The organism is Westiellopsis prolifica IICB1 (assembly GCF_004323185.1).
Classification (GTDB): domain Bacteria; phylum Cyanobacteriota; class Cyanobacteriia; order Cyanobacteriales; family Nostocaceae; genus Pelatocladus; species Pelatocladus prolificus_A.
In genome coordinates, this window is the sequence record NZ_NAPS01000002.1 from 2,376,083 (window position 1) to 2,433,753 (window position 57,671).

At 39.9% G+C, this 57,671-nt stretch carries 41 protein-coding genes and 2 pseudogenes (1 of these 43 cut by a window edge); 17 read left to right on the plus strand and 26 right to left on the minus strand.

The window, feature by feature from the left end; all coding sequences use genetic code 11:
* From B4U84_RS24585 to psbA, 3 genes are all read left to right on the plus strand, one after another.
* Positions 1–2,924: DUF1574 domain-containing protein (locus B4U84_RS24585; RefSeq protein WP_131121053.1), on the plus strand; the 2,924-nt coding region annotated here is incomplete at its 5' end.
* A gap of 186 nt (positions 2,925–3,110) precedes the next feature.
* Entirely contained in the window at positions 3,111–4,607 is a 1,497-nt protein-coding gene (locus tag B4U84_RS24590) for an MBOAT family O-acyltransferase (RefSeq protein ID WP_131120850.1), read from the plus strand.
* 280 nt (positions 4,608–4,887) lie between these two features.
* Complete coding sequence (gene psbA, locus B4U84_RS24595; RefSeq protein WP_131120851.1) at positions 4,888–5,970, plus strand: photosystem II reaction center subunit D1; 1,083 nt, start codon at positions 4,888–4,890, stop codon at positions 5,968–5,970.
* A gap of 659 nt (positions 5,971–6,629) precedes the next feature.
* Here the strand turns inward: psbA and B4U84_RS24600 are convergent.
* The 5 genes and pseudogenes from B4U84_RS24600 to B4U84_RS24620 form a co-directional block, all read right to left on the minus strand.
* A complete protein-coding gene (locus B4U84_RS24600; protein ID WP_131120852.1) occupies positions 6,630–11,654 on the minus strand; it encodes a response regulator in 5,025 nt (1,674 codons plus the stop codon).
* Between the two features lie 180 nt (positions 11,655–11,834).
* On the minus strand, positions 11,835–14,726 hold the full coding sequence (locus tag B4U84_RS24605; RefSeq protein WP_131120853.1) for a methyl-accepting chemotaxis protein: 2,892 nt from the start codon (positions 14,724–14,726) through the stop codon (positions 11,835–11,837).
* Between the two features lie 17 nt (positions 14,727–14,743).
* Positions 14,744–15,274, minus strand: coding sequence for a chemotaxis protein CheW (locus tag B4U84_RS24610; RefSeq protein WP_017312154.1), 531 nt, complete (start codon positions 15,272–15,274; stop codon positions 14,744–14,746).
* A gap of 13 nt (positions 15,275–15,287) precedes the next feature.
* Positions 15,288–15,653 carry a response regulator transcription factor gene (locus B4U84_RS24615; RefSeq protein WP_017312153.1) on the minus strand — a complete coding sequence of 122 codons (366 nt, stop codon included), beginning with the start codon at positions 15,651–15,653 and terminating at the stop codon, positions 15,288–15,290.
* Between the two features lie 181 nt (positions 15,654–15,834).
* A pseudogene (locus B4U84_RS24620) lies at positions 15,835–16,152 on the minus strand (response regulator); the annotation flags it as partial.
* 266 nt (positions 16,153–16,418) lie between these two features.
* Here B4U84_RS24620 and hmpF point away from each other — a divergent pair.
* Entirely contained in the window at positions 16,419–18,179 is a 1,761-nt protein-coding gene (gene hmpF, locus B4U84_RS24625) for a pilus motility taxis protein HmpF (protein WP_131120854.1), read from the plus strand.
* A gap of 25 nt (positions 18,180–18,204) precedes the next feature.
* Here the strand turns inward: hmpF and tilS are convergent, their stop codons facing one another.
* Both tilS and glyA read right to left on the minus strand, forming a co-directional pair.
* The gene (tilS, locus tag B4U84_RS24630; protein ID WP_131120855.1) at positions 18,205–19,269 is read right to left on the minus strand and encodes a tRNA lysidine(34) synthetase TilS; all 1,065 of its coding nucleotides are present in this window, start codon (positions 19,267–19,269) and stop codon (positions 18,205–18,207) included.
* A 114-nt stretch (positions 19,270–19,383) separates the two neighbouring features.
* Positions 19,384–20,667 (minus strand): serine hydroxymethyltransferase, encoded by a 1,284-nt coding sequence (gene glyA, locus B4U84_RS24635; RefSeq protein ID WP_017312149.1) that lies wholly within the window; start codon positions 20,665–20,667, stop codon positions 19,384–19,386.
* Between the two features lie 485 nt (positions 20,668–21,152).
* Here glyA and B4U84_RS24640 point away from each other — a divergent pair, with 485 nt between their 5' ends.
* A complete protein-coding gene (locus B4U84_RS24640; protein ID WP_131120856.1) occupies positions 21,153–21,350 on the plus strand; it encodes a hypothetical protein in 198 nt (65 codons plus the stop codon).
* An 88-nt stretch (positions 21,351–21,438) separates the two neighbouring features.
* Positions 21,439–21,918 carry a Tic20 family protein gene (locus B4U84_RS24645; protein ID WP_017312147.1) on the plus strand — a complete coding sequence of 160 codons (480 nt, stop codon included), beginning with the start codon at positions 21,439–21,441 and terminating at the stop codon, positions 21,916–21,918.
* 3 nt (positions 21,919–21,921) lie between these two features.
* On the opposite strand, the gene B4U84_RS24650 is transcribed toward B4U84_RS24645, so the two are convergent.
* The gene (locus B4U84_RS24650; protein ID WP_131120857.1) at positions 21,922–22,695 is read right to left on the minus strand and encodes a fumarylacetoacetate hydrolase family protein; all 774 of its coding nucleotides are present in this window, start codon (positions 22,693–22,695) and stop codon (positions 21,922–21,924) included.
* Between the two features lie 394 nt (positions 22,696–23,089).
* On the opposite strand from B4U84_RS24650, the gene rpsF reads away from it, so the two are divergent.
* Together rpsF and B4U84_RS24660 are read left to right on the plus strand one after the other, a co-directional pair.
* Positions 23,090–23,410: a 30S ribosomal protein S6 gene (gene rpsF / locus B4U84_RS24655; RefSeq protein ID WP_017312145.1), complete on the plus strand. Its 321-nt coding sequence runs from the start codon at positions 23,090–23,092 to the stop codon at positions 23,408–23,410.
* Between the two features lie 258 nt (positions 23,411–23,668).
* Positions 23,669–24,229 (plus strand): Npun_F5560 family protein, encoded by a 561-nt coding sequence (locus B4U84_RS24660; protein ID WP_026082049.1) that lies wholly within the window; start codon positions 23,669–23,671, stop codon positions 24,227–24,229.
* Between the two features lie 252 nt (positions 24,230–24,481).
* Here B4U84_RS24660 and B4U84_RS24665 read toward each other — a convergent pair whose 3' ends face one another.
* Entirely contained in the window at positions 24,482–24,835 is a 354-nt protein-coding gene (locus B4U84_RS24665) for an STAS domain-containing protein (protein ID WP_017312143.1), read from the minus strand.
* Positions 24,836–25,432: 597 nt separating this feature from the next.
* Here B4U84_RS24665 and B4U84_RS24670 point away from each other — a divergent pair.
* The gene (locus B4U84_RS24670) at positions 25,433–26,062 is read left to right on the plus strand and encodes a DedA family protein (protein WP_017312142.1); all 630 of its coding nucleotides are present in this window, start codon (positions 25,433–25,435) and stop codon (positions 26,060–26,062) included.
* Positions 26,063–26,219: 157 nt separating this feature from the next.
* On the opposite strand, the gene B4U84_RS24675 is transcribed toward B4U84_RS24670, so the two are convergent.
* The 3 genes from B4U84_RS24675 to B4U84_RS24690 all read right to left on the minus strand — a co-directional run bounded on the left by B4U84_RS24675 (position 26,220) and on the right by B4U84_RS24690 (position 29,799).
* A complete protein-coding gene (locus tag B4U84_RS24675; RefSeq protein WP_131120858.1) occupies positions 26,220–27,422 on the minus strand; it encodes an argininosuccinate synthase in 1,203 nt (400 codons plus the stop codon).
* Positions 27,423–27,635: 213 nt separating this feature from the next.
* Positions 27,636–28,430, minus strand: a complete 795-nt coding sequence (locus tag B4U84_RS24685; protein WP_017312139.1) for an LmeA family phospholipid-binding protein — start codon at positions 28,428–28,430, stop codon at positions 27,636–27,638.
* A 127-nt stretch (positions 28,431–28,557) separates the two neighbouring features.
* A complete protein-coding gene (locus tag B4U84_RS24690) occupies positions 28,558–29,799 on the minus strand; it encodes an ABC transporter substrate-binding protein (protein ID WP_131120859.1) in 1,242 nt (413 codons plus the stop codon).
* A gap of 381 nt (positions 29,800–30,180) precedes the next feature.
* Here B4U84_RS24690 and B4U84_RS24695 point away from each other — a divergent pair, with 381 nt between their 5' ends.
* On the plus strand, positions 30,181–31,653 hold the full coding sequence (locus tag B4U84_RS24695; RefSeq protein ID WP_131120860.1) for an MFS transporter: 1,473 nt from the start codon (positions 30,181–30,183) through the stop codon (positions 31,651–31,653).
* A gap of 266 nt (positions 31,654–31,919) precedes the next feature.
* Here the strand turns inward: B4U84_RS24695 and accD are convergent, their stop codons facing one another.
* The 5 genes from accD to B4U84_RS24720 form a co-directional block, all read right to left on the minus strand.
* Positions 31,920–32,879, minus strand: coding sequence for an acetyl-CoA carboxylase, carboxyltransferase subunit beta (gene accD / locus B4U84_RS24700; RefSeq protein ID WP_017312136.1), 960 nt, complete (start codon positions 32,877–32,879; stop codon positions 31,920–31,922).
* A gap of 684 nt (positions 32,880–33,563) precedes the next feature.
* Positions 33,564–34,379 (minus strand): prepilin peptidase, encoded by an 816-nt coding sequence (locus B4U84_RS24705; RefSeq protein ID WP_131120861.1) that lies wholly within the window; start codon positions 34,377–34,379, stop codon positions 33,564–33,566.
* Positions 34,380–34,505: 126 nt separating this feature from the next.
* Positions 34,506–34,766, minus strand: coding sequence for a hypothetical protein (locus B4U84_RS24710; RefSeq protein WP_131120862.1), 261 nt, complete (start codon positions 34,764–34,766; stop codon positions 34,506–34,508).
* A gap of 94 nt (positions 34,767–34,860) precedes the next feature.
* On the minus strand, positions 34,861–35,946 hold the full coding sequence (gene leuB / locus B4U84_RS24715) for a 3-isopropylmalate dehydrogenase (RefSeq protein WP_017312133.1): 1,086 nt from the start codon (positions 35,944–35,946) through the stop codon (positions 34,861–34,863).
* A gap of 447 nt (positions 35,947–36,393) precedes the next feature.
* Complete coding sequence (locus tag B4U84_RS24720; RefSeq protein ID WP_131120863.1) at positions 36,394–37,983, minus strand: glycoside hydrolase family 57 protein; 1,590 nt, start codon at positions 37,981–37,983, stop codon at positions 36,394–36,396.
* 238 nt (positions 37,984–38,221) lie between these two features.
* Between B4U84_RS24720 and B4U84_RS24725 the strand changes: the two genes are divergently transcribed.
* Positions 38,222–38,920 (plus strand): hypothetical protein, encoded by a 699-nt coding sequence (locus B4U84_RS24725; RefSeq protein WP_242677693.1) that lies wholly within the window; start codon positions 38,222–38,224, stop codon positions 38,918–38,920.
* Between the two features lie 200 nt (positions 38,921–39,120).
* Here the strand turns inward: B4U84_RS24725 and B4U84_RS24730 are convergent, their stop codons facing one another.
* Positions 39,121–40,164 carry a tetratricopeptide repeat protein gene (locus tag B4U84_RS24730; RefSeq protein WP_131120865.1) on the minus strand — a complete coding sequence of 348 codons (1,044 nt, stop codon included), beginning with the start codon at positions 40,162–40,164 and terminating at the stop codon, positions 39,121–39,123.
* A gap of 90 nt (positions 40,165–40,254) precedes the next feature.
* A complete protein-coding gene (locus B4U84_RS24735; RefSeq protein ID WP_131120866.1) occupies positions 40,255–40,893 on the minus strand; it encodes a sigma-70 family RNA polymerase sigma factor in 639 nt (212 codons plus the stop codon).
* A 203-nt stretch (positions 40,894–41,096) separates the two neighbouring features.
* Between B4U84_RS24735 and B4U84_RS24740 the strand changes: the two genes are divergently transcribed.
* Entirely contained in the window at positions 41,097–41,687 is a 591-nt protein-coding gene (locus tag B4U84_RS24740; protein ID WP_026082045.1) for a hypothetical protein, read from the plus strand.
* Positions 41,688–41,974: 287 nt separating this feature from the next.
* Here the strand turns inward: B4U84_RS24740 and B4U84_RS24745 are convergent, their stop codons facing one another.
* Positions 41,975–42,811, minus strand: a complete 837-nt coding sequence (locus tag B4U84_RS24745) for an SWIM zinc finger family protein (protein ID WP_017312127.1) — start codon at positions 42,809–42,811, stop codon at positions 41,975–41,977.
* Between the two features lie 127 nt (positions 42,812–42,938).
* Positions 42,939–47,594 carry a sll1366 family intein-prone helicase gene (locus B4U84_RS24750; RefSeq protein WP_131120867.1) on the minus strand — a complete coding sequence of 1,552 codons (4,656 nt, stop codon included), beginning with the start codon at positions 47,592–47,594 and terminating at the stop codon, positions 42,939–42,941.
* Positions 47,595–47,808: 214 nt separating this feature from the next.
* On the opposite strand from B4U84_RS24750, the pseudogene B4U84_RS31710 reads away from it, so the two are divergent.
* A pseudogene (locus B4U84_RS31710) lies at positions 47,809–48,087 on the plus strand (GNAT family N-acetyltransferase); the annotation flags it as partial.
* Positions 48,088–48,420: 333 nt separating this feature from the next.
* Positions 48,421–50,577: a polyribonucleotide nucleotidyltransferase gene (locus tag B4U84_RS24765; protein WP_017312124.1), complete on the plus strand. Its 2,157-nt coding sequence runs from the start codon at positions 48,421–48,423 to the stop codon at positions 50,575–50,577.
* A 167-nt stretch (positions 50,578–50,744) separates the two neighbouring features.
* Here the strand turns inward: B4U84_RS24765 and B4U84_RS24770 are convergent, their stop codons facing one another.
* Both B4U84_RS24770 and queA read right to left on the minus strand, forming a co-directional pair.
* Positions 50,745–51,788 (minus strand): HlyD family secretion protein, encoded by a 1,044-nt coding sequence (locus tag B4U84_RS24770; protein WP_131120868.1) that lies wholly within the window; start codon positions 51,786–51,788, stop codon positions 50,745–50,747.
* A gap of 343 nt (positions 51,789–52,131) precedes the next feature.
* The gene (queA, locus tag B4U84_RS24775) at positions 52,132–53,304 is read right to left on the minus strand and encodes a tRNA preQ1(34) S-adenosylmethionine ribosyltransferase-isomerase QueA (protein WP_131120869.1); all 1,173 of its coding nucleotides are present in this window, start codon (positions 53,302–53,304) and stop codon (positions 52,132–52,134) included.
* A gap of 242 nt (positions 53,305–53,546) precedes the next feature.
* Here queA and B4U84_RS24780 point away from each other — a divergent pair, with 242 nt between their 5' ends.
* Entirely contained in the window at positions 53,547–53,936 is a 390-nt protein-coding gene (locus tag B4U84_RS24780) for a hypothetical protein (RefSeq protein ID WP_017312121.1), read from the plus strand.
* 156 nt (positions 53,937–54,092) lie between these two features.
* On the opposite strand, the gene B4U84_RS24785 is transcribed toward B4U84_RS24780, so the two are convergent.
* Entirely contained in the window at positions 54,093–54,722 is a 630-nt protein-coding gene (locus B4U84_RS24785) for a YraN family protein (protein WP_131120870.1), read from the minus strand.
* A 15-nt stretch (positions 54,723–54,737) separates the two neighbouring features.
* Between B4U84_RS24785 and B4U84_RS24790 the strand changes: the two genes are divergently transcribed.
* Together B4U84_RS24790 and B4U84_RS24795 are read left to right on the plus strand one after the other, a co-directional pair.
* Positions 54,738–55,247 (plus strand): pentapeptide repeat-containing protein, encoded by a 510-nt coding sequence (locus B4U84_RS24790; protein WP_026082044.1) that lies wholly within the window; start codon positions 54,738–54,740, stop codon positions 55,245–55,247.
* A 687-nt stretch (positions 55,248–55,934) separates the two neighbouring features.
* On the plus strand, positions 55,935–56,258 hold the full coding sequence (locus tag B4U84_RS24795) for a slr1957 family protein (RefSeq protein ID WP_016859488.1): 324 nt from the start codon (positions 55,935–55,937) through the stop codon (positions 56,256–56,258).
* A gap of 96 nt (positions 56,259–56,354) precedes the next feature.
* Here B4U84_RS24795 and B4U84_RS24800 read toward each other — a convergent pair whose 3' ends face one another.
* Complete coding sequence (locus B4U84_RS24800; protein ID WP_131120871.1) at positions 56,355–57,068, minus strand: SDR family oxidoreductase; 714 nt, start codon at positions 57,066–57,068, stop codon at positions 56,355–56,357.
* A 117-nt stretch (positions 57,069–57,185) separates the two neighbouring features.
* A protein-coding gene (locus B4U84_RS24805; RefSeq protein ID WP_131120872.1) for a serine/threonine-protein kinase crosses the window boundary here: on the minus strand, positions 57,186–57,671 show its final stretch. The gene runs 1,689 nt beyond the window's last position; only the last 486 of its 2,175 coding nucleotides appear in the window; its start codon lies beyond the right edge, outside the window; it ends in the stop codon at positions 57,186–57,188.

Consider the following 57,671-nt stretch of genomic DNA (forward strand, 5'->3'; position numbering starts at 1 on the left):
CCTTAATACAGTGGGTAAGCCAAGCAACAGGAATCAGTTCTTTGGGCGTGAAAGTCCGGTTGCGGGGAAATGACCTACACATTCTTTGTGAAAGTCTAGAGTGTCCTCAACGTTGGCGTACTCTTTTGGATTTGTTGCACGCGCTCCAGCATACAGACTTGGATGCTTTAACCAAAAACGACCAGCCCTCAATATACCAAGTTTTCGTCTACGGTCGAAAGAAGGGAGAAAACCAACCGCAGTGGTGTCATCAGGTTTTCTTAAACCAGTTGGATCGACATTTAAAAGAGGTAGAACAAGCCTTAATTGCAGATGCGGAAAAATCCAGTCGCACGGGTGGAGCGCTAATTCTTTCTAATGAAAGTTTAGCACGTCAAGGCAACCCAGAGGCGATCGCTCGCTATTTGAGCGAAACTCTCAGTAGTTTTGGGATTGGGGTAGAAGTTAAAGCTAAAAAGCAACAAGTCACTCTTGAAAATCCCATCAATCAAAATCGGTTATTGATTTATTGTCAGTCTAGTTATACTCCCGATCCTTCATTAATTGCGGAACCAGTAGCCCAGAAATTACGTAGTCTTAAACTATCTGGTTATCAAGATGCAATTATCGCCACACAAGTTGAAGGTGAAACAGACTTTGACTGGATGTTGCGAGTAGATTTGACGCCTCCAGAGATTATGTTGAAAGAATGGGGGCGTTGGGGAGATGTCCAGGCGATCGCTAGGATATTAAATGAAAAGCTGTCTGATCTCACCATCAAAGTCACAGCAACTCTCAAAGAATCAACGCTACATCTATTTTGCAGTCCTGCTAACCCCAAGGCAACTAATCAAATCCCAGATAAAACCCAGTGCTTAGGTACTATTATTCCTCAACTTCAAGCCCTTGCGCCCCAAGGAATTCTCGCCGCTACAATTTACGGACACAAAACAACTGATCACGAACCCACTTGGATTGATTGGCAATCTTTACCTGCAACAGAACACCCAGATTTAGCAGTATCGGCGTTAGAATTAGCTTCAGCTGGCGATGAACCTGCTATGATTTTTTTACTTGAGCGTTTGCTCAACCCTGACTTAGATATTCGCCTCAAAACAGGTGGGACTCGTGTCCTCTTGTTACGAAAAGGCGATTTACTACACATCATGTGCGAAGCACTTGTGTGTCCATCACGTAAACGAGTAGCAAATAAGGTTACTGATTTTGTTAAGCAGTTAAAGATAGTAGGAATTGCAGGAGTACGAATTTATGGCCGTCGTGCTGGTAACAAGGAACCTTTCTGGAACTACGGCGTCGATTTTACAAATCGGCAACGCTTAGTACCAGAAGCTACTCCAGAATTTGCTGCTACTGCTGCTTATGTTGGTGAGCTTTTAACAACTGAGGCTAACCAGCCTGTGCTACGTCCCGATTTAACCAGCCAAGATATACAGAGTCTTTTTGCAGAAGTGTCTCAGGACTGGGGTGCAAGAATCAAAAGATGGCTTTTAGCAACACAGCTATTTGCTGAAACAGAATCGCAAGAGCAACAAGCAGAAGACAATGGCTGGCGAGTAGCTTTAGTTTGGGGTTTGCTTGGTTTTTTGCTGATTCTCCAATCAGACTGGATTTTAGGTTACATTACTTCTCGTCTCATTCTCGAAGCACCAAAAATTGCTAGTACTCCACCAGAGTTGTCTTCTGGTGAAGATAAAACTCAGAAGTTGGAAAGAACAGTCTTTTTTGCAAATACATCGTCTGCTTCTAGAAATGAAGTATTTAACGCTTCTGGATTCACCCAGCAAGAAAATGAATCTATTACTAGGGGAAAAGCAACTGCAACTGCTATTTTATTGGCAGCGCGATCGCAAATGCCAAGTTTCAATGTTCGCCAATTAGATGAACAACTAGCACTCTACAAACAGCGTCTTGCTAAAAATGGTAAACCACCAGATGTATTGATTATTGGTTCCTCTCGTGCTTTAAGGGGAGTAGACCCCACTACTCTTTCTAAAACTTTGGGAAATCAGGGTTACTCAAATATCGATGTGTTTAATTTTGGGATTAATGGAGCGACAGCGCAAGTTGTAGATTTTGTCCTGCGTCGGGTGTTAAATCCTTCAGAACTTCCAAAATTAATCATTTGGGCTGATGGTGCGCGTGCTTTTAACAATGGTAGAGAGGATATTACCTTTAATGCGATCGTAGCATCCCCCGGTTATCAACAAGTATTGCAAAAATCTTCAGCAAACAAAGATTCAAATAATTCACCAACTACTCCCGGATCTATAAAACCGGAGCTAAGCTTGAAAACCGCAACTCATACAGATAATACTTATCAAGCATTAGATGAATGGTTAAACCAAGCTCTAGCAAGTATTTCTACTACCTATCACCAACGCGGTCAACTTAAGAATTTATTGAATAAAACCCTGAAATCTTTACCATTATTCAAAGAACATTCAGCAATTAATCCAAAAGTATCATCACATCCAAAACAAGATACTTTTGAACAAGCGGTTGATTTTGATGGATTTCTATCAGTACCTATCCGTTTTGACCCAGCTACATACTATCAAAAACACCCCAAAGTTAGCGGTATCTATGACAATGACTATCAATCTTTTCAATTAGTAGGTGAGCAAGACACCGCACTCCAAGAAGTATTGAAATTTTGTGCCGCTAAAAAAATTACAATAGTTTTTGTTAATATGCCCTTGAGTACAGAATATCTTGATTCAGTACGCAAAAATTATGAACAAGAATTCCAACAATATATGTTAGATTTAGCGGGAAATTCCAATTTAATTTATCGCGATTTAAGTTTAATTTGGCCAGAAGTCAATGAAAATTTTTCTGACCCCAGCCATCTGAATCTTTATGGTGCAGAAAAAGTATCCAGAAAACTTGCGATTGATCCCATGATTCCTTGGTCAACAAAATAGGTTAGTTGTTAGTTGTTGCTTGTTGGTTATTAGCTCTTGGTTAGTATTAGTAATTGAGTAAGTTGGCGGAAACAACCATAACGGGACTTACGAAAATAGACTTTAAACCCTCACCAAGGACAAATGACAAATGACAAAGAACAAATGACAAATAACAAATAACAAATTACACTATTGATTGTATCAATGAACTTTATATCAATTCTATACGGAATCTTTTTACTAAGTGTGCTTTTGATTTATTGGTCATTGGCACAATATAAATTAAGAATATGGGTGCTATTGATTGCTAGTATTGCCTTTTATGTATCTTTGCAAATTCAATATATCCCGCTTTTACTAGCACTAACTTATTGTAATTTTCGTATAGGAATAGCTCTAGACCTATATAATTTATCTAATCCCAATTCTTCCAATAGCCAAGATTTTAATGAAGAATTGCAATTGTCTCAAGCTGATTGGAATAGTCAGCGTTTAAAACTATTAGTGCTGGGTATCAGTATAAATGTTTTATTACTTTTGGGTTTTAAATACATACCACCTTTATATAAAATTATTAATCATGACACAAATTCAGAATTTAATTCTTTTAAATTAATTGCACCTTTAGGAATTTCATTTTTCACCTTTGAGTGTATTTCCTATTTAGTTGATGTTTACCGTGGAGCGCCTGCTAGTAAAGAATTTATTCAATTCGCATCATACAAATTATTCTTTGCTAAATTGATTTCTGGTCCTATTACTCGCTTTCATCACCTCGCACATCAATTTCATCAATTACACTTTCCTAGCAGCAATATTTTGGCAGAAGGCGTTTGGTTAATTGCTCAAGGAACATTCAAAAAAGCTATTCTGGCTGATCACTTGGGAATTTATGTAGATTTATGTTTCGGTAATTTGCAACGAGCTGGTAGCAACGATTTATGGTTAGCAATATTGGCTTATGGTTTTCAGTTGTATTTAGATTTTAGTGGTTATGTAGATATTGCCCGTGGCACTGCTTTATTATTTGGTTTGGTTCTACCAGAAAACTTTGATTTTCCCTATTTCAGTACTAGTATTGCTGATTTTTGGCGGCGCTGGCACATCACACTAGGAGATTGGTTACGTAATTATATTTATTTTCCTTTAGGTGGTTCTCGTCGGAGTTTAAATCGCACCTGCTTAAATTTAATGATTGTAATGTTAATTGCAGGTATTTGGCATGGTGCAGCATTAGGTTTTGTAATTTGGGGTGCGTTTCACGGTTTAGCTTTAGTTATACACAGACTCACTGATACCCTTAGCGATCGCTTTGAGACTTTGGAAAATTTTTGGCACAATCCTTTGGGTACACTGATAGCTTGGCTATTCACACAATTTATGGTTTTTACTTCTTGGATTTGGTTTCGCTTACCAAATCTCCAAGATTCTTCTTTTGTTTTTAGACACCTTTGGGGTTATCCTGCGGACACCCAATTTGCTCAAAAAGTCTATGTAGAAGCTCTTAATATTAGTCAGTATCAATTAGCAATAATTTTGGGCGTGATTGCTTTCTGTATGACAGTAGCTTATTTCTTCAATCGTCAATTAAAGTTACAGTTCAATTGGCCTGTCAAACTCTTGTTCGTGCTTCCTTGTTTCTACGCTGTCTGGATACTCGCTCCAGAAGGAAGTTTGCCATATATTTATTTTGATTTTTAGTATCAAATTTATATTTAATTTCTAAAAAAAACAATAAACTTTACTATTGCCTGTTCCCTGTTACTGTTTAAAGTTATTTATTGAACTTTAACTTTACATAAATACATAAATTTAAGAAACATAAAATTAAGCAATGTAAAGACATAAAAATTAATAAAAATGACTGCATCAACGCTTGTCATAAATAAATTTTTGTGTAAAGTTTATTAATACAGACAAAATTAAATGTTTGTCTGAATACATTCTTCCAAAAATTCATTCATCGCACTTATAAGAGCAAATGACTACAACATTACAAAGACGCACAAGCGGCAACGCGTGGGAGCGTTTCTGTGAGTGGGTAACAAGCACTGACAACCGCCTTTATGTGGGTTGGTTTGGTGTGTTGATGATCCCAACTCTGTTGGCTGCAACCACCTGCTTTATCATCGCTTTCATCGCTGCACCTCCTGTAGACATCGATGGTATCCGTGAACCTGTTGCAGGTTCCTTGATTTATGGCAACAACATCATCTCTGGTGCAGTTGTTCCTTCTTCTAATGCGATCGGTTTGCACTTCTACCCCATTTGGGAAGCAGCTTCCTTAGATGAGTGGTTGTACAACGGTGGTCCTTACCAATTGGTAGTTTTCCACTTCCTAATCGGCATCTTCTGCTGGATGGGTCGTCAGTGGGAACTCAGCTACCGTTTAGGAATGCGCCCTTGGATCTGCGTTGCTTACAGTGCGCCTGTAGCTTCTGCAACCGCAGTATTCTTAATCTATCCCTTGGGTCAAGGTTCCTTCTCTGATGGTATGCCCTTGGGTATTGCTGGAACATTTAACTTCATGATCGTGTTCCAAGCAGAACACAACATTCTGATGCACCCCTTCCATATGCTTGGTGTAGCAGGTGTGTTTGGTGGTAGCTTGTTCAGCGCAATGCACGGTTCTTTGGTAACTTCTTCCTTGGTTCGTGAAACAACCGAAACCGAATCTCAGAACTACGGTTACAAATTTGGTCAAGAAGAAGAAACCTACAACATCGTTGCAGCCCACGGTTACTTCGGTCGTTTGATCTTCCAATACGCTTCCTTCAACAACTCTCGCAGCTTGCACTTCTTCTTAGGTGCTTGGCCTGTAATCGGAATCTGGTTCACCGCGCTAGGAATCAGCACCATGGCGTTCAACCTGAATGGTTTCAACTTCAACCAATCAGTAATTGACTCACAAGGTCGCGTCATCAACACCTGGGCAGATATCATCAACCGCGCTAACTTGGGTATGGAAGTAATGCACGAGCGCAACGCTCACAACTTCCCTCTCGACTTGGCTGCTGCTGAAGCTGCACCAGTTGCAGTCTCTGCTCCCGCTATCAACGGTTAATCTTTAAATAACTGAGGTGCGGTAAATCGCGCCTCTACTAAAATACAAAAGCGCTTACCTAAGTTAGGTAGGTGCTTTTTTATGATTGCTAGGACTGACCTGAAATACCAATTTGAAAAAAGAATGCGACAGATGGACTTACAGAACTCTTATGCAGCAAAGAGTTTCCCTGCCCAAAATCCAAAATAAAGCAACAAATCCAAACCTGGAAAAGCAGGCTGAATCTAAGTTTCTTAATTGCAAATTGCGAATTGGTATAAGTACTGATTGCGATCGCTTCAAAAGCTTCACAATTAATAAAGTGATTATTGATATTTCACTCAAAATATCTGTCTATGAAAATCTATTTTTAATTAACAGAATTAACAGAATGAACTATAGACTTTTGCAAAATCTATTTTCTTATACTTACCTACCGCTACCGCGATCGTCACTTGCAAACTTCATAAGATGCCCTCGAATTAGCTGTTAATTCCTTCTACAAAAAGCAGTCAGATTAACAGGAGTAGTTGAACATCATTTGGCATTTTGGCAGAAGTCAGCAGTAAGCATTGGGGATCGGGGATTGGAATAAATTCTTCCTAGTCCTCCTTGTCCTCCTTGTCTGCCCACATCCCCTTCTGTCTGCCTGCTATTTAAATTTTGGATTTGAAAGTCTCTTAGCTAGCCAGTAGTTTCTCACCTTTAAGCATCCGCGATGCTGCTTCTAGTAAGGCTTCTTCCAGATAAGGTTTGGTGAAATAACCACTTGCTCCCAAGCTGATAGCCATTTGTCGATGCTTGTCTGCACCTCGCGAGGTGAGCATAGCTATGGGTAAATGATTGAGGTTGGAGTCTTTTTGAATGCGAGAAAGTAATTCTAGACCATCGCAACGAGGCATTTCAATGTCACAGAACACGAGATCACAAGGTAAACCGGAACGCAGTTTATCCCAAGCTTCCTGTCCATCACGTGCTTGTTCTACCCGATAACCTGCTTTATTAAAGGTTAAAGAAAGCAACTCTCTAACTGTAATTGAGTCATCGACAATCAGCACTGTTGGGTCAATTGTACTTACAGACGTATCTAGCTGATTTGGAGTTGATTTTTGACTCAAAATACCGATTGTGCTTTGTTTAGAAGTCCGTCCCTGGAAGATATCGATAATTTCTATAACATCAGCGATCGGCATAATTCGACCATCACCTAAGATAGTAGCACCAGCTACACCAACTGGTTTGGGGGCGGGGCCTTCAAATTGTTTAATTACAATTTCTTGTTCACTCAGCACTTGGTCAACCTGTAAGGCGACTAGTGTATTTGCCGATCGCACTACAACCACGGAAATCATATTATCGTCTCGGTTCCCACCGTAGACGTTACCTCGACTAAGTAGCCGATTGAAAGTTAAAAGTTCTTTTAAAGGTTTGAATGGCAGCATTCTATCACGCCAAGGAATAAGCTTTTCACCTGCGTCGCCCTCTTGGATATTTTTTACAGGTACGTCTAGGGTATCTTCTACGCCATCCATCGGAAAAGCTATTCTGGCTTTATCAGAAACACAGAAAAGCGCTTTGCAGATACTGAGTGTCAGCGGTAAACGAATCGTAAAGCTGGTACCCTTACCAATCGCAGAATCAACAGAAATCCCCCCCCTGATTTCACTGATTTTGGTATGAACTACATCTAAACCGACACCACGACCTGCTAGGTCATCTGCTTGGTCTTTGGTACTAAAACCTGGTCGGAACAGTAAATCATAAACCTCTATCGGGGGCATATTTTTGGCTTGGCTGGGAGTAATCAAACCAACTTTGATTGCTTTTGCTATTACCGTGTCCGAATTAATTCCAGCACCGTCATCACTGACACAAATGATGGTTTGATTACCTTGGTGAAAAGCAGAAACACTAATGGTTCCCACAGGAGGTTTTCCTTGAGAGCGGCGTTCTTCTGGCGTTTCGATACCGTGAGCGATCGCATTATTGAGCAAATGCGTTAGTGGTGTTTTGAGATGTTCCAAAATCATTTTGTCAATCAAGGTATCTCGACCTTGAACCACTAACTCTACTTGCTTCCCATACTTAATAGAGTTGTCGCGCACACCTCGCGGTAATAAATCGGTAGCCTGGGAAAAAGGCTCCATTCGCGCTCTTGTCAGTCCTTCTTGCAGTTGGCTAGTAACTTGTCGGAATTGTCGTGCTACACGTTCGCTTTCTTCGGTGACAAAATCAATATCGCTTGCAGACTCACGCACCCGTACGATCAGTTCAATCATTTCTTGGGACAAAGTATGGAAAGGTGTGAAGCGATCCATTTCCAATTCACTAAAACCCCGATCTGTATCTGATGTGCCGAAATTGCTGTTTTTGCGACTAGCTAACAAAGATGCTTCTAGTAGCGATCGCTCATACAATTCTTGCATTCTCGTTCCCACATCCGAGAGATGCTGTACCTGATGCAGTAGATTATCTAATGACTGGCGTAAACGTTCCTGATCCTGTTCTAGGGTATTGCGGTTTACTACCAACTCTCCAACTAAATTACTCAAATCATCAAGATGTTTAACAGGTACTTTCATTAATTGCTCAAATCTGGAAGTCGTATTCCAACCAGAGTTACGTCCACCTGTTAAATTGACTGTATTAGGTGTTACTGCTCCCCCTACCATCCCTTCTAATTCTTTAAATTCATTCTCAATTTCTGGGGATAAAATCGGGTTGTTTACATCTTTTTTAGAAAATCGTGGCGTAGATTGCTCTGCTACTACTGCATCTCTATCTTCTTCCAAAGTTAGCATTTCTTCTAATGCAGCAAATTCAAGATCTGGGATTGTGGAAGTATGAGCCTTCAGTGTTGCTTCTTCGTTCCATAAACCATCTAACTCGGTAAATGCATCTTCTGCAAAAGTATCACTTTCTAATCCACTTTCCGGTTCTGCTTCGGTAATTACTGATATTTCTTCAATTAAATTCGCATTTTTGATCTCATGATCATAGCTGGAATCTAGTACATCTAATTCAGAATCTCTAATCTCGAACTGGAAATTAAGTTGTTCATATTCATGCTGCAATTCTTCTGTTTGCAAATTTGACAGTAATAAATTTTCACTCAAATCTAGGTCAAAAGATTCTGCTATTATCTCTTGATTTGCAGCAATTAATTTATCCAGAAAATCCATTTCGGAATCTGCCTGTATTTGAGATGCAATCATATCTGCAAAATTTATATTTGCGACATCTGTTGTAAATAATGCATCATCATCTGAACTAGACTGAAAAGCAAGAGGATTATTTCTATTATCAACTTGTAAATTATGATGATCTGGTACTGTTAAATCATTAAATAAAACTTCTATATTTTCGTTGCTATTTTCTTCTATTCTGAGCGCCTCTAACCAGTCAATTTCTTCTTCAGTGATTGATTGCTGTAAATCTAAAGCTTGTATTTCTGTAGAAAAATGAGTAAATTCAGGAGTGAATTCTAAAGCTTCTGGTTGTTGTGAAATATTATGAATATTCTGAGGAGACAATTCTTCATCGACAGAAGATGGAGATACAATTGTAGAGTCATGTACTACTAATTCAGCAAGTAAATCATTCCTACTATCCCCAGAGAGGATTAAGTCTTGGGGAAAACCTAAATCTATATTTTCTAATTCTAAATCTTCAACTGACTCTGGTATTTGATCTTGGCGATCGCTAAAAATATCATCAGCAGCAGCTGCTGCAAACAAAATTTCTTCTAATGCTTTAGCAGCATCTTCTTCAACAGTAAATTCTAATTCTCCTAGCTCTGATATTTCTGTCTGTATCGATGAAACTAAATTATCTTTAGTTGATATATCAGTGTTTTTAACACTAAGCTGATCAAATAAATCCTCATATTCTGATCCATCAATTCCAATAGTCGGACTATCGTCTTGTTGTTCTTCATTCAACAGAATATCTAAAGTGGAATTTTCTTCTATTGATTGAGCAATTGTTTGCTCAAATTCTTGTACTGAGCTTTGATGATCAAAGTCTGACAATAAATCATCATAGATACTTTCTAATTGCTGAGATGTTTCTATTTCGTCTGTTTCGTAATTAGATTGTGTTTTTTGATATTCTATACTTTCATTGAGTGCAACTTTTTCTGATGAGTTCAGATTTTTTTCTAAATTTTCTTCTTCTAAAAAATCATCTCCAAAAAGTTGTACAATAGTTAATTCTTCTTTAGCATTTATTTTTGGTCTATCTTGAATACTCGTATTTACTTCTACAGACAGTAAATCTGCTAGATCGTTGATAGTATCCTTTGGATCGATAATCTCAACTTCAACTTGATTCTTTGTGTTATCTTGTTCAATAATTTCTTCTTCAATATCCCATATTTCGTTAATATCAGGAGTTTCACGTTCAAATAATTGGGCAAGAGTATTTAACTCTGCTAATCCGACTTCGGGTCCGTGAACTTCTAAACTTTGAATATCTAAATCTTCGCTTGCTTCATCATCTATATGAAATTGATAAGATACTTCAGATAAACTGATAATAGTATTTTCTAATACTAATTCCTGGAATTCAGATTTATTTCTCAAGTCAGCAAAATGATCTGTATGTTCATGAATTTGTTCAGTTAATTCTGAAAGGCTGTTTATCTGATCTTCTTGTGCAAACTCTATTAATTCTGTTTGTGTTGTCAATTCCACGAAATTATTTATACTACTACCCGATTGTTCAGATAATTCTAAAAGGTTGCTGATTCTATCTGCTTGTGCAAATTCGATTGACTCTGATGGAGTGATTAACTCAGTAATATTATCTGTATTGGATGTAGTATTGTCGTCAACAGTATCTTTCTCAACAGATGTAGTGAAATTTTCCTCTAATGCTTTTGATGGCACTGCTTCTATATCAGTTGTGATGTCTAATAATTCTATTTGAGGTGGAAGTAATGCTTCTAGCTGCTGACTAATAGTGATTTCAGCTTCTCTACCAGCAAGAACTAATTCTAGAGCTTGCTTGATATCTGTAATCACGATTTTTGCTAATGTTAAATAGCTATTTTCTTGATTAGCGATCGCTTGACTCGCAGCTTGACACAAATTACACCAAGATGCACAATTTAATTGTTGACCAAGTTCGACTAGTTGTCTACAGCATTCTTGCAAATTTTGGCGCGTTTCAGGTGTTGCTGGTTGCTTAAATAACTGCAACATTTCCCGGAGGTTTTGCAATACCAGATTTTGCTGCTGTTGCCAGCGTTCAGTATCAGCTAGTGGTAGTCCTGTAGAACCTTGTTTGACCAACAAATCCAGATGTTCATTTAGCCACCCAAATACAGGTTCTGCTTCTGACATGATATGATTGGCAGTCTCTTCTGTCAGACCAAACGGCCCGCTTAAATTCTCTAACAGTGCTTTGAGGGTATCAGATACACCCAAAAACAAAGACTCAAGCTTTTGATCAACCCGCACCGGACATTCTTTTAAGACTTTAAAACAGTCTTCTAAGCGGTGAGCAGTATGCTGAATACTACCTAGACCAAGCATCGCCGCTCCCCCTTTGATCGAGTGAGCCGCCCGAAAAACTTCATTCAGCATTTCTGGATCTTTAATAGTACTTTGCAGATTCAGCAACCCCTGCTCTATTGTAGTCAGGTGTTCTTTGGCTTCTTCAATAAAGTAACCGAGAATGCGCTGTTGTTGTTCTGGAAGCATAATCAAGGGTCATCCTCTAACAGGATTTTGGATTTTGGATTTTGGATTGATTCCAATACGTGGGATCTGCTTGCTCTGTACCATCAAAGAAGTATCGGTCAAAGGTCAACACTCAAGGGTCAATGGCTAAAAAGTTTTAGACTAATGACTAATGACTAATGACTAATGACTAATGACTAATCATCTAGTTTCTGAGGTTTCGACTCGGAACCTTTCTACAGAGGCGATTAAGTCACGGGAGACGCCTACTAAATTTTGTAGGGCGCCGGAAACTCGTTGAGCTTCTTGGGATGTTTCTTGAGCGGTGAGTTCTACAGATTGCATCACCTGAGCTACCGCGCGGGAAGTTTCTGTCTGTTCGACAGTGTCGGAAGTAATTGAGCAGACGAGAATATCAATACGATTTGCTACTCTAATAATATTTTCTAGCGATCGCTTGGCTTCTTCTGCTAATTTTGTACCTTGAATTACCTGTTGAGTACCTTCTTCCATCGCAGTCATCACTGAGCCTGTTTCGCTCTGGATTTGCATGACTATTTGTTCAATTTCTTTGAGAGATTTGGCTGATTTATCAGCTAACTGGCGTACCTCATCCGCGACAATCGCAAAACCCCGTCCCGATTCTCCTGCTCGTGCTGCTTCAATACTGGCGTTAAGAGCTAATAAATTCGTTCTGGAGGCAATTTGAGAAATCAACGCGACAATTTTGGAAATTTCTTGTGATGATTCTGCAAGTCGCTTAACTTTGCGGGTGGTTTCTGCGACAGTTTCGCGAATTTCTAAAATCCCCGCTACAGTATTTTCTACTGCTTCCCCTCCTTTGAGAGCGATCGCACTGGCTTCACGAGCAACTGTTTCTGCTTCCCGTGCTGCTTCTGCTACTCGTTGGATAGAATCAGTCATCACCTGTACCGAATTGAGGGTGACTGCTAACTCTTCGGCTTGGCGCAAAGCATCGCTAGATAAAGCTCTGGCAAAGGTTTCAGAGTTAGTTGCACCTTTTGTGACTTCTCGCGCTGCTATCTTCACCTGTTGGACAATATCTCGCAGGTTTTGAATCGTTAAGTTAAATGCATCAGCAACTGCTCCTAAGACGTCGGCTGTCACCTCGGCTTGGACAGTCAAATCCCCCCTTGCGGCTCCTTCTACATCATCTAATAAACGAATTACTTGCCGTTGTAAGTTTTCTTTGGCTTCTTCCTGTTCTTGGGCTTTATGTGTGGCTTCATTGGTGGTCGTAAAAATCACCCGTGCCATTTCATTGAAGCCAGCAGCTAACTTACCTAATTCATCTTCTGAGTAGACTGTGGCTTGGACATTGAGGTTACCTTTTTGCACCGCATCAAATTGGTTTTGCAAATCTTTGGTTGTCCGTCGGATTTGCTTGAGAGTGAGATTGCCCATAATCCCAGTGGTAGCAAAACTTACAAGCCCTGCTGCTAGTGCCATTGCCCAGCCAGTATTACGTACAGACTCCCGTTGTTGGGGTGGAGAAACTGTCGTAGCGGTGAAACTAACTAAAGCTACAACTACTGCTGAAGCTACACCAACACAGCCAGCAACTATCCATTGTTTTTTGTTTAATGGCGCATTTTCTAGGGGTGCGAAAATTCCTTGTTCAACGCTGACTTGAGGTTTGATGTTGTTAACGTCTGTTTGAGCAAAGACTGGGACTGCTTGTTGGGAACCGGTGATACTAAACAATTCATCATCGCGATCGCCTTCTGTGGAATTATTTACATTTTCATTTCCTTTTTCAGCAATCTCAGAATTTTCTACAGGTTGAGTGAAACTCTTGCTGTTTGATATGAGTGAAGCAGAATTTAGTTGCGAGTCAGCGAAACCAGAATTACTAACAAAATCAAACTCTGCCTGAATATTTCCCAAATCATCAAATTCACCAAAGTCATCTAGAAAATCAATATTGTTACCTTGAGAAACGTTGCTATTTAGTTGGCTTTTGATATCTTCTTGTTCATTTTCAGAAAATGATTGGGAACCAAAAGCTGATTCAAAGGCTTCTAGATCAAAACTGTCATCATCAAAGTTGTGATTTTGCTTTGTCTGGGAATTAGCTTTGAGTGGATTATCTTTAATAGTAAAATTACTTTTTAAAGATTTACTCTTGTATTCCACAGGATTAATTTCTGTGATTTCAAGATCATTTTCTAGTTTTTGAACCAGTAAAGTTTCATCGTCGGCATAAATTTTATTCAGGTCATGCAAATTATGCTCACTAATTATTGGTGAGATTTGCTCCGCAGCATGATCTTCTTGACTATTTAAATTAGGACTGGGTGTAAAATTAATTTTGGCAAAATCTAAATCACTAATATTTGACTGATTTTCCCCCAAATGATCATTTGCGGTACTTGTATTAGTTTTTTCTGTAGATGATGAAATATCATCCTGTAAAAAATCAGGTAATTCTAATTCTGCTTTTTCCCAGATATTAGCTTGTGAAGTTAGCTCTAATTCTTTTTGAGATGAGGTAAAAGGATTACCATTATGAGTTTCTGAGTAATCTGTGTTTGGAGCAGATTCACTACTATCGGTAGGTGTATTAAATGGATTTTCCACCAAGGAAAGCTCTTCTATCTGCTCTGCTGTTTCCTCATGATTAGCGATCGCATTCAACTCAAAGCTATTATGATTTAAATCCTCTAGATTTTCTAAATTTTCTAAGTCTTCTAATATTTCTAGCTTTTGTTCTGCTGGATTTTCTTCGGCAAACACAGAAACATTTTGTGCAGATTGCTGGAATTTTTGATCATTAGTAGTATTATCTAATGCTTGTTGATATTGATTGATATGTTCCAGCCCTGTTTCCGCAAAAACAGTGACTTCTGGATCTTTAGTGAGTTCCAAGACTTTTTTGTATTCGACTTTTGCCACATCATACTGCTGTAAAACATAGTAGATGTGACCCCGGAGTAAATGGGTGTTGGGGTCATTTGGTAGATTTTGCACCACCTCATCGATGAGGATGGCTGCTTCTTGGTAGTCTTGTTGCGCGTAGGCTGTTAAAGCCTGTTGGTATGTCTGCGCGTTATCTTCTATACTCGCTGCCATTTCTTAACCTCCATGTTTCATCCTGCCCAACGCGCACTGCGTAAAATTGCAGTTTGATCTAGTAGTCGCAAACACTGTTTGTTTTGAGCATCTAATAACCACTCTCCTCGCAAAAAAGGAGCCATTGTATCCGGTACATTTGTTGGTGTCAACAGATGCTGTGCATCTAGCCAATCCATACCGCCAATTTCTTCTACAGCCAAACCGACAATTGTGTCTTGTTCTTCTATGGCGATCACCGGAATTTCGGCGCGATCTGTATTTAATACTGTTGCTTCCCCTAGAAATTGACCCAAATCAGCCACCCAAATAACTCGACCTCGTAAATTTAGAGTACCCAAAAGTAAAACAGAAGCATTAGGGATTGGGGTGATTCGATCAGGACTCAATTCAATGACTTCCCGAATACCAGTGGCTGGTAGTGCAAATTCGTGATGCGAAGGAATAGTAAATCGCAAATGTAACTCACCTTCAGGACTTTCTACTCGTAATTCAGGACGAAAGTGATCTTGTCCATTACCTCCTAAAAAGTCCGGTTTATTGACCATTTTCTGCTTATCCTTATCCTCGCAATAGTTGTTTGACTGTTCCCACCAATTCAGTCGGTTGAAATGGTTTGGCTATGTAGGCGTCTGCACCTTGTTTCATCCCCCAATAACGATCAAATTCTTCCCCTTTGGAAGAACACATCACCACAGGGACATTTTGGGTTTTGGGATCAGACTTTAAGCGGCGGCAAACTTCGTAGCCATTCATTCGGGGCATGACAATATCTAATACCACTAAATCAGGAGCAGTTGTTTGAATTGCTTCCAAAGCTTCTATTCCGTCATTAGCATGGGTTACTGTTAAGCCACTCGCTTTCAGGAGGTCTGTGATCATCTCCCTTTGTGCGATACTGTCTTCCACGATCAGAACTGTACTCATAAACCCCCCTATCTACCTCCTGATGTAGACGTCCCTACTTGGAACACGCCCTGCTTTCCCCGTAAGCATTTACTGTATAAAATAATTTTATTTTTCACTTTTACTAGACAATGAGGTTTCTTAGGCTGGCTGGTTCTGTAGATATTATTTTTTACTCTATCTTCTACCAGATCAACAAGTGCTATGTTTGTTTTATTACTTTATATTCCCTGTAGTTTAAATATTTCTTCACAAGAATTACTAATTCAGTATGCCCAAATGATTTGGTTAAATAATCGGTAGCTCCTACCATTGTGGCTCGGATTCGAGTAAAAAATCCTTCTTTGGCAGTGAGCATAATAATAGGTATATTCCGAAACGATTGGGAGTATCGCAGCATTGCACAAATCTCGTATCCATTTAACTGTGGCATAGCAATATCACAAAAAATTAAATCGGGTTGGAATTGAAAAACAAGGGTGAGTGTTTCTAGGGGATTTGTGATGGCGATCGCTTCATAAGTATTAAAAACAAATGACCAATGACAAATGACTAACCACTAATTAGTGGGTGATCACACGGTAGTCATCATAACTCACAACAGTAGAAAATATTGGATAAACAACGAGTTATTTCTATGAATATCCAAACGTGATATTTCCTTTCTATACATATATTTTGCCTGCCTTGTTTACCTATGATTTGAGTTAGACAAGGTAGGTTAACGCAATTATTTAATGTATAACCAAAAACATAACTATTAAGTGCATCAAAAGGATTAAAGGAGTGCTGTATTTAGCAGAAGTACAAAAACAAAAAGGTGGTTTACTTGGTGGTGGTGGTAAAACGGAGCTAAAACTTCTCGCTTGTCAACGGACAGATCAAACTTGGAGTGCTGGAGCAGAAGAAATTATTACAGCGGAAGAAGCCAGTAAATTAAATGATGGCGCGCTCATACTCGTAGAATTGAATCCTCAGCGTCAAGTGCAGCGAATTCAAGAAGCGGGACGGCCGTTGGTAAATATTTTGCAGAATTTTTCCCGTCAGCTAGAAAAATTTAAACTGAAAGAAGAAGAAATTGACCAATGGAAAGAGTCGCTAACATTTCAAGCGCAGGAGCTGAACCGCCGCGAAATAGAAATGGAAACGCGCTTAGAACAACTCCAGCAGATGGAGGAGGATTTTCAACGCTTGGATGCAGAAAAACAGGAAGTGGAAACTTCTCGTACTGATATCAAAAAGCTGCAACAAGAAATCGAGGGTAACCGCCAAGAACTTGAAGGAGCTTGGGAGCATTTACGGGGTGAGCAGCGTCGCTTAGAAGAATATCAAGCACAGTTGCACCAAGAAAATGTGGTAAATGAAGAACAAAGTCGCACCTTCAAAGATTTGCTCGACCGCCTTTCTAGTAGTGTTGTTCCGACAGAAATAGTCCGAGAAAATCTACATCTAGCATTTGAAATGGTGGAAAAACAACAAGCTTTGCTTAATCCCTATTGGGAACAATTAGAACAACAAAGAAGATTAGCTGATGAACAACAGGCTGAAATTGAGTATTTGTCGCAAATTTTTTTTGAACGTCAAAATGAATTGCATCAAGCTCAAAATTCTCTACAACAACAAACAGTTGATTTACAAAAAAACACAGTTACTCTGAATAGTAAACAAGAGTATTTTCTGATATTGGAAGTACAACTGCAATACCAAGAACACTTATACCAAAAAATTTCCGCTTTATCTGCAACTTCTGGTGATGGAATTTCATCTGCGGAGATTGATATTGATACTTTAGAAAAAATGCCTATAGAAGAACTGCAAAAAATAGTGCAGGACTTACAAGATAAGTTAAATATAGACTCTAGTTTTGTTAATGATCAAGAACAAGAACTGAAACATAAACAACAAACTATAGAAGAAATCCAACAAAAAATCAATCAATCATCAGCAACTGAACGAAGTCAATTGGAAACAGAATTAGCAGATGAAAAAGACCACTACCAAATGCTCAATGAAACTTTGGTGGGACAACGCCGTCATTTAATTGAGCGTCAAGCACTTCTTAAGCAGCATAAAATAGTATTAATGCGGCGACAAGGACAAAGCCTCGCAAATGTTCAGGAAGATGAAAAATTAGATTTAAATCCGATACTCGAACAAATCCAAAAACAGCGACAACAACAGTCAGAAATACTACAAAATTTAGCAACAGAGATTGAACAGATAAAAAATAGCATTTATCAAATGCAAGAAAACATTGAGCAGCAAACTCAACAACAGTCGATGAAACGTGAGGAACTGCAAACAATAGAGCAGAACTTGCTATCTTTACGAATAACAACAGCTAAATCTCAAGGTCAGCTAAATTTATATCAACAAGCATTACAACCAATTCAAGATACCTTGGATGGATTGCGACATAAACTACAAAGTGTTTCTGAATCTTTTGCTGAAGTTCAACAAATTGGAGATTCCCAACTCGACGCTATTACCCAAATTCGTCAAGTAATCTTAAATTTGATTTCTCAACCAGAATTAGTAGGGACATAGAGATTAGGGACTAGGGGTTAGAGATTCATAAATAATTTCTAATCCAGATCCAATCACCTTCTACTCTCGCTGTCGCACCACCGGGAAATGGATCGGTTTGCGATTTATTTGGTGCTGTTATTAAGGTTGTAAGTTTCTCTATTTGCTCAAAACTAGGACTTATAGGAAGTATTTGTTGTAATACTTGCCGTATTACCCGTCTTTGCAGAGCAAGAGGGGCTTTTTGTAATACATGACGATTGAGTTTGAGAGGAACAGAACAAGAGGAAATGGGGACATTCTCATACGGTGACACGGAGAGTATTGTTGATAAATCCACTGTGTCTTCTCCTTCTTTGCTCATTGCTTCTTCTCGCAACTCTTGAGCAGCTTTTTCTAAGTATTCTACTTCTGCTTGCAGTAGTTCTGCTGTTTGGGCTAAAGCTGATTCTACTTTCGGGTTAAAATTTTGGCACAAATATGGTAATAATTCTTGGCGAATACGGTTACGGGCGTATTTTAAATCTTGATTTGTAGAATCTTCCCAGATCGGTAGTTGAAAATCCTCACAAAATAGCCCGGTTTCGGCGCGGGTGATTTCTAAAAGTGGTCGCACTAGCATGATGCCATTAACAAGTGGACGTTGCCAAGTTAAAGCTTGCAAACCATCAGCCCCAGTACCACGAATTAAGTTGTAAATTAGGGTTTCTGCGCGATCGCTTGCTGTGTGACCGGTAACTACATATTTATAGTTATACTGCTGGGCGATCGCACTCAAAACTTTATACCGCCATTCACGTGCAGCAGCTTCAGTTTGTATAGCTTCTCGCTCTTGCGTTTCTACAGTCTCTAAGTAAAATGATATACCCCAATTTTTCGCTAAATTTTCTATGTGTTGGGCATTAGCTTCTGAATCAGAACGCCAGCGATGATCACAGTGGGCAATACCTAAGTGCCATTCCCATTTTTGTTGCAAATCTAACAGCAATTTTATTAAACACAGAGAATCTTGTCCACCGGAAACTGCTACTAGTAGGTGCTGGTTACGTTCAAATAGGTGACGCGATCGGATCGTGCGATGTGTTTTTACATGTAAAGGAGTCCATGCCATTTTGGATTTTGAAATGCAGATGGACGCATAGGTGTAGGTTTTTTAAGAGTGTGAGGGTGTAAGGGTGAAATTTAATTGTTTTTCTTCCTCTTACACCTCTACACCCCTACATCTTTATGCTAAAGCTGGTACAGGAATTACCAAATGAGGGTACAAGGGGAAGCGATCGCACAGTGCTGCTACCCGTCGCCGACAATCAGCCGCAACACTTTCGGAATCTGGATTTAACAGGCGATCGGCAATAATATTGCCAATCTCTGTAAACTCTGCTAATTCCATACCCCGTGTTGTCATCGCCGGTGAACCCAATCTCAGACCACTAGTTACAAAGGGTGATGCTGGATCAAAAGGAACGGTATTTTTATTCGTGGTAACATTTACAACACTGAGTTCCTGTTCCGCTTGCTTTCCAGTCATACCTATACTCCGTAAGTCTACGAGCATGACATGATTTTCAGTCCCATTAGATACTAGCTTAAAACCACGATTTTGAAGTTGTGTAGCTAAAGCACGAGCATTTTCAATTACTTGGGCAGAATAAGTTTTAAATTCGGGCTTCAAAGCTTCTCCCAAAGCCACTGCTTTACCAGCAATGACGTGTTCTAATGGTCCACCCTGAGTTCCAGGAAAAACAGCTTTATCAAGTTTTTTACCCAATTCTGGGTCACGAGTCATAATTAAACCACCTCTAGGCCCTCGTAGGGTTTTGTGGGTAGTTGTTGTCACCACATCACAATAAGGGATGGGGCTGGGATGTAAACCGCTAACCACCAAACCAGCAATATGGGCAATATCTGCGAGTAAATATGCACCAATTTCATCAGCAATGCTACGGAACTTTTCAAAATCGATGATCCGGGGATAAGCAGAATAACCACAAATTAAGAGCTTAGGACGCTCCCTTAGCGCCTGCTCTCGAATTTGGTCATAGTCTAGTTGTTCTGTTTCCTGATTGACACCATAATGAACAACCTTAAACCATTTTCCCGACACATTTACAGGTGAACCGTGAGTCAGGTGTCCCCCATGGGATAAATCCATTCCCATGATCGTGTCTCCTGGTTCTAGGAGCGTTAGAAAGACAGCAAAATTCGCTTGAGCGCCAGAGTGGGGTTGTACGTTTGCATGAGCAGCATTAAACAATTGTTTAGCACGGTCAATGGCGATTTGCTCTATTTCATCTATAAATTCACAACCGCCATAATAACGTTTACCAGGCAAACCCTCAGCGTATTTATTTGTGAGTACTGAACCCTGTGCAGCCAGTACAGCTGCTGAGGTAAAGTTTTCACTAGCAATCAACTCTAAGTGATCACGTTGACGCTGTAGTTCTTTGTTGATTAAATTGGCAACTGCGGGATCGGAGGAAGTCAAAAAATCTGAATTTGTCAGAGTCACTTTTAGCTATCCTTGAATGGAAATTTGTGTGCAAGTGGGTTGTTGGTAGTTAGTTGTTAGTTGTTGTAAGGGCGCAAGGACTTGCACCCCTACAGTGGTTGTTCTAAACAACAATCAACAACCAACCACCACAAGTAATATATTTATTTAGGCTAACCCACATATCAAGTATGGATCATTGCTGGAATTTGTTGGTTCTCATGAATTTATGTATTCGTTTTTACTACAAAATATTTGATCCAACATACAATAGAATTAAAGCCCAATTAGATCCATTTTTTTGGTTTGTTATCAACTGCATATTTCCAAACTGAGTTTGGAAAGCGAGAATTCATAGATGTTGAATTGATGAACAGGTTATTGATCTGTTAAGTAGACTAAATACATTATTAAATACATCTGCGATTAAATTACAATCTACAATCCAAAATACCAGCTTAAGGGGAAATATAAGAAACTATTGAGGAGTTAAAGGAGGGATTTGGATGCTAGTAATTTTAATGGAGGATCAGATCCTTGCCCCTCAGCAAGTTTGTCAATCTTGTCTACTCGCTGATAGTAGTGGTCAACCCCGTTGGCGTCAAGGTCAACTATATTGCGGTCACATAATCAGCAAAATCACTGAGCGTCAACCAGATCAGTACGAGTGTATGATGGGTTTTCGCATTGCTAACATAGAATGAACCATAATGTGTGAGAAATAAGAAATAACTTAACTGCGTTATTCTAGGGTCAGGTGACTATTGGATTTTAATCTTAGGAGAGCGCAGTATGACTTGGCGTGGATCTACAACAGTTAAAGACAGGATTTTTGCTTGTTTACCTTATTTACTTCCGATTATTGAAGTTTTTGCTTATGGGCAATTTTTTCTGAAACAGTTTCCACCTGTACAAGTGTTGTTTCTGCCCTTGGTGCCATTATTGCAAATTTACTATGGCGTCCGTTATGCCGGATTGATTATTTTCTTTGGTTTATTTATCTTCGTAGTCCGAAACGAAAAAATCAGTCATTTTATTCGTTTTAATACTATGCAGGCGATTCTTTTAGACATTGTAGTTTTCTTGTTTGGAATCCTAACTGATATTGTAGGACTGCTTCCATCTGGAGGTTTTGCGATCCAAACCTTGTATACTACAATTTTTCTAGGAATAGTGGCAGCATCTGTATATTCTATAATCCAGTCGCTGTTAGGGCGTTATGCAGAAATTCCTGCTATTTCTGATGCAGTATACATGCAACTGCCACGTTAGCGATCAACTACCTACTACTGTGTTTTCCAGGCGACCAATACCTTCAATTTCTATACGGACGCGATCGCCGATTTTCAGAGACCCAACTCCCACAGGCGTACCTGTCAGCACAATATCCCCCGGTAACAGTGTCATTACCTGACTGATGTAAGATACAAGATAATCTGGGGGAAAAACCATTTGGTCGATAGTTGCAGATTGTACAGGAGCAGGCTCTTCATTTAAGAAAGTCTGTAGTCTGGCTCCTGGGCTGATTTCGCGCACAATCCACGGTCCTAGGGGACAAAACGTATCAAAGCCTTTTGCTCGCGTCCATTGACTATCTTTTCTTTGTAAGTCTCGCGCTGTCACATCATTGGCGATTGTATAGCCCCAAATTTTCATTTGGGCTTCTTGGGGTGTGCAATTAAAAATGCGATCGCCAATAACTAATGCTAATTCTCCTTCATAGTCTACTCGTTGTGACTGGGGTGGATACTGAATTTTTCCTAGCGAAGCAATGACAGATGTGGGCGGTTTGAAAAAAAGCAGTGGTTCAGGAGGAACATCAGTTCCCATTTCCGCCGCATGTTCTGCATAATTTTTGCCAACAGCCACGATTTTTGAAGGCGCACAGGGAGCCAAAATTTCGTAGTCATCTGGTTCTAATATTAAATCCGTGGGTTGACCTTGTAACCAGGGGGGAGCATCCAGCACCTGCACTTTCATCGAAAGTTGTAGCAAACCATAATAAATCTGCCCTTCTGGATTCTGAACTCGCACAAAGCGCTGCGCCATAACTTTGATAAGTACCTCTGTTTGTAATCAAATCGCTTCTAAAGTCAATTGTCTACAGTCCGAAGTCTATAAACTAATGACTAATTGCCGGAAACTGGCGCACCCTTGCGGTAAGCCGAAGAAGGTAGTTCTACAAACATTTCACAAAATCTAAAATTCTTATCATTCACCTCCTTGTTGGATCATATTTTAATTTCACTCTTAAAAAACGCTACGCTCAGAAATTGTGTCAAACTCCTAAACATCACAAATAAAAGATTTCACACTTTGGCAAATTTCTTGTAAGATCGTAATTCCTTGTTGCTGTATGTATAGTTAGTTGAATTGTATAAATAAATACTTTTACTAATTATTGACACCAGCAGCCACACAGTCCAAAAGGAGATTTAAAGCCATGCAAACAGTTTACGAAACAATGTACATCTTGCGTCCTGACTTGGGTGATGAGCAAGTAGAGCAAATTATTGCTAAGTATGAGAACTTGCTACGGGAACAAGGTGCTGACAAAATTCAAAGTCAGAATCGAGGTAAGCGTCGTTTAGCTTATGAAATTCAAAGGCAAAGAGATGGCATATATATCCAATTGAACTACACTGGTCCAGGCAAAATGATTGCTGTGTTGGAACGCGCTATGCGTCTGAGCGAGGAAGTTATTCGCTACCTAACACTCAACCAACAGGTAGAAGAGCCAAAGGCTTCTACAGAAGCAGCATAAGTAGTTAGTGGACAGCAGGGGCGCAAAGCTTTGCGCCCGTTGGTTAGTGGTTAATAGATTATTTATTTACTCAAACCCACTAACAACTAAGAACTAGTTATTTATATTTTAAGAAAGTAAAAAAAAATTCGTTTTTCTACTTGCCGAATTCTCCGGGAATGCTAAATTAACTAGTAATTGGAAGTATTAGCCAAAAGTAGTACAACCGCGTTTATACCTAATAAGGGGAAAGATTATTCACCGGAGCTAGTTGCCACTGTGAGCCAAACTGATAACTCCAATATTCAAGCTCTCTCTACAGAACTATCAAAGTTGCGTCAAGAATTGCAACTTCGTGATCAATTAGTGCAACAGCTGTCTCAAGAACTGTTCCGACTGGTGAAGGGTAATGCTAATTTTATGCCCCAGCCAGAAATGTCTGAGCGTTATCAAAGTCAGCTTCAAGCTTTGCGAGAACAACTAGAAGCAGTTGAAAAACAAGTAGCTTTTTATCAAGAACAAATTTCTAATCGAGATACTGAAATCTATCAGTTGCGTCAGTCGGTGCAAGAACTAAGCGATCGCAGTCGGATGCTGGAGCAAGTAGTACAGGAACTACCACAAATTTATCGCCGTAAATTTGATGAGCGTATGACTCCAGTTAGAGAAAAAGTCGCAATGCTACAACGAGAAAACCGTCAGTTACAAGCAGAACTGCAAAGTGTGAGTTATCGTTTAGCCCAGAAAACTCGTACGACTTCTCACAGCGCTATTGATTTACCAAATTTTCCACCCATGGCATCTGAGGCAGGTAATATTTCTACTGTGCAGAATGCTTAAACTTATTTTGGCTATGTCAGCATGTGGCATGGCAGTTGCAACTGGTAATGGATTATGGTTGCTTTTAGTGATTCAGTAGTCCTTACTAGCAAAAACACCAATTATTGAGAGAATCAACAGCTTTAGCCAAAAAGTTTATCAAAAAATTGTTTCCCACCCTAGCTGCTTTGAGTAGCCTAGAAAATGCAAAACCTAGTACTGCAAAGCCACTGCTTGACCTAACCATTAGTTTTCAAGTACGGAGTGGCAATTTTAACGTACCAGCAACAAATTACTTTTGTTTACAAAACCCAATATTTCTTCTTGATTGTGAACAATTTCAAATACTGAATCGAGTTGAGTCAGTTCTAAAACTAACCTCACAGGTGTTTGTACGTTGCACAGTACTAAACGACAACCATTTTGTCGTGCAGCTTTCAATCCATTAACCAAAGCAACTAAACCGGAGCTATCCATAAAATCCACCTCAGCTAAATCAATCACCCAGAGTTGATCACGCTGGGGTAATAATTCAGTCACCTTTTCACTGAAAGCCACACTACCCTCTAAATCCATGCGTCCTTGAGGCTGAAACAAGATGATTTGGCGTTCTGATGTGAGAGTCATAAATTTTTACTGGGTTATTGAATCAATCAAAAAACAAAAAAACAGGCATAAAAACCGCTTTGTTTACAACCGTAATAATACTGCTTTCCTTAGAAAATTGGTAGCCTTACAATAGTACGGTTGAGACGAATAATTTCAGTATTCATGCCGTATAATTTATCTTAATCTTTCCTCAATATAGGCATAACCCTCTAAGAATTTTAGTACTACATGTACTTTTTACAAAATTTTTATAATTAGCTAGGAAGTTTATAAATTTTTCATAAAAAAATTTTGCTTTACTTCTGTACATGTACTGATGTGGTAGAACTTAATGTACAGAAACAGTGGTTATGACGTCAAAATAAATACTAAGTAAAGTGTTGATAAAAATGTATTTTCCCTGCAATCCCACTAAAATAGTGAGTAAGAGCATTCTTGAAATCGAATTTAGCGATTTCCCCAGTTCAGAGAAATTGATGAGTTTGATAAAGTTTATTTAAAGTTAACAGGTACTTAAATGTAGTTCATGTGTCTTTCAAACACTCGATTGACACCCTATTAAAACACGAGACAAGATATAGTAAAAGTAAACATTTGTAAAGGCTGCGGTGCTGAATGTCTTTGGAATTTATCTCGTTAGAAAATATCCAGAGAATTGCCCATGATTATGGATACTGGGCAATTTTTTTCGGAATATTGTTAGAGAACTTGGGCATTCCCATTCCTGGTGAAACCGTAACCCTCGTCGGTGGGTTCCTAGCTGGTAGTCATGAATTAAATTACTGGCTAGTTCTGGGTGATGCTGTTGCGGGAGCCGTAATTGGTGGTATTTGCGGTTATTGGGTTGGTAGGACAGGGGGCTGGCCAATTCTAGTACGAATTGGCAGCCTGTTTAGATTTTCAGAAGCTCGACTGTTGACTATAAAAGAGCAATTTAGTGAAAATGCAGCAAAAGCAATCTTCTTTGGGCGTTTCTTAGCCTTATTGAGAATCTTTGCTGCACCTATGGCTGGTATAGCTGGAATACCTTTTGGAAAATTCTTTTTTTATAACTTCATCGGGGCGACTGCGTGGGGTGGGGTGATGGTGACACTGGCATTTTTTGCTGGTACTGTTGTTTCCCTAGAACAGTTGGTTGCGTGGGTTAGTAAATTTGCGATCGCTGCCCTATTAATTCTTGCAGCCTTTATCATTATTCCCCTGTGGCTAGAAGCTAGGCAACAGAGAATAGGGACTGGGGATTAAGAGGACAAGGGGGACAAGGGGGGCAAAGGGGGACAAGGGAGCAGGGAGCTCTTAGCAGGGAGCAGAATAACCAATCCCCGATCCCCAATCCCCGATCCCCGATCCCCGTTACCCCTTATCCCCAGAGGGGGCCCCACCTTCCCCGATCCCCAATCCCCTATTCCCTACCGTGCTGCGCCCAAATCCGAGTTGGCAAACCCCAAACGTAAATAAAACCTTCGGCTGCCTTATGATCAAATTTGTCATCAGCTCCGTAGGTTGCTAACTCAGGAGTATACAAAGAGTTTTCGGAATGACGCCCAACTATGGTAGCGTTACCCTTAAATAGCTTGACTCGAATTGTTCCAGATACTTGCTCTTGTGTTTTTTGAATAAAAGCATCTAGGGCTGCTTTCAGGGGACTGTACCACAAGCCGTTATAAATCATTTGGCTGTAAGTTTCTTCTATACCCCGTTTGTAATGGGTAACATCTGCTGTGAGAGTTAAACTTTCTAAATCGCGATGGGCTTGAATTAACACTACCATTGCGGGAGATTCGTAGATTTCCCGCGATTTAATCCCTACCAAGCGATTTTCAATCATATCGATGCGCCCAACACCGTGATTTCCTGCAACTTGGTTGAGATGTTCGATTAATTCAATCGGTCTTTTTGTTTCACCGTTGAGACTGGTAGGAATACCTCTTATAAAACCAATATCAATATATTCTGGCTCGTTGGGGGTATCAGCGATCGCCTTTGTTAATAAATAAATTTCTTCTGGTGGTTCCACTGTAGGGTCTTCCAGGATTCCGGCTTCGATACTCCGACCAAGGAAATTGCGGTCAATACTGTAAGGAGAAGACTTTTTCACGGGTGCAGGAATGCCGAATTTTTCTCCGTAAGCAATGGTTTCCTCACGACTCATACCCCATTCCCGTGCAGGTGCGAGAATTTTGAGGTTGGGGTTGAGGGCTGCAACAGATACATCAAAACGCACCTGATCGTTACCTTTACCAGTGCAGCCGTGAGCGATCGCATCTGCACCGTATATTTCTGCTGTTTCTACTAAAACTTTAGCAATCAGCGGACGAGCTAAGGCTGTTGCAAGAGGATAGCGATTTTCATAAAGCGCATTGGCTTGAATGGCAGGAAATGCATAATCTTTGACAAACGTCTCTTTAACATCTGCCACTAATGACTCACTTGCACCTGATTTCAGGGCTTTTTCTCGGACTGGTTCTAATTCATCTCCCTGTCCCAAGTCTGCTGCTAAAGCAATTACTTCTTCTACACCCCACTCATGCTTGAGGTAGGGAATGCACACCGATGTATCTACTCCCCCAGAATATGCCAGGACAACCTTTTTGGCGCGACCCATTAGCTTCTCCAGTCAAAAAACAAATAACCGAGTCAATATTATATCCAATTGACACTCACCAGGCTAAAGCTAGGGTGATTCTTAAGTTTATTAGTACAGTGAACAGAGCCAAGCCAGGGCGGGTAGTGGTTAGTACTGATGAACAACTAGAGGTAGAGCTTAGAAAAAGACTAGCTCTATAAAAAGTTTTCCAATCCAAAATCCAAAATCAGTTTATCCACTCCGGGGTATACGCTCTATCTCCGCATATCCACTGAAAATTAATCGTTTTCCCTCCGTTTCTAATCGATTCAGTCGCATTTTGACTCCATCTAAGTCAAAGCGATCTAAATCAACCATGTTATCCAGAATTTCTACCAACGCCAGACTCAAGTTTTGCGAAAGTTCTCGCTGTGCTTCCGGTACTTGTTCAAGATCAATTCCTTGATTGGTAAAAGAAATACGCCGCCGCCGTTCAATACTCACAGCTACAGTCATACTGATTGGCACAAGTTCACCGTTGTCCAAATCCGCTTTTGCCAAAATTCGCAGTCGATTTTCTGTCAATAGTTCTACTTGCACGTCAATAAATGAGACTGGCTTTCCACCAGATAATGCAGTTAAAGCAGGTAAAGATTGATTCAATAGTCGCTTTGTCACTAGTTCTGCTTTAAAGGCCCGGTTAATACCTGCTTCTGTCAATACAACTTGAGCGATCGCCTGGGTGGGTTGCTTGAGACTGAGTTTGCCACTTAAAACAGAGCTAAAGTCAATAGCAACCGCATCGGTTTCGATAAAAATTTCTTCAGCAGCAAAATCTTTACGGATAACCAAGCCACGACCTTTCATTGTGAAGCTATCGATGCTGCCTTGCAATAGCTTGCTGGAAGGGTGACAACGGACAAAGACTTCTACTGACTCGCTTTTGGTGAACAGATGGCGAATTGTTTGGGTAGCAACAGTGTTGAGCATCTGCTCTCCCCAGTCTGTGCCTTTTGGATTTGTTAAACCAGTAAGTCCGCCGAACATTTTGGTTGATGTCTCTAGAAGTTCTTTGTATTTTTGTAACAAATTGTGAAGAGAACAGCAACCATCTAGGGATTAGTTGTGTTAATGGTTAAGTGTGGGTGTTGCATATTTGTGGAATGATCTTATTTTATTCCATGGCTCGAATTAATTTATTTGCTTGTGTTTGCGCCCGTTGCATCGCCTGTTGTAGCGGTTGTTGTCCCAGTAAAGCACTGATAAATTGATTATCAAAGTTGTTCATAATGGCGGCGGGGTATTTACCTGCTTGCCAAGGCATAGCATAACTGACTCCTGCAACAAAGGGCGATCGCAATGGGTCTTTGTCGTAACCCAATTTTTCAGCTACTGATTTACGTGTCGGTAAAGTAAAGCCTGTTGCTGTCCACTTTTCCATACCTTCTTTACCTGTGAGATAGGAAATCAACTCCCAAGCTTCGGTTTTATGTTGTGTTTGTTTGTTCATGACGTAGGCAACAGTAAATAACATTGTGCCTTTTTTGTTATTTATAATTGGTATTTCTACGGTAGTAAAATCTAATTGAGGAAAAGTTTCTTTCAGGTAGTTAATAGCCCAGTTACCTTCAATCACCATTGCGACTTTACCTTGACCAAACATTTCACTACCTGAGTTTGTTCCAACGTCCGATTTTTGAGCGGCGGTATGGTCTTTTTGATACTGATCTACTACCAACTCTAATCCTTTGATCCCAGGTTCCGAAGCAAATACAGCATAACCATTTGCATCTACAAGTTGTCCACCAAAGGCTTTGATTTTGTAAGCTTGACGCCCTAACTCTGGGATAATGCCATAACCGTATTGGTCAATTTTTCCGTCTTGGTTTTGATCTACTGTCAACTTTTTGGAGTAGGTACGCAATTCATCCCATGTTGTGGGAGGACTTGTTAAGCCTGCGGTAACAAAAGCTCGCTTGTTGTAAAAAAGAGTTAGGGTAGAGTAGTCTTTAGGTAAACCATATATATGATTGTCATACTTAAAGCTGTTAAGTATTGTCTCCTCAAAATCAGCTAGGTCAAATTCCGGGTTAACATAAGCGTCTAATGGCTCTAGAACGTTCTGGCTCATTAAAAAAGGAGCCTCAAAAGCATCCAAATAGAAGACATCAGGTGCTGCTTCGCCAATCAAGCGCGTTTTAATCACATCCATGTATTGGTCGGCGATGACCTCATACTTTATTCTGATACCTGGATGCTGTGCCTCAAAGTCTTTGAGTACTCGTTTCAATAGTTGTTGCTCAGTCGGATCTGCACCCCAACCGCTAAGTTTTAGGATGACTGGAGTGGTTGTCGTGGTAGTGTGGGGCAAAGGCGAATTCTGGCAACCAATCATACAAAGAGCGACCGCTACCATGAACGCCAAAAATTTCCCAAAAATTCTTTTGCTCACCAGAATCTCCGCGACGAAGAAGCCTTAATTCATGTGCCGGGGTAAGCCATGGGCGAATTTATTCGCCGCCGCATAATTAACATTCTTCTTATAGTTTCTCTTACTCTGGAATGAATTTTAAAAAAATTAAATTTTTATTAATACATGCACGGTAGAATAACTAACAATTGACATTGATTCTGAGTGAAGAAGATATGTCTCGAAACATTGATATATTTTAGTTTTTCTCAATAAGACAAGAACAAAGAAAAACAAAAAGTAATTTTCTCGCCTTAAAAGCAGATGTAGCTAATAGCTAATAGGTCATAGCAATCAACAATTAATGATTAATTATCAACTCCGTTTATGAATCATGATCAGATGGAAACCGATTCATCTATAATATCAAAAATTTCTGAAATTGAAATTTCAAAAACAACTATTCCTTCTGATATTCTACCAATAGATAGAGACAAATTTTCCAAAGATGCTATTCGTACTAGCCTCAAGGCTTCAACCCTGGATGGTATATTTGCAGGCATTTTTGGTATTACGACTGGCGGCATTTTATTGAGTAATTTTTTAGTAGAATTGGGCGCTAGTCCAGTAGCTTTTGGACTGCTTGCTTCTATTCCTATGCTGGTGAATTTAATTCAACCTCTGGGTGCTTATATATCAGAACGTTTTCACAGTCGCTGTCAGTATTCTCTATTAATTTATGCACCTTCTCGACTAATATGGTTGATTTTAGTAATTGGTATAGCAGCCTTTAGCCGCAAACTAATTGATTCTCAGCAGTTAATTACATTAACACTCTTGATTGTCTCAGTAAGCCATCTTTGGGGTGGTTTAGGTAGTGCATCTTGGCTTTCATGGATAGCCACGTTAGTCCATCGACGCTTGCGGGGGCGATATTTTGGCATACGCAACAGTGTTGCTAGCTTGACCAATTTGATTTGCGTACCTTTAGCTGGATTGGCTATATCTCATTGGTATGGCGGTACTCTCCAAGGTTACGGAGTAGTACTGTTTACAGGTATTTTGTTTGGGATAATGAGTTTGCTCTGTCAGTACTTTAAACTAGATATCAATCCTCAAGTACAAAATGCTGTAGTTACAGATGCAAAAAATTTAGATATAACTACCAAGGGGCAAATAACAGATGTTAACTTGGTCTCTCAACCCAAATTTTGGCAGAATATCCGCAACGACACTAATTTTTTAATGATTTTGCTCTACTTCAGTATATGGATGTTTGCTGTTAACCTTTGTAACCCCTTTTTCAATCTTTACATGTTAGATACCTTGAACTTAGATGTTAGTTGGGTAACTGTTTACAGCAGCCTGCAAGCAGGGGCAAATATGTTAATGTTGATTCTCTGGGGGAGATTAGCAGATAAAATCGGCAATCGTTCTGTTCTATTCTTTATTGGAATTTTAGTAGCGATCGCACCTTTATTGTGGTTAGGTATTGGCTACACTCCCCTTGATCTATGGCTATGGTTGCCAATATTACACCTTTTCTTGGGAGGAACTGGGGCGGCTATTGATTTGTGCGGTAACAATATGCAGCTAGAAGTTGCACCAGTCAGAAATCAGTCGGTATATTTTGCAACTATAGCAGCGGTTGCTGGCTTGTGTGGTGCTTTCGGTACAATTCTGGGTGGTTTTCTCGTACAAATTAATTTTTGTGGAGGTTTACTAGGATTGTTCGTTTTCTCCACAATATTTAGGCTTGTTGCACTTTTACCACTTATTTTTGTGCAAGAGTCACGGGGACAGTCTTTTATCCAAGCCTTCCAAATTTTTCGGCCGTTTAGACTAAGGGTTAGAGGTTAGGCATTTGGGCTGCTAAGAACCTGCTTTCATCAGATCATTGTTTACAATTCGACTTGGTGTCTTAGTGTCTTGGTGAGTCCACTTGCCGTCTTGGACGCCACGTGCTACAAGCCGGGGAACCCGTCCAACGCAGTGGCTCCGCTTCCCGTCACGTTCAAAGTAGCGTCCCGGAGGGAACTTGGCAAGGTGGCGAACCTGAAGGGTGGTTAAATTAAGGTTTATTTTTTCACCACTTAGACACTAAGACAAAATGCTTTTACCCTTGACTATTCTGCAAGCGTCGAACTTAAACTCATAGTTTTTTCCCACAACACTACATTGTGAGTGTTAGTTGTAGCGGGGGGCTGATGTAGAGAGATTAACTGAGTTAAAGTACTTTTTAATTGGGTACGCGGCACAATTTCATCAACAAAGCCGTGTTTTAATAAATCTTCCGCAGTTTGGAAATCATCAGGTAGTTTTTCTCGTAGGGTTTGCTCGATCACTCGCCGACCTGCAAAACCAATAGTTGCTTTGGGTTCTGCTATGATGATATCACCTAACATAGCAAAACTGGCGGTAACTCCACCTGTGGTAGGGTTAGTTAATATCGGTACATACAACAACCGTGCTTCTTTATGCCGTTCTAAAGCTGCGGAAATTTTTGCCATCTGCATAAGTGAGAGCATTCCTTCTTGCATTCTTGCTCCACCAGATGTGCAAACGATGACTACAGGATACCGTCTTTGAGTAGCTTGTTCTATTAAGCGGGTGAGTTTTTCGCCTACGACTGAACCCATACTTCCACCCATGAAGCGAAAATCCATGACTCCCAGGGCGATTGGTAAACCGTTGATTTCACCTAATCCTGTTTTGACAGCATCTACCAAGCCGAGTTTTTCTTGTGTTTCCCGGAGGCGATCGCTATAGGCTTTGCGATCACGGAATCCCAAAGGATCGCCAGGACGCAATTGTTCATCAAGCGGTCTCCAGGTATTAGAATCTATCAACTGACGGATGCGCTCATCACTATCTACCCGATTATGATGTCCACATTCGGTGCATACCATGAAATTTGCTTTTAAATCTTTGGCGTAACTTAATACACCACATTTAGGACACTTGTTCCATAGTCCATCTGCGATTTCACGTTCTTGGCGTTCTAAACTGATAGGTCCTGATTTCCGTCGGTTTGCAAACCAATCAAACAGAGATTTTAAACCACGTGATTCTTCGTTGTTTGCCATTTGTTTCTTATGCCAGTAGAGTATGTCAAAAACAGGTTTATCCCTTTGGAGGAGTCATTGTCATTTGTCATTCGTCACTTGTGTTTAGTTTGTAGTAATGACTCAATCACTAATGACTACACAACAAACTTTGTCTTATAAGCAATATTTCAGATCTAGTTTTGCATCTGTGCTTGTCAGCTTAACGAAAATAAGTAAACCAGTTCAAGTGTGTTGTTCTAGATGCCAAGATGTTTATAATTTTTCAGGTACGAAGAATATACAGTTGCTTATTGGACACGGTAAATTTCAAAGTGAGATCAGAGAAAATATTGCTTTGTTTTAATCCTTCATATCCAAAAGTTACCTGCAAAGTTACGGATATACCATCCCTGAAATAAAATTTCATCCCCAGACCAATAATAATTTGTTGATATGTGGTTAACAGCTAGATTTTGCTGCATTAGTTTAGTTTTTACACTGTTAATTTTGTAAAGAAGCTTATCCATCGTTACAGGATTAATCTTAACAGAAGTTAAATACTATTAAGGGTAATGAAGTTTACAGTTGAAGGTTGATAAGTAGCGGTGTCCTGAAATGGCGAGCTTTTTTCCGATCTCCTTGTAAGTTCATGTTTCGGCTTTCTGCAAAGAATATATGTGCAAATGTTCCATGCAAGTCTCTATTCGTTGTTCCCTTTTACCTTCAATTTACAAACAACCGTAAGTAGCTAGACAAAATTGTCTCTCCACCAAATAAAGTTACTACAGATCCAAGAGCCAGAAACGGGCCGAAAGGCATTTTATATCCGTATCTTCGCCGCGATAAGATGATCATACTGCCACCTACGGATACTCCCAACAAACAAGCAACAAAAGCAGCCAAGAGTAAATACTTCCAACCTAACCAGGCTCCCATCATGGCTGCTAGCTTGGCATCACCTCCACCCATTACAGTTTTACCAAAAATAATTGAACCAACTGTAGCGATCGCATCAAACAGCCACAATCCTAACACTATTCCCCAGCTCGCTATCATCAAGTTACTAGCTACTGCTGTCCAGCTAGAATTAGGCAAAAAACCAACTACTGCTTGAAATACTATCCCAATCACTAATCCTGACTGAGTCAGTTGGTTTGGTAAAGTCATTGTATCTAAATCAATCAGTGATAGTGCTAGTAACCAACTACAAAATACCCAGTAGCCAATAGTCAACAAAGATGCATCAAAATTCCAGAAAATTAGTAAAAATAACAATCCTGTCACCACTTCTACCACTGGATAGCGCAGAGCAATCTTACCTTGGCAATAACGACAACAGCCTTTTAACCATAGCCAACCTAGCACTGGTATATTATCGTATGGCTTAAGTTTAGTTAAGCAATGGGGACAGCGAGAAGGAGGAAAAAGCAAAGATAAGCCAGCAGGAAGCCGATAAACTACAACATTAATAAAACTGCCAATAGAAATACCCAAGGCAAATACAATTAAATTTGCCAGGATGAGCATCAAAGTATCCATAATTCAGTGCTTTGTCATTTGTCTTGTATCCTACCCTGCGGGTAAACGCTTAGGCGTCTATGTCATTTGTATAACACCAATAACTAATGACCAATGACTATTGTACAGACGCAATTCATCGCGTCTCTAATACATATGCGATTCAATTTGATTCAAAGGTACAAAACATTCTGCGGGCAAGAGGGCTGCTTGAGCATTAAAAATCACCTTGCCACGATGAGTATCACGGTTAATTGCTACACCAGATGCTTGTCCAGCCACTTCAGGATGTACTTCGCAGTAAGTGTAGTAGATTTTACCAGCTGCTCTGATGATGGCAGGATCAATCAAAGGTGGCTGGTTCTTAGACCTGGTATAGTTTGCTTGTTCTTGTCGTAAAGCGTACACAACTTATGGGGTATAGTTATGAGGTTTTGTGTTAATAGTGTATACGAAAGTTTCAGCAATGGTTGCTAAAATTTTCGGTTGCTACTAGGGCAGATTATTCTTCCAATACTTGAATTAACGCCTCACCCATTGCACGACAACCCAACAGTTGCATACCCGAAGACATGATATCTCCAGTACGAGCGCCATTTGCTAAAACTTGCAACACACCTTTTTCCACATAGTCTGCGGCGGCGGCTTGGTTTAAACCATAGCGCAGCATCATGGCTGTACTCAAAATCTGGGCTAAGGGATTAGCTTTATCAAGTCCAGCAATATCAGGAGCAGAACCATGAACAGGTTCAAACACTCCTAGACCAGAAGCACCTAAACTAGCAGAAGGCAACATGCCAATGCTACCAGTGAGCATAGCAGCAGCATCTGAAAGGATATCGCCAAACAGGTTCCCTGTGACAATAGTATCGAACTGTTTAGGAGCGCGTACTAACTGCATAGCAGCATTATCTACATACAGATGAGTAAGTTCCACATCCGGATATTGCGCTGCTAACTTCGTCATGCGATCGCGCCACAGTTGTGATACTTCTAAAACATTGGCTTTATCTACTGAACAGAGTTTGCTTTGGCGTTTGCGTGCGATTTCAAATGCGACTCTACCAATGCGATCAATTTCAGACTCGGTGTAGGCCATTGTATTGACACCACGCTTTTCACCAGTTTCCGTGTCAAAAATTCCCTTGGGTTTACCAAAGTAAATTCCACCAGTGAGTTCGCGCACTACCATAATATCAACGCCTTCCACGATTTCACGTTTCAAAGTAGAAGCATCAATTAATTGGGGTATGATTTTTGCCGGACGCAAATTAGCAAATAATTCCAAACCTGCACGTAGTCTAAGTAAACCTGCTTCTGGACGTAAATGAGATGGCAAAGAATCCCACTTATAACCACCAATCGCCGCTAATAATACTGCATCACTGTTGCGGCATACATCTAAAGTAGCTGCTGGTAGGGGTTCTCCTGTGGCGTCAATTGCTCCACCGCCGATCAGTGCTTCTTGAAATTCAAACTGAAGATCAAATTTTTTTTCCACGACTTTAAGCACGTTTACCGCCACAGCCATAATTTCAGGGCCGATGCCATCGCCAGGAAGTAAGGTAATGCGGTATTGCTGTGCCATAGTTAGTTTTAATGGGATGAATGTTTAAGCTTGCAGAAAAATATCATATCGAGCAATGGCACCAATGGCATGGAAAATATATCTTAAAGTCGGCCACAAATAAAGCTAACTAGTAGTCTGACAACCTAACTTTGATGGGTAAGGGAAGGAACCGCGTTCGACAAAGTCGTTCCCGGAGGGTAGACGCGAAGTACGCAAAGGAAGAGGAAAAGAAGGTGAATCTAAAATTGGTTTACCTAGCAAAGTTGGGTTGCCAGACTACTAGTGGTCTGACAAGTCAACTTTGATGGGTTCGTAGTGAGCGCTTAAGCGCTCATAGAGGACTTAAGTCCTCACTACAAACCCCTCATAGCGAGTGTGGTGAAGTACTAGTTAGGATCACAAAAAATGCACACAAATAATATGATTGAGTGTTTATCTGTGTGCATTAGTGGTCGTATTTTGGAATTATAACGGACGGTAGACGCGATAGTTGATATTGGGGAAGATATTATCCATAAACTCGACTTTTTCTAACCAACCGCTATCGATTTTGCCAATATTGATATCTTCGTAGAGTTTGTTAAACCGCATGAGATGCGATCGCGTCCTTCTCACAGCATAGGGAACCATTGTTCCTGTCCGCATAATAAATGCCCAGTCGGAAGATTGTGCTAAAAGCAACTCTCTTGCTGCTTGGTTAAGTGCTTTCCATTCCAGTTCATCAGCTGCTTCTTTGTTAGATAACTCAATCATACGTTCAGCAGCTTTATGTAAATGTGGGTAAATCCACGCATTCGTTTCATTCAACCAATACTCGTGGAAACCCTTGAAACCCCAGCTTGATTGAGATGGACGACAAACTTGTTGATTAGGATGAGCGCGCAAATAATCTGCTAAGTGAGTCATTTGATACGTTTGTTGGTCATACCATGACTTGCGGAACAAATAATCTATAAACCAGGGTCCTTCGTACCACCAATGTCCAAATAATTCTGCGTCATAGGGCGAAACCACAATTGGTGGACGGTGCATAATACCGTAGAGATGACCGACTTGCTGCTCCCGGTTATACATGAAGTTAGCTGCGTGTTCGGCAGCTTTTTCTCTTGCCCAGTAAGGATCATAGAGGGCTTTGTCTGCTAGTCCGAGACCTCTACCAGTAATCTTATGATACTTGATGCCCGTATTTTTTCGCTGACCATTGGGCATAATGTAGGGCTTGATGTATTCGTATTCAGCTTCCCAACCCAAATCTTTGTAAAACTCTCGATATTCCGGCGCACCAGGATAACCTACCTCAGAAGACCATACCTGTTGAGAGGATTCATGATCACGTCCAAAAGCAGCCACACCAGTTTCTGTAAAAATAGGGGCGTAAGTGCCAAACCGGGGACGGGGGCGGGCGTAGAGGATACCATGTCCATCAATCAGAAAATAGCGCAACCCAACATCTGCCAACATCCGCTCTAAACCTTCATAGTAGGCACATTCAGGTAGCCAAATTCCTCTAGGCGGACATCCAAAAATTTCCTCATAGTGTTCACAGGCTACCTTTAATTGCGCCCACACAGATTGTGGATACATTTTCATCAGTGGTAGATAACCGTGGGTAGCACCGCATGTGATGATTTCGAGATTATTTGTATCTTGGAACTGCTTAAAAGCTGTTACTAAATCACCTTTATATTGCTCCCAGATTTGTCGTGTAGAGTTAAATTCACTAGCGTAATGTTCGGCTAAGTATTTAATATGACCGTTGTGAGTATTATGGTCAATTTCTAGTTCTACAAGTTCTTCCAACTTTGCTAAGTGTTCATCATAGCGTTCTTGTAGCAACGGATCACGCAACATAGACACCAAAGGTGGTGTCATACTCATAGTAATTTTAAAGTCTACACCGTCTCGCTTTAAACCTTCAAAAACTCGTAGTAAAGGGATATAAGTTTCTGTAATAGCTTCATAAAGCCATTCTTCTTCCAGTACATAGTCACTTTCTGGATGCCGGACAAAGGGCAGATGTGCATGAAGTACTAGCGCAACGTAGCCGATAGCCATAATTATTCCGGGGTGGTATTGATATATCGAAGGTTGGGGATTTGGCAGAAGTTAACAATATTTTAAGACTTTCTGGGGATCGTAACAGGCTTTAGCCAATTCTTTTATGATGAGTGACACTCTAGGCTCAAAAAAAGCAGCTATCCTGGAGGGATTGCCCACAAATTTATAGTGGGGTAAGGGTGTTTGTTGTTTACCTTCGATTGTTGAGCTTGTGAGCAAAATGAAATTATTACAAATGAAAAAGCAAATTGCTTTAAGTTTATCTATCTTCACCACTGCTGTTTTTGTAGCTATCCCAGTTCAAGCAGTTCCTTCTGTTGATACACCCCAAGAACCAACTTCTCCAGTCTTAGAAAAAAAAGCACCTATACAAACCACTACACTTACACTTCAAGATTTGCCGTCTGGCTATAAAGAAGTTCCACCAGAACTAAAAGAGGCCATAGCTACTCAGTTGGAACCTTTTAAACAGCTAATTGCTAAAGAAAATCTGCCATTAAATAACTTTTTTGCCTTTATAGATCCCAAAAAAATGGAAGTAGTTTTAGGCTTTACGGGAATGCTAGCAAATCCAAACCAACAAGCTCAATTCGATGCTGCTTTAGAGCAAGTACAAAAACCAGAATTTGAGAAAGAAATCAAAAAACTACAACAAACATTGCCATCAGATCAGCAAGTTCAATTGTTAGGTTACAAAACTCTCCCAGAAACGAATAAACTAGCTAATAATTCTACTGGATTTAGTTTAGGTGCAAAAGTGCAAGATCTACCAGTAAATTTCGATGTAGTCGGCTTCCGTCGTAGTAATTTTGGATCATTTACCGCAGTAATGTATTTAACTGAAAAACAACCTTCTATATCTGTCAAAGATATTGTCACCAAGCTAGATAGACGTTTTTTACAATCATCATCTACAACAAATTTACCAAAGTAAATCAGTACAAATAAAGTTAATTCATAGGGATCGTCATTTGTTATTTGTTATTTGTTATTTGTTATTTGTCATTCAATTTTAGATTTTAGATTAATGTGAGTCCGATGGATTTCATAAGCAACGACATCCCGTCCTCAAATAAATAGCTGGCTCAGAGAAAAAACATAATCCAAATGGGTTAAAAGGCTTATTTATTAAGTCTATTTAGCTTTTTGTATCATTTGAGTGAGTCGGTCAAGTAATTGCATTTCTTGCTTACTGTCTTCTAGCACTTTTGCTAAATTAATAGCCCTTTCATAAAAATTACGGGCGGTTGGGAAATTACCTATTTGCTCGTATAACTGAGCATAAGACTCAAAAGATTTTAATTCTTCATGTCGATTTTGTAGTTCTTGAGCTAGTTTTAATCGCTGCTGTAACAAATCAAAAGCACGTTCATAGCGTCCTACAGAACTATGAGCAGTCACTAAACCATCAATTGCTCGTAATTCGTTGACGCGATCGCCACTATATTTTGCAATCCGCAGTGCTGATCCATAAGTTCCGATTGTACCTTGATAATCTCCTGCTGCTAGGTAGGTCTCACCTAAATTATTCAGAGTATTAGCTTCACCGATGGAATCACGAACCTGACGCCGGAAAGTTAAAGCATTCTCATAAAGTTTAATGGCTTTGTTGTAATTTCCTAACCTCGCATTTGCTAGCCCTAAATTACTTAAAGATAGTCCTTGACCTTCAAGATTTTTTAGATGGTGAGCAATTTCCAGAGCTTCTTTTAAAGTTTGCAAACTAGCATTTGGTTCGCCTTGTTGCAATAGCAGTGTACCTATATTATTCAGGGCAAAGATTTGACTTTGAAAGTCATGGGTATCACGAGCGATCGCTAGGCGTCTGCGTATGGCGTTTTCTGCTTCTTTGTAACGACCTAATTGCACATAACCTCTACCAAGGTAATCATAAATTAAACCCTGGGCATTGAGATCACCAATCGAATGATAAATTGAGAGTGCTTGTAACCAAGACTCGATTGCTTTGTCAGGTCTGTTAGAAGCCTGTTGCTGCTGACCAATTCGCAGTAAAATATCTGCTTGATTTGTTGATTCTTGGACTATAGATTTATCTGTCTGACGATGGAGTTGTTCAGTAATATCCCCAGCATTCACCACTATGGGATGAAGTATGAAACTAGCAACTACAAAGGGTAAGGGAAAGGGAGACCAAGGTATCAAATCCCATTTTTTCATAAATTTTTACCGTAAAATTGCGGTTTGAAGAAGAAAGTGAGGTAATATTGATTGTTTTTTGTTACTAGGAAACACATTATTTAGTTATTTCTACGCAATAGCAGGTGGCAGTAAATTTTCACCTAAATAAATAGCACGTATATCTGTTGGTAATTTATATTCTAGCATACGATAACCTTCTTGGAGAAAATTTGCTACTTCGCTGGGGGCGATCGCTTCTCCTTCAGCTTGTAGATAGGCTGCTATTCTTGTTTCGCTCCAATGGAAGGTTTGAGCCATCAACACCATCAAGCGTAATATTGGTGTCATTTGATCGAGAGCTTGTTCTAAATAACACCATAAAGGTACAGAAGTCGCTTTGAGGGAATAATGAATTGCTTCTGTGGGAGGAAGTTCAATCTCGTTGATGCAGCAAGCAGTGTGATCAATTAGCCAATTTTGTAAAGTCAGACTTTCCCTACCAGGTTGAGTGCTACCGAGATTAAATCCAGCCAACTCATAGTAGATATGTCGCCAAGTTAGAGCAAATAAATAATCTGCTTGTACTGGCGATCGCGCCGAATGACGAATCACTGTATAAACTATAGGGCTATAACGGCAAAAAATAGCTGTAAAGTATCTTCCCGACTCTGGATGTTGCTGGAACAACCTGACGAGTTCGGGATCAGTGTGATGGAACAGTGACTTCACTAGAGGATGATTAGCTTCAGGAAAATGAGGAATTTGCACAGTCCGAATCAGCTTATGTTGTTAGAATTAACTTAGCAATAGCAATCTTTAGTAATTAATCGCATAGTCTGTTGGTGTAAGCCTGTTTTTGAACTAACACCAAGGCAGACTAGCACTTGGTACACTAGAAATAAAGACTTTAATTTAAGTCATAATTTACAAAACAAAAGCGACTCCCTTATATATAATTCCCGATTCTGTTCATGTTTATAGCAAGTGTGACACCATTGTTGGTTAATACATATACTTTTGGCTCTTTTTTGCCTTCTATACCATTAGATAGCCTTTTCTCTACCCAAGGCATAATGGTGATGCTACTAGCTGCCTATGCCGGCGCCATGTGGATGTTCCTTACCAGTGCGCCAAAGGTATATACCGTTATGGTGTCGGATCTGGAAATTGCACGACAGTTGTATGAAGGACTTTTAGATTTACCAGCAGCAGAAGTACCGCTACACTACTACTACAATTATGAACAAACTATAGGCGCAACAGGAGTTGATCCGCTTTACTTAGGAAGCAGTCCTTCCTTTGCTAACAAAATGTCGAATGGGAGTGAAGGACTTTGGTATCAACTAAAGAAAAACATTCAGTTGCACGTAATTACAGGAGCTAGTTTAGGCACAAAAAATCAACAACGCCACGTTTGCTTTGACCATGAATGTATGGAAATGATTTTAATGCGGGTAGAAGTGCGAGGACTGAAATTCAAAATTCGCAGCAGAAAACCCTTAAATTTTTTGGTCAAAGATTACGAAGGGCGAGTTATTGAAATGGCTGAAGTAGCGAATTAATATTTATCAAATAGTCATTAGATTTTGGATTTTGGGTTGACCCAACGGATAAATCCATCTTCTTGTACTAATAAGAAATTATTATTCAGATGTCTTAAAATCTGAGTTTTATATCAGCTTTTCATTCAGCCAAAAAATTTATGGACTGCATAGCTAAAGTCTGATAAATATGACAAGGAGAGTGTTTGAGTCCGTTTTAGCGGACTTGTACTAAGCCCACGTCAGCTTATGTCATTTTATGAACAACTAGAAACTGGACTTCTTGAATAAATCCAGTTTGTAACATATCAATTTCCACCTACATTCATAGCAGCTAAAAAGGCTTTTTGGCTAACGTCTTTGTAAACAGTATCTAAATATTTCATGGCTAGATCAGCAGCAGTTAAACTTGCAAGATTTTCCTCTTCTTTAGCAAGAGGAATTGATCCTAAAACATCTAACACTGTTTCAGTAGTGGATGGTGCAATTACTACTAAAGAAGATTCTAATGGCTCATGATATTGCCAAAAAGATACTAGATTTAAAGAATCTTGAGTTTGTGAAACCAACTCTTTATCGTCTGAAGTTTCGTCTGTTGTGACTTCAATTTTTGCGCTACGTAACTGACGTAAATTGCTAATAATTTGCTCTTTGGTGCGTCCTCGCAATTGAAAGAGTACAAAAGGATCTTCACTAAAGCGATCGCCTAACTGATAGTAAACTGCTGCAATATGTTTACAGGGATTTGCTTTATCAGGGCAAGAACATCTACTATGAACGTCAGATAGAGTAAAAGGAAATAGCGATATACCATTAGCACTAAACACTTCTTCTATATTTTGTGGCATTTCTCCTGCCAAAAGTTTAGCTGCAAAGATTGCTTTTTGAGACATTGTTTCTACTACATAACCCCACTCTTCATCATTAAAAGATTCAAGAGAAAGAGAAACTGTATAAGGTTCTCTTTCGCTACCTTGTACTTTCGCTAATACCTTTGCACTCTCAAACTCAATACTAAGTACATTTCCTTGACGTGCATAGTTTCTACCACGTTCCAAACGCTTTTTAAAGCGATAGGAATCTAATAATTCTAGCCACCGTTGTGACCACCATTCTCGACTTGCTTGTAAGGTGTCATTTGTCATTGGTTATTTGTCATTTGTCATTTGTTATTTGTCATTTGTTGATTTTATATTTTCTCCCTTGTCTTCCTTGTCCCTCTTACCAATTTTTAATTTTTAATTTTTAATTGATAATGTCCTCCTTGTCCCTTCACTCTGAATCTTCTTCCATAACTGCACTACGATCTAATAGTAATAAATTACGGAGTTGGTTTGTATCGAGTTCAGTTAACCACTCTTCACCCGCACCTACAACTTGTTCAGCTAGTTGCTTTTTGCTTTCAATCATGTCATGAATTTTTTCTTCTAAAGTACCAGTACAAACAAATTTATGTACTTGGACATTGCGAGTTTGACCAATACGAAAAACTCGGTCTGTGGCTTGATTTTCTACTGCGGGATTCCACCAACGGTCGAAGTGGAAAACGTGATTTGCACGAGTTAAATTGAGTCCGACACCACCAGCTTTGAGTGACAAAATCATGATTGGCGGCCCTTGGGGATCGTGTTGGAAACGGTCGATCATTTCCTCGCGTTGTTTTTTGCTAGTACTACCATACAAAAAGAAAATTTCTCGTCCTAGCTGTTGTTCTAAATAGGGTTTGAGTAGTTTACCCCACTCGGCAAATTGGGTAAAAATTAAAGCGCGATCGCCTTCTGATAAAACTTCTTCTAACATCTCCTGCAATCGCAGTAATTTACCAGATAACTGCGGTTCCGAGAGAGCAGTTTTTTTCAAATACTGGGCGGGATGATTGCAGACTTGTTTGAGTTTCACGAGTAAACCTAAAATCATTCCTCGACGTTGAATCCCCTCGGCTGTTTCAATTTCAGCTAGTGAATCTTCTACTACTTTTTGATACAGTTCTGCTTGTTCTAGACTCAGACCACAAAATACATTTATTTCCTGCTTTTCTGGCAAGTCTTGAATAATTTCACGGTCACTTTTTAAACGACGTAAAATAAATGGTTGCACTAATGAACGCAATTGATTTAATGAAGAAGTATCTCCATATTTTTCAATTGGCATAGCAAAGCGTCGTTGGAAGAATTGTTTGTTTCCTAAATATCCTGGATTGAGAAAATCCAAAATTGACCAGAGTTCTTGTAGCCTATTTTCTACAGGTGTTCCCGTTAAAGCAATCTTATAAGTTGCTTCTAACTGGCGCACTGCTTGAGATTGTTTTGCCTCTGCATTTTTAATATTTTGGGCTTCATCTAAAACAATTCCTTGCCATGAAACAGCTTGTAATGACTTGATATCTCTGTGAATTAGCGCATAACTGGTAATGACTAAATAATGCTTGTTTGCTATTTCTACAAAAGCCTTACCTTTAGGGCGTTTATCACCGTGATATTGCCAAACTTTCAGTGTTGGAGCAAATTTTTTAACTTCTCTTTCCCAGTTTCCTAAGACTGAAGTTGGACAAATCAAAAGTGTTGGTTTTTCTAATGCATCTTGTTCTTTTAAATGTAGTAGAAAAGCGATAAATTGAATTGTATTATGACAGATTATATTGTTAGCAACAAAATTATGATGTTCACTTACTTCAAAGTCATAAACCCATCCTTCGTAATCAACATTCTCAATACTTTCTATCTTGCAATAAAACACTTCTTTATCAAGAAGAGATTGTATTGTTTTTTGAGTGATACTCAATTCATCTATATCCAATCGGTTATAAGCTTCTAAAGTTTTATTAGTCCATTTAGAAGGCTTTAAAAGTTGATATTCTTTCAAATATACACCATTAAGGATATAATTGATATTAACTAGTACCCGTTCCAAACTATCTCTAGAAAATTCTTGTGAACCATTGATATAAACAGTATTATGCATTCCAAAATGGCGCAATGGTAATCCTGTTGTTGCAACTGCTTGAGCAACAATATCAGAAGCAGGAATTCCCTCAACATTTGTGTTGCGAATACTCTGACAAATTTCTTGTAATTTCAATTGTTTACCAGAATTGCTAAACCCAATTTTTTGTAAAAATCTACGAGCGCTATTACCTCCAATAGTACCTATATAGTAAGTGCGATAAATACCAGTCCCATTGCTAGCACACTTCTGTTTGGGTGAAATCCTCAACCAAATTCCAAAGCGTCGCAAGAGTGCAGAAAGTTGCTGGATGATTAGCGGTGAAGCTGTAGCAATTTCTATACTCCGCATACTAGTAATAACAGCAGATTCAGCATCAAAATAATTCTGTAAAAATATCCGTACACTTTCCAAGTCTGCCTGCATAATGAAGGGCGGAATAGATTTTTCTGCTGATAATTTGCCCCAAATGTAACCTTTGGCTTCTAAAAACCGACGATAAGCTTGACTGCTAACTCTAAGACAAGGAACTTTGCTAGGAAATATACAAATGTTTGGGCTGTTAATTTTGAGGTTATAGCGCTTTCCAATGGACTGGAAAGTCTGAAGTAGATTTTCTAGTACCTTAGTATCTTTTTGAAATACTCTAACTCTTGCCTCGTCAGATAACTCATGTCCTTCGGCAATTTGCCAAGCAATAAACTTGACTAAATTAGGATCTTCTGGCTTCCCGTTCCAAAGCATTTTACTTGGAACACAAATGTAATCACCCACCTGTAATTTATTTGTCCAACCTTTATTTGTTAGTAAATGATGACGATGGGTAATGGTAATACTGTTACCATCTTGTAGCGTGACTTTTTGTAATTTTTCACAGACTTGCTGCCGATAAAGTCGTTTGACAGTTGCCTGAACAATATTGCCTGTTTTATCATCTATGGAATTAACTAGTAATTGCTCACTAGGATTAGCCCAAAATCCTTCACCATCAAATGCTGTTTCTCCAGCATAAGTTGTCCAGATTTCTTGAGCTGTACATAACAGACCATTAACGTTTACTAATGTATCAGGAGCTACGCATTTTCCCAGTCCCATATCGTCCGCCAGACAAGCACCCAAACCCCAGCGTTCGAGAAATCTCAACCAAGCGACTCCACGCTGTTGGTAGGGGCGCAACTCTCCTTGAAAATCGGTGGGTGTAGGTAAGGGTTCGACTGCTTTGTTATTTGTCAGGGTAGTGATTAACTCTTGCAATGTACCTGATGCTTCAAAGCTAACCACTGGTAATTTTTCAATTGTCTGGGTATCTCCCGTACTCAGACGCAAAGCATCTTCCAAGGAAAGGGCCATTTGCTCTTTGCGAGATGCAAAAAAGGCTTGGGCTGTTTTGATATCTTGGGGGCGCAGTTCTACCCACTCGCCGTTAATTTCCACTAAGGGACTATTCAACCCCACCAATCTGTCAAATTCTTTTTTGGAAAGAGTCTGTCCCCCAATAGCCAATTGCCATTGGAAATTTAGTAAACTTTGTAAACCCAAGCGTCCCTGTTTTTGATTTGGTGTTTGGGCAGAAATTTTCAAACCCAGACGGTTCGCCCATCCTTCCCGGTTTGCCAAACTTGCAGGTAAAACTACACCCAAACCATTATCCTCAAGCCGTGTCTTCACCGACTTAATAAATTCGTAGGCTTGGATGGGGTTAAGGTGGCAAGATTGGGGATAGCTTGTATCCATACTGGGTGTGATAATTGGATACAAGCGCGATGCTAATCCCAATCCGCGTAAAAATGTCTCTTGTGGTTGTTTAATAGTACGATCGCGATAAACAAAGTTTTCAACTGGATGCTGCCATATTGTTTCTGCATCCACTAAAAATTCTGGATCATCTGGGGCTTGCAAAAAATACGCTAAAATCCAATCTGTTTCGTCTGACTCTGGCGGATACAAAACAAAAGCAGTACGAAACAGATTTTTTCCTGCCAGCTGGTATTGTAGCGGCATCGTCCAAGCTTTGAGCGCCGCTTCTAGTCGTTCTAAACCCATCGATTCAGCGTTGACAGTACCTAGTGTACCTGTTAGAGACTGCAACCACTGGCGTACCGCCGATGGTATAGACGCCATTACTCTTGCTTCCAGCACAGTTTGGGAACCAAACATTTCTCTGATTTGGACATCAATCGTACTGTTGAGAAATCCTAGTAATAATTCTTGTGGTTCCACAGGTAAATTTACACTCAGTGAGGATTGAGAATTATTGTGTATTTCTCCTTTCCCCTGATAAGTCCGACATGCTAATGGCATTAATTGCGAAAATTTTTCTAGGCGGGTTCCATCCAAAGCACTATCTAAAAGTGCTTGCCACTTGGCAATGAAAGAACCATCTATTTGGCGTTCAAGAGTAGGCAAAAATTTACATCGGGAGATTAAATCCAAACTCCAACGGGCTATCTGTGACCAAAAGCGTAAATCTCCTCCGACAAAATCATCCTCAACTTTGGCAACACTCAAGGGTAAAGAAGCCAAAAATTTTACTGCTTCTGTAGGATTGAGACAAAAACCCTCTACTCGCCACGGTTGTAGGTATTGGTTAGATGATTTTTCTGAACCCAATATTGCTGAATGTACCGGATAAATTGCTGTTATTCCTTCGGTTTTACTTTCTACAAAATTAGTGGGGAAAGCAATTATTGTTTGCGAGGAGGTTGGCAAAGTTTGTGTAGTAGTTGTTTTTGCTGGACGTCGCCCTGTTTGACCTGATGCGATCGCTTTTGTCTCTATTGATTGCGATGTTGAATTTGGAATTTTAATATTACGAGAACTTAGCCACTCACTTAATTCGTTTGGTGCGATCGCGTAAGGTAATAGTGGTACTTCTGTTAATGTCTTTGGATCAATATCCGTCCCTAGCGATCGCCAAGTCTCTCCCCAAATAAATAGACAGTTACCTTGATTTTGTATTAACCAACTACCGTGTAATATTGCCATTTGCCAACTACTCAAATTTTGCCAATATCAAAGTCTTGAATCTGCTTATTCTCTACTTAATATGAATTCTGTAAGTTTTAAAATTTAAATACCTAATGTTAATAATTATTAAATATAATTAAGTAAACAAAAACAATCTTAATCAACTTGATGAAAAATGCAGTTACCCCTTTATAAAAGTTTAAAAAATAACATAAAAGTAGAATGAAATTATATGCATCCAGAAGAACAAGAGGAGGTAAGGAAATTACTTAATGTTGTGATTTCAGAAGGAAAAACCTATCCCCAAAAACAACCCCTCTCACCATCACAATTTGCAGCTTATTGGTTAAATCAGGATGCTTTTGTCATCAGAACAACCACTAAATATGCCATACAGCAACCTAAAGAAATATGGAGAGCATTTTATCTCAAACCAAACTTTCCAGGTCGATGTAGCCATATTTGCAACGCTGGTTTTATTGTACAACCTGACAAGGGGGGATCGGGGATTCTCCAGAGGAGACGCTACTTTGTAGACGCGTCAGCGGCTTCTCATAGAGTACGGGGATCGGGGAAAGGGGACAAGGGGGAGAATAATACCCAATGCCCAATGCCCAATGCCCAATACCCAATACCCAATACCCAATGCCCAATACCCAATGCCCAATGCCCAATGCCCTTTCCACGATCCCTTTTCCCCGATCCCTTTTCCCCGATCCCCGATCCCCTTTGTAACAAAATTGTTAATCATGAATTCTATATACAGCTCAAGCCAGTATTAGATCATAAATGTTAGGATTGCCACAGAGAGAGAATAGCGAGCATAGTAAGGAAAAAAAACTGAATGGGAGAATTTGAGAAGTCAATATCCTTCGATGGAAGGGATATTCGACTGAAGGTGGGTTTACTAGCACCCCAGGCTGGTGGATCGGTGTTGATACAATCTGGGGATACGGCAGTTCTAGTTACAGCTACGCGATCAGCAGCCAGAGAAGGCGTTGATTTTCTGCCCCTCACAGTAGATTACGAAGAAAGATTATACGCAGCAGGTAGAATCCCTGGAGGAATGTTGCGACGTGAAGGTCGTCCACCAGAGAGAGCAATTCTCACCAGCCGTCTTATTGACCGCCCTTTACGTCCTTTGTTCCCCTCTTGGTTACGGGATGATCTGCAAGTTATTGCGCTGACTCTTTCTATGGATGAGCTAGTACCGCCAGATGTGCTAGCTGTTACTGGTGCTTCTATTGCTACACTGTTGGCAAAAATTCCCTTTAATGGGCCTATGGCAGCCGTGCGCGTCGGTTTGGTGGGTGATGATTTTATTATTAATCCCACTTATGCAGAAATCGAAGCTGGAGACTTGGATTTAATAGTGGCAGGTTCGCCGGATGGTGTAATCATGGTGGAAGCGGGAGCTAATCAGCTACCCGAACGTGATATTCTTGAGGCGATTGAATTTGGTTACGAAGCTGTGCAAGATTTAATTCAAGCGCAGCGTGATTTAATTGCACAATTGGGTTTGGAAATAGTGCATGAAGCACCACCAGAACCTGATCAATCACTCAGTAACTTTATTAGCGATCGCGCTACCGACGAAATTAAAAAAATCCTCTCACAATTTGATTTCGATAAAACCGAGCGGGATACAGCTTTAGATGCGGTCAAAGAATCCATCGCAACTGCGATCGCCGAACTACCAGAAGAAGATCCAATTCGAGTGGCTGCAACCACTAATGCCAAAGCTCTGGATAATACTTTCAAAGACATCACCAAAAAGCTGATGCGCCGCCAGATCATCGAAGATAATGTGCGGGTCGATGGTCGTAAGTTGGATGAAGTTCGTCCTGTTTCCTGTGCAACTAGTTTATTACCCAAGCGAGTCCACGGTAGTGGTTTATTCAATCGGGGACTAACTCAAGTTTTATCTGCTTGTACGCTTGGTACACCCGGAGATGCTCAAAACTTAAATGACGATTTGCAGCAAGACCAAGCAAAGCGCTACATGCACCATTACAACTTCCCGCCGTTCTCTGTTGGGGAAACCAAACCCATGCGGGCGCCGGGACGTCGAGAAATAGGTCACGGGGCGCTGGCGGAAAGATCTATTTTACCAGTGCTACCACCTAAAGAGGAATTCCCCTACGTAATTCGCGTAGTATCGGAAGTGCTTTCTTCCAATGGTTCTACCTCAATGGGTTCGGTGTGTGGTTCCACTCTGGCTTTAATGGATGCAGGTGTACCAATAATCAAACCTGTGAGTGGTGCAGCCATGGGTTTGATTAAAGAAGGTGATGAAGTACGAGTTCTGACAGACATTCAAGGGATCGAAGACTTTTTAGGTGACATGGATTTCAAGGTCGCCGGTACAGATGCAGGGATTACGGCCTTGCAAATGGATATGAAAATCAGCGGTTTGTCCTTGGATATTATTTCCCAAGCTGTCAATCAAGCAAGAGGCGCACGCTTGCATATCCTGGAGAAAATGCTCCAGGCAATTGACCAGCCACGCACAGAGATGTCACCCTATGCTCCACGTCTGCTGACGATCAAGATTGATCAAGACATGATTGGTCTGGTGATTGGGCCTGGAGGTAAGACCATCAAGGGAATTACTGAAGAGACTGGTGCTAAAATTGACATTGAAGACGATGGTACCGTAACTATTTCTGCGGTGGATGAAAACAAGGCCAGGAGAGCTAAGAGCATCATTCAAGGCATGACGCGGAAGCTGAATGAGGGTGATGTTTACGTAGGCAGAGTGACCCGAATTATACCGATTGGCGCGTTTGTGGAGTTTTTGCCAGGGAAAGAAGGCATGATCCACATTTCTCAACTTGCTGACTACCGGGTTGGTAAGGTTGAAGATGAAGTTGCAGTTGGTGATGAAGTAATTGTCAAAGTACGTGAAATTGACAATAAGGGTAGAATCAATCTTACTCGTTTAGGTATTCATCCTGAGCAAGCGGCAGCAGCACGTGACCAAGCAACATCAAACAAATAACAAATAAATAGGAGGTCTGGTAGTGAGCGCTTAAGCGCTCTATCAAAGGACTAGAAAATACAATTGCACAAGCGATCGCAAACTAAAAAAACTAAGCCCGCAAGCCCGCTAGTGTACTGCGGGCTAATAGTCTAAGTCTACTAAAAGTAGACTGACTGAATAAGCTTTTAATTACCCGTCACTTTTACAACTGCTGACATTCCGGGAGTGATACGCGATTCATACCCTTTAATACTCGCCGGATCAAACATAATTTTGACAGGAATTCTGCGTATATCACTGGTATTAACAGAATTTCCTGTGTTATTGTTTGGCGGAATCATAGCAATGCTTTCTACTTTACCTGCAAAGTTACGACTCGGAAAGGCAGATATTTTGATATTCACCCTTTGTCCTGGTTGTATCTTTTCTAACTGGTTTTCAGGGAAATTACCAATAACCCAAGGGTCTGGTTGCACGACAGTGAAAAGAGTTTGACCCGGTTCTACCCGTTGTCCTATTTGGATATTTTTGTTACCTATTTTGCCAGGAACCATGGCATTAATATTGGTATAGGATAATTGTAGTTCAGCTTTTTTAACCTCTGCCTGTTTTTGAGCGATCGCAGCCAATGCAGTTTTATACTGTTGTTCGCTGATATCTCTTTGTTGAGTCGCTTGTGCTTGGAGGAAATTCTGTCTAGCTTGAGTATTGCTGTCTAGGGGAAATGGCTGCGATGCTGAAACCGGAACTGGAACATTTTTAATTTTTTTCTGTGCTAAAGCTGCTTGTTGTTTGGCTAACTCTAAAGATGCTTTCGCCTGGGCAACAGATACTTGATAATCTTGAGGATCAAGTTTTACTAACACTGTTCCCGGAGTTATCAATTGATTCTCGTTGACTGGAATTTGGTTGACTATCCCTGAGACACGAGCAGTTACAGGATAAATGTCTGCGGTAATATAGGCGTTATCGGTTTGGGGAAAACTTTGGCTATACTGCCATTGACGATAAGCGTAAATTCCGGATGCAATAGCTCCTGCACCTAAAATTACTCCCAATACCACAACAGGCAGCAAACGGTTTTGAGATAGAGGTACTCTGGTTTTGGTATTACTATTTGATCCAGCAGGAGTGATAGCTGTAACCTCTGGCTCTACAACTGGAGTTTTTTGTTCCTCCACTCCTGTAACTTGTTGTGCGTGTTGTTGTAAAGAATCTACGCCTTCCATCTGCGACCCTCTTTTCAGTAATACTTCAAGATTTCTTATTAACAATTGACAACAAATATACAAGTGCTTTAATACACTAGGTGCTAGGAGTAATGTTGATATTATTATATGCTTTCGCCTGATTTTTTTATTTTGAATATTTATTTATATTTTTGCTTAATTAACCACTGATACATACGAACTTAAATTAAGTGTATTTTGTATATATTAAGACAGTTTAATTATAAAAACATTGAAATTCAAGGACTAAAGTCCTGATTCCAAACTTGAGCGATCGCAATTTTTCATAATGATATATATATTTGTGGGACAATCAAGATAGTTCATCCCACAATAAAAACTACTATATTGTTGCTTCTGGCAAAATCAACATTGCATCACCAAACGAATAAAAACGATATTGAGATGCTATGGCTTCTTGATAAAGATTCAATAATCTTTGCCTACCAATTAACGCACTTACTAACATCAACAAACTTGAACGTGGTAAATGAAAGTTAGTAATCATACCTTCGACTACTCGCCATTGATAACCAGGATAGATAAACAAATTAGTCTTACCACAAAATGGTTGTAGTTCACCTTTAGTTGCAGCTCCTTCCAAAGCACGGACTACCGTTGTACCCACAGCAATAATCCGACCACCAGCAGCTTTAGTAGCACGAATTTGTTCTACAGTATTTTGAGGTACTTCTATCCATTCTTCATGCATTGTGTGGGTAGTGACGTTTTCCACTTCTACCGGACGAAATGTTCCTACACCAACGTGCAATGTCACAAAAGCTTGATTAATATTTTGTTCGCGTAACTTTTGTAATAATTCTGGAGTAAAGTGCAGTCCTGCTGTGGGAGCAGCAACCGCCCCTGGATTTTGAGCATATACTGTTTGATACTGTTCGCTTTGAGCTTCAGTTGTCGTGATGTATGGCGGTAGAGGTATTTCACCAAATGCATCCAGCAATTGCAACAAAGAAACTTCTTCTGGCAGTTCAAATTGTAGCAAACGACCTCCAGTCGCGGCGTCGGTTGCTATGACAGTCGCAGTTAATGAGTGATAGGGAACTGGGGTGGTGGGGTGGTCGCCATCAGTGTTAACCTTCGCTGTGAAAACAATTTGCGAACCGCGTTTAAAACGTTTTCCCGGTTTGACTAAAGCTAACCAACGGTTATGCTGTCTTTCCTCTAGCAGTAATACTTCTACCTCTGCTCCTGTTAATTTGTGACCATATAACCGGGCTGGAAGAACTCGTGTATTATTCATCACTAGTAAATCCCCCGGACGTAGGATTTGTGGTAAATCTCGAAAGATGTAGTGTTGGGGTGCGGTTTCTGTACCTACATTCTGAGAATTTACAACTAGGAGTCTAGAACTATCTCTGGGAACTGCTGGGTTTTGAGCAATTAGTTCGGTTGGTAATTCATAATCGTACCCAGCTAACGAGAAATCTAGTTCAGAATTTTCTGATGTTTGTTTAGATATTAAATGAGAATTTGTTTTTGCGAGTTGTTCCTGCATTGAGATTTTAGACTTTCTTAAACAAGGTGGTTGAGAATAGTGGGTTCTAAAAGAACTCTAAAGTATTGCCGACAAAATAGATTCTTCGACTTTAAGATAGATAGCATTAAGTACCACTGAGGCAACTATATGAAAATTGGGTAAACCTCCCTATCCAAAAACGGGGGCTTTTACCCTACCAGGTTGTGACTCACTCTACCGATAATAGAAATGTAGGATTGGCTTTGATCCCAAGCACCAAGATGGAATACTTGTATTATCTGGCAAATGCCAGTCTCACTCTGAGGGTTGTTCAATACTTGCACGCTAAACCCCAAATACCTGTTTCCTTCATCACCGTAATTCATCAAATTGATGGTTGGGTGGTTAGAGTCAAACTGAGAAAACAGGTATCGCCCCAAGAAGATGGTGACATTCGAGCTTTTTTGAATGAATTAGGAATTAGCTACGAACCGCCAATGCGAGTACAGATGGCACTTTGGAGTTTAGAGGCTGGTCAGTGTCCTGTTGATGTTATGCGTCGTTATCAAGTTGCTATTGTTTCTCATGGTAGACCAGAAAAAGAGGAAATTGAGGCATTTAGACAACAATTTGTTAGAGGATTAGGTTATTGTCCAGAAACTTTGGCGTAACCAAATCAGTTAACAGTGATCAGTTATCAGTTATCAGCTTGAAAAATTATAGGTCAGCCTTGAAATATAATTAGGGCAAAAAACAAAGATGTATGGAGGTAATTGGTAATAGTTGATAATTTGTTGTTAAAAACAACAAAAAACTCACAATAGCCACTATCCAAAATCATCGGCTACATCAAAAGCCGCAGGAATGTATTCTTGTAATGTTAATTTATACCCTGCCATATACGAGCTAATTAGGTTTTTTTCTTGAAATTTATCCTTACTAAATTTTGTTGATATTTGACGATAACTAACAATAGCAACGTCAAATCGACAAGGGTAATCTGCTTGATCAGGGTGTGTTACTAAAAACATCTGTGCTGTACGCCAAAGCTTAACTTGCTTTGATGAGGCTATAGCACTTCTTCCTCCCGCATCCCAATTATTGGGACTGCGGGTTTTTACTTCGACAAACGCCAGTGTGGGAGAAGCGGTGAGTGAGGACATAAAAGACAAGGGAGAGAGGGGAGACAAGGGAGAGGGGAGAGACAAGGGGGAAAGATTGCTCCCTTGTCCCCCATGTCCCCCATGTCCCCCATGTCCTCCTTGTCCCCCATGTCCCCCACGTCCCAATGTCCCCGCGTCTTCTTCCACATACTGAGCAATAATATCAATTTCTCCCCAGCGACAACGCCAGCGACGATCAATAATTACCCAACCTTGAGATTGTAAGCAATGTGCTACTAAGTCTTCTCCTGCGTTGCCGATATCGAGATAATGGTAAGGAGAATGGTTGGTCATTGGTTGAAAGTTACAATGAGTTCTAAGTTGAGCGATCGCATTACAATAAGCATACTAAGTGTGTTGTTTTTGGCTGTGATGGCTATCACAGTTGCTCTAGCTTTCCCCGAAAGTGCTGTAGCAATTAACTACAACAACCGAACCTTAGAAGCGGCTGATTTTTCCAAGCAGGATTTAACAGATTCTAGCTTTGATCATGCCAATCTTCGTAATAGCAACTTCAGTAATTCCAATTTACGTGGTGTCAGATTCTTTTCGTCAAATTTAACTTCGGTAGATTTCACCGACTCTGACCTCAGTTATGCCGATTTAGAATCAGCACGAATGACTAAAGCCAATTTGACGAATGCTGTCTTAGAAGGCGCATTTACAACTGGCACTATGTTTAATGGAGCAACAATTGATGGTGCAGATTTTACTGATACCTACATCCGTGAGGACATGCTTAAGAAATTATGTGAAGTAGCTCAAGGTACTAACCCAATCACAGGACGGAATACTCGCGATACTTTAGCTTGTCCTTAATTGTTGATAACTTGGTGTCTTGGTGTCTTGGTGTTTTAACCACAAAGACACTAAGACACGAAGAGAATTTGCCTCATGTGAGTGTATGTAAAATCTATTAGTTTGCAGTTTTTCCTCAAATATCTTTCTCTAGTATGGTTAAGCTTGGTTAGTAAAGTTGTAAGTTGAATAAAGAATAAAGAAAAAATTAAAAAATAAAAATTTAAATATTATTAAGCAATTCTACTCATGATTTTGTTTGTATTAGGGTCTTTAGCCTTTATTTTGAGGACTAAAGTCCTAACTACGAACTTAAAATCATATGCCAGTTGCATAAGTCTTGACTATTTTGAGCTTTAATCATCAATCAAATGAATACAGATTAGGATTTTCCCTTTACCTTTTACCGATTTACTTAAGAAGGGTATGCTTACTCAATTGTTGCAAATTATTTAGTTAGCAATTTCCAGGTAAAGTTTATTTTCAAATGATGCAAGAAGAATGAAAGTACTGTTAGTCTGTTTATGTAAGAAAATACTAGTTTGAAGTTGCTTAGAGGTAGATTTTGTTCTTAATAAGTTTTAACAATTGCCGCAGCTAATTAACTGAAAAGAGATTGATGAATTATTAAGATTAACTAAAAAAATTATATTTATTGGTTTTCTAATTACTATGTTGAATTTCTTGAAGCGAATTGGTAGTCGGAATATGAAACATTACTCTGATGCATGGATTGAAGAATGGTGTAAAGATAACGGCTGGACAGATTTATTTATTGAGCGCTGTAACAGTTACTGGGCTTTTCCTCCTGGCGCAGTAATGCCAGAACCAATTCCGATGCAAGTTCTCAGAGTTATTAAAGCCGAAAAAGGATTAACCTGTGAAGAACGTTTTTGGTCGCTCACAGCAGTAATTGCAACTATGATTGCAGCTTTTGTGACCTATTGGTTGAGATGTCCGATACCATTGGTAGCAGCTTTCGCTTTTAATGCGGTGACGGTGGCTCAACTTGAGGTTGAGGATGCTTATTAAAGCAAGAGAAAAGTTAAGGCGTAAAGGGAAAAGAAAAGATTTATTTTTGATTTTATGGTTAGAAGAGGTGCTGCGATCGCAGCACCTTTTGTAGTTCTAAATTGCAGCAGAATAAGCTTCATCAAACTTGAGGGTCGTACCTGTGATAAACTTGGCATCCTCAGAAATTAGAAAAGCAACTGTTTTCGCAAATTCAGCATAGGTAGCAGGACGACCCAACATTAGGTCTGTCGGCAGATTCCAGCCTTCAAATTCTTCCATACTATCCCCAACAAAGTGGGGTGCTACGGAAATCATACGAATTTTATCAGCTTTGTAACGCTTGGCATAAAGTTTTGTAAATCCTTCCATTGCAGTGCGGAGTGTACCGCTAAAGGGTGTCCCCAAATCTGGTTCATGGGAGTCAGATGCGGAAATATTGACAATCACCCCACCCCCTTGTTTTTGCATAGGTTCTGTAACCAGCCTTGCTATGCGAACAACGCTCAAAAATAGCATTTCAAAATTTTCTAGCCACATTTCATCGGAAATTGATAGTAAATCTGGGCGGGGTGGATCTCCAAAACTATTGACCACTGCATCAATGCGACCAAAATTAGCCAACGTCGTATCTACCAAGTGCTGCAAATCTTGGGGATTTGCAATCGAACCTTGGGTTGCTATACCTCCCAACTCTTCAGCCAACTGGAAGACACTCTTGCTTCGAGCTATGAGTGAAACTTTGTAACCCTGTGCTGCTAATTCTCGCGCACAACCTCCTCCGATACCACGACTTGCAGCTGTAACAATCACAACTTTGTGCTGATGCATCGTTTCTGTTCTCCCAATGATTATTGCTGAAAAAGATTCATCGCCAAGCTGAGGTTTGTAGTAAGCACTTTCGTGCTTAAAAATAAGGACTTAAGTCCTTACTACAAACTTTCTGAGCTAACGTAGAGGTTTTGGCAGAATTAATTGTATTGGATTTGATTTTTGAATTGCTTCTACACCAGTTTTTGGCTGAGTTACTACTTGTGGTTTAGTAATAATTATATTTGGTTTAATAACTGACAATTGGCTTTGGGCTTTGTCTCGTGCTTGGATGGCTTGCTGATAGTCTGGTTTAATTTTTATTGCTTGATTGTAAGAAGCGATCGCTTCTTGATAACGTTGTAAATTGAACAAAGCATTTCCTCTAGAAAACCAAGTTTCGTAGTGTTGTGGATTGTAACGAGCGGCGCGATCATATGAGGCTATAGCTTCTTCATATTTCTGTAAAAGATATAGCGAATTGCCCCGGTTATACCAAAGTTGATCATCGTTTCGTTTTAATTTTGCTGCTTGTTCGTAAGCTGCTACAGCTTCGTTATATTTTTGCATTTGATGTAGCGACCAACCCTTATTATACCATGCTTGGAAATTATTAGGGTTTAA

Excerpts from the sequence above, each read along its gene's own strand:
- B4U84_RS24615 (WP_017312153.1), bottom strand. The coding sequence starts at position 15,653 with ATGAGTACAGTTCTGATCGTGGAAGACAGTATCGCACAAAGGGAGATG.
- B4U84_RS24785 (WP_131120870.1), bottom strand. The coding sequence starts at position 54,722 with ATGACCAACCATTCTCCTTACCATTATCTCGATATCGGCAACGCAGGA.
- B4U84_RS24745 (WP_017312127.1), bottom strand. The coding sequence starts at position 42,811 with ATGACAAATGACACCTTACAAGCAAGTCGAGAATGGTGGTCACAACGG.
- B4U84_RS24695 (WP_131120860.1), top strand. The coding sequence starts at position 30,181 with ATGAATCATGATCAGATGGAAACCGATTCATCTATAATATCAAAAATT.
- B4U84_RS24610 (WP_017312154.1), bottom strand. The coding sequence starts at position 15,274 with ATGGTCAATAAACCGGACTTTTTAGGAGGTAATGGACAAGATCACTTT.
- B4U84_RS24645 (WP_017312147.1), top strand. The coding sequence starts at position 21,439 with ATGACTTGGCGTGGATCTACAACAGTTAAAGACAGGATTTTTGCTTGT.
- B4U84_RS24780 (WP_017312121.1), top strand. The coding sequence starts at position 53,547 with ATGGAATACTTGTATTATCTGGCAAATGCCAGTCTCACTCTGAGGGTT.
- B4U84_RS24685 (WP_017312139.1), bottom strand. The coding sequence starts at position 28,430 with ATGTTCGGCGGACTTACTGGTTTAACAAATCCAAAAGGCACAGACTGG.
- B4U84_RS24690 (WP_131120859.1), bottom strand. The coding sequence starts at position 29,799 with ATGGTAGCGGTCGCTCTTTGTATGATTGGTTGCCAGAATTCGCCTTTG.
- B4U84_RS24650 (WP_131120857.1), bottom strand. The coding sequence starts at position 22,695 with ATGGCGCAGCGCTTTGTGCGAGTTCAGAATCCAGAAGGGCAGATTTAT.
- B4U84_RS24765 (WP_017312124.1), top strand. The coding sequence starts at position 48,421 with ATGGGAGAATTTGAGAAGTCAATATCCTTCGATGGAAGGGATATTCGA.
- tilS (WP_131120855.1), bottom strand. The coding sequence starts at position 19,269 with ATGGCATGGACTCCTTTACATGTAAAAACACATCGCACGATCCGATCG.
- psbA (WP_131120851.1), top strand. The coding sequence starts at position 4,888 with ATGACTACAACATTACAAAGACGCACAAGCGGCAACGCGTGGGAGCGT.
- B4U84_RS24725 (WP_242677693.1), top strand. The coding sequence starts at position 38,222 with ATGAAAAAGCAAATTGCTTTAAGTTTATCTATCTTCACCACTGCTGTT.
- B4U84_RS24750 (WP_131120867.1), bottom strand. The coding sequence starts at position 47,594 with ATGGCAATATTACACGGTAGTTGGTTAATACAAAATCAAGGTAACTGT.
- queA (WP_131120869.1), bottom strand. The coding sequence starts at position 53,304 with ATGCAGGAACAACTCGCAAAAACAAATTCTCATTTAATATCTAAACAA.
- B4U84_RS24640 (WP_131120856.1), top strand. The coding sequence starts at position 21,153 with ATGCTAGTAATTTTAATGGAGGATCAGATCCTTGCCCCTCAGCAAGTT.
- B4U84_RS24795 (WP_016859488.1), top strand. The coding sequence starts at position 55,935 with ATGAAACATTACTCTGATGCATGGATTGAAGAATGGTGTAAAGATAAC.
- B4U84_RS24670 (WP_017312142.1), top strand. The coding sequence starts at position 25,433 with ATGTCTTTGGAATTTATCTCGTTAGAAAATATCCAGAGAATTGCCCAT.
- B4U84_RS24730 (WP_131120865.1), bottom strand. The coding sequence starts at position 40,164 with ATGAAAAAATGGGATTTGATACCTTGGTCTCCCTTTCCCTTACCCTTT.
- B4U84_RS24665 (WP_017312143.1), bottom strand. The coding sequence starts at position 24,835 with ATGACTCTCACATCAGAACGCCAAATCATCTTGTTTCAGCCTCAAGGA.
- B4U84_RS24590 (WP_131120850.1), top strand. The coding sequence starts at position 3,111 with ATGAACTTTATATCAATTCTATACGGAATCTTTTTACTAAGTGTGCTT.
- B4U84_RS24705 (WP_131120861.1), bottom strand. The coding sequence starts at position 34,379 with ATGGATACTTTGATGCTCATCCTGGCAAATTTAATTGTATTTGCCTTG.
- B4U84_RS24790 (WP_026082044.1), top strand. The coding sequence starts at position 54,738 with ATGAGTTCTAAGTTGAGCGATCGCATTACAATAAGCATACTAAGTGTG.
- B4U84_RS24720 (WP_131120863.1), bottom strand. The coding sequence starts at position 37,983 with ATGGCTATCGGCTACGTTGCGCTAGTACTTCATGCACATCTGCCCTTT.
- rpsF (WP_017312145.1), top strand. The coding sequence starts at position 23,090 with ATGCAAACAGTTTACGAAACAATGTACATCTTGCGTCCTGACTTGGGT.
- B4U84_RS24675 (WP_131120858.1), bottom strand. The coding sequence starts at position 27,422 with ATGGGTCGCGCCAAAAAGGTTGTCCTGGCATATTCTGGGGGAGTAGAT.
- leuB (WP_017312133.1), bottom strand. The coding sequence starts at position 35,946 with ATGGCACAGCAATACCGCATTACCTTACTTCCTGGCGATGGCATCGGC.
- B4U84_RS24770 (WP_131120868.1), bottom strand. The coding sequence starts at position 51,788 with ATGGAAGGCGTAGATTCTTTACAACAACACGCACAACAAGTTACAGGA.
- B4U84_RS24740 (WP_026082045.1), top strand. The coding sequence starts at position 41,097 with ATGTTTATAGCAAGTGTGACACCATTGTTGGTTAATACATATACTTTT.
- B4U84_RS24800 (WP_131120871.1), bottom strand. The coding sequence starts at position 57,068 with ATGCATCAGCACAAAGTTGTGATTGTTACAGCTGCAAGTCGTGGTATC.
- accD (WP_017312136.1), bottom strand. The coding sequence starts at position 32,879 with ATGGCAAACAACGAAGAATCACGTGGTTTAAAATCTCTGTTTGATTGG.
- B4U84_RS24600 (WP_131120852.1), bottom strand. The coding sequence starts at position 11,654 with ATGCTTCCAGAACAACAACAGCGCATTCTCGGTTACTTTATTGAAGAA.
- B4U84_RS24605 (WP_131120853.1), bottom strand. The coding sequence starts at position 14,726 with ATGGCAGCGAGTATAGAAGATAACGCGCAGACATACCAACAGGCTTTA.